Annotated in this window: 57 protein-coding genes and 2 tRNA genes (2 of these 59 only partly in view); 24 read left to right on the plus strand and 35 right to left on the minus strand. The window is 66.6% G+C overall.

The genetic code is table 11. From position 1 onward, the window contains the following. The 7 genes from DPV74_RS13130 to DPV74_RS13160 all read left to right on the plus strand — a co-directional run. A tRNA-Asn gene (locus DPV74_RS13130) sits at nucleotides 1-28 on the plus strand; it begins 48 nt to the left of the window's first position. 71 nt (nucleotides 29-99) lie between these two features. Continuing rightward, a tRNA-Asn gene (locus DPV74_RS13135) sits at nucleotides 100-175 on the plus strand. A gap of 119 nt (nucleotides 176-294) precedes the next feature. Then, a complete protein-coding gene (locus DPV74_RS13140; protein WP_027788025.1) occupies nucleotides 295-780 on the plus strand; it encodes a CreA family protein in 486 nt (161 codons plus the stop codon). A gap of 61 nt (nucleotides 781-841) precedes the next feature. Next, entirely contained in the window at nucleotides 842-1741 is a 900-nt protein-coding gene (locus tag DPV74_RS13145; protein ID WP_119337352.1) for an AraC family transcriptional regulator, read from the plus strand. Nucleotides 1742-1863: 122 nt separating this feature from the next. Continuing rightward, nucleotides 1864-2631 (plus strand): AzlC family ABC transporter permease, encoded by a 768-nt coding sequence (locus DPV74_RS13150; protein WP_059486557.1) that lies wholly within the window; start codon nucleotides 1864-1866, stop codon nucleotides 2629-2631. Further along, on the plus strand, nucleotides 2628-2966 hold the full coding sequence (locus DPV74_RS13155; RefSeq protein ID WP_119337353.1) for an AzlD domain-containing protein: 339 nt from the start codon (nucleotides 2628-2630) through the stop codon (nucleotides 2964-2966). Before DPV74_RS13150 ends, DPV74_RS13155 begins: the two co-directional genes overlap by 4 nt. A 161-nt stretch (nucleotides 2967-3127) precedes the next feature. After that, nucleotides 3128-3910: a DUF4088 family protein gene (locus DPV74_RS13160; protein ID WP_027788029.1), complete on the plus strand. Its 783-nt coding sequence runs from the start codon at nucleotides 3128-3130 to the stop codon at nucleotides 3908-3910. A gap of 123 nt (nucleotides 3911-4033) precedes the next feature. Here the strand turns inward: DPV74_RS13160 and DPV74_RS13165 are convergent, their stop codons facing one another. Continuing rightward, nucleotides 4034-4435: a hypothetical protein gene (locus DPV74_RS13165; RefSeq protein ID WP_027788030.1), complete on the minus strand. Its 402-nt coding sequence runs from the start codon at nucleotides 4433-4435 to the stop codon at nucleotides 4034-4036. A gap of 269 nt (nucleotides 4436-4704) precedes the next feature. Between DPV74_RS13165 and DPV74_RS13170 the strand changes: the two genes are divergently transcribed. The 3 genes from DPV74_RS13170 (at nucleotide 4705) to fumC (ending at nucleotide 7996) form a co-directional block, all read left to right on the plus strand. Continuing rightward, the gene (locus DPV74_RS13170; protein ID WP_021159725.1) at nucleotides 4705-4923 is read left to right on the plus strand and encodes an RNA-binding S4 domain-containing protein; all 219 of its coding nucleotides are present in this window, start codon (nucleotides 4705-4707) and stop codon (nucleotides 4921-4923) included. A 134-nt stretch (nucleotides 4924-5057) separates the two neighbouring features. Next, nucleotides 5058-6446, plus strand: a complete 1389-nt coding sequence (norM, locus tag DPV74_RS13175; RefSeq protein ID WP_059681811.1) for a multidrug efflux MATE transporter NorM — start codon at nucleotides 5058-5060, stop codon at nucleotides 6444-6446. Between the two features lie 155 nt (nucleotides 6447-6601). Beyond that, on the plus strand, nucleotides 6602-7996 hold the full coding sequence (fumC, locus tag DPV74_RS13180) for a class II fumarate hydratase (protein WP_059681809.1): 1395 nt from the start codon (nucleotides 6602-6604) through the stop codon (nucleotides 7994-7996). Nucleotides 7997-8052: 56 nt separating this feature from the next. Here the strand turns inward: fumC and DPV74_RS13185 are convergent, their stop codons facing one another. Further along, nucleotides 8053-8565, minus strand: coding sequence for an acyl-CoA thioesterase (locus DPV74_RS13185; RefSeq protein ID WP_012328135.1), 513 nt, complete (start codon nucleotides 8563-8565; stop codon nucleotides 8053-8055). A 130-nt stretch (nucleotides 8566-8695) separates the two neighbouring features. Further along, entirely contained in the window at nucleotides 8696-8836 is a 141-nt protein-coding gene (locus tag DPV74_RS13190) for a hypothetical protein (protein WP_006753078.1), read from the minus strand. A 195-nt stretch (nucleotides 8837-9031) separates the two neighbouring features. On the opposite strand from DPV74_RS13190, the gene DPV74_RS13195 reads away from it, so the two are divergent. Both DPV74_RS13195 and DPV74_RS13200 read left to right on the plus strand, forming a co-directional pair. Then, complete coding sequence (locus tag DPV74_RS13195; protein ID WP_119337354.1) at nucleotides 9032-9739, plus strand: helix-turn-helix transcriptional regulator; 708 nt, start codon at nucleotides 9032-9034, stop codon at nucleotides 9737-9739. Nucleotides 9740-9901: 162 nt separating this feature from the next. Continuing rightward, nucleotides 9902-12445 carry a DUF6600 domain-containing protein gene (locus DPV74_RS13200; RefSeq protein ID WP_119337366.1) on the plus strand — a complete coding sequence of 848 codons (2544 nt, stop codon included), beginning with the start codon at nucleotides 9902-9904 and terminating at the stop codon, nucleotides 12443-12445. A gap of 102 nt (nucleotides 12446-12547) precedes the next feature. On the opposite strand, the gene DPV74_RS13205 is transcribed toward DPV74_RS13200, so the two are convergent. Both DPV74_RS13205 and DPV74_RS13210 read right to left on the minus strand, forming a co-directional pair. Continuing rightward, nucleotides 12548-13519, minus strand: a complete 972-nt coding sequence (locus tag DPV74_RS13205; protein WP_027788035.1) for a thymidylate synthase — start codon at nucleotides 13517-13519, stop codon at nucleotides 12548-12550. A 41-nt stretch (nucleotides 13520-13560) separates the two neighbouring features. Further along, on the minus strand, nucleotides 13561-14958 hold the full coding sequence (locus DPV74_RS13210) for a sigma-54 dependent transcriptional regulator (RefSeq protein WP_027788036.1): 1398 nt from the start codon (nucleotides 14956-14958) through the stop codon (nucleotides 13561-13563). Between the two features lie 609 nt (nucleotides 14959-15567). Here DPV74_RS13210 and DPV74_RS13215 point away from each other — a divergent pair. Both DPV74_RS13215 and DPV74_RS13220 read left to right on the plus strand, forming a co-directional pair. Next, the gene (locus tag DPV74_RS13215; RefSeq protein ID WP_226128618.1) at nucleotides 15568-15786 is read left to right on the plus strand and encodes a hypothetical protein; all 219 of its coding nucleotides are present in this window, start codon (nucleotides 15568-15570) and stop codon (nucleotides 15784-15786) included. Nucleotides 15787-16057: 271 nt separating this feature from the next. After that, nucleotides 16058-16558 carry a dihydrofolate reductase gene (locus tag DPV74_RS13220; RefSeq protein ID WP_059527668.1) on the plus strand — a complete coding sequence of 167 codons (501 nt, stop codon included), beginning with the start codon at nucleotides 16058-16060 and terminating at the stop codon, nucleotides 16556-16558. An 86-nt stretch (nucleotides 16559-16644) separates the two neighbouring features. Here DPV74_RS13220 and pmbA read toward each other — a convergent pair whose 3' ends face one another. Continuing rightward, nucleotides 16645-18015 (minus strand): metalloprotease PmbA, encoded by a 1371-nt coding sequence (pmbA, locus tag DPV74_RS13225; RefSeq protein ID WP_119337355.1) that lies wholly within the window; start codon nucleotides 18013-18015, stop codon nucleotides 16645-16647. A 127-nt stretch (nucleotides 18016-18142) separates the two neighbouring features. Here pmbA and yjgA point away from each other — a divergent pair, with 127 nt between their 5' ends. Together yjgA and mog are read left to right on the plus strand one after the other, a co-directional pair. After that, on the plus strand, nucleotides 18143-18745 hold the full coding sequence (gene yjgA, locus DPV74_RS13230; RefSeq protein WP_272481468.1) for a ribosome biogenesis factor YjgA: 603 nt from the start codon (nucleotides 18143-18145) through the stop codon (nucleotides 18743-18745). Further along, nucleotides 18729-19343: a molybdopterin adenylyltransferase gene (gene mog / locus DPV74_RS13235; RefSeq protein ID WP_119337367.1), complete on the plus strand. Its 615-nt coding sequence runs from the start codon at nucleotides 18729-18731 to the stop codon at nucleotides 19341-19343. Before yjgA ends, mog begins: the two co-directional genes overlap by 17 nt. 34 nt (nucleotides 19344-19377) lie before the next feature. Here mog and orn read toward each other — a convergent pair whose 3' ends face one another. Then, nucleotides 19378-19998 (minus strand): oligoribonuclease, encoded by a 621-nt coding sequence (gene orn / locus DPV74_RS13240; RefSeq protein ID WP_021159736.1) that lies wholly within the window; start codon nucleotides 19996-19998, stop codon nucleotides 19378-19380. Nucleotides 19999-20115: 117 nt separating this feature from the next. Here orn and DPV74_RS13245 point away from each other — a divergent pair, with 117 nt between their 5' ends. The 3 genes from DPV74_RS13245 (at nucleotide 20116) to DPV74_RS13255 (ending at nucleotide 22698) form a co-directional block, all read left to right on the plus strand. After that, complete coding sequence (locus DPV74_RS13245) at nucleotides 20116-21375, plus strand: M48 family metallopeptidase (protein WP_119337356.1); 1260 nt, start codon at nucleotides 20116-20118, stop codon at nucleotides 21373-21375. Next, a complete protein-coding gene (gene rsgA / locus DPV74_RS13250; protein ID WP_021159738.1) occupies nucleotides 21372-22313 on the plus strand; it encodes a ribosome small subunit-dependent GTPase A in 942 nt (313 codons plus the stop codon). Before DPV74_RS13245 ends, rsgA begins: the two co-directional genes overlap by 4 nt. Nucleotides 22314-22380: 67 nt before the next feature. After that, entirely contained in the window at nucleotides 22381-22698 is a 318-nt protein-coding gene (locus tag DPV74_RS13255; protein ID WP_021159739.1) for a putative signal transducing protein, read from the plus strand. A gap of 66 nt (nucleotides 22699-22764) precedes the next feature. Here the strand turns inward: DPV74_RS13255 and DPV74_RS13260 are convergent, their stop codons facing one another. From DPV74_RS13260 to rpsP, 6 genes are all read right to left on the minus strand, one after another. After that, the gene (locus DPV74_RS13260; protein WP_021159740.1) at nucleotides 22765-23703 is read right to left on the minus strand and encodes a CobD/CbiB family protein; all 939 of its coding nucleotides are present in this window, start codon (nucleotides 23701-23703) and stop codon (nucleotides 22765-22767) included. Nucleotides 23704-23823: 120 nt separating this feature from the next. After that, complete coding sequence (locus DPV74_RS13265; RefSeq protein ID WP_021159741.1) at nucleotides 23824-24510, minus strand: CoA pyrophosphatase; 687 nt, start codon at nucleotides 24508-24510, stop codon at nucleotides 23824-23826. Between the two features lie 87 nt (nucleotides 24511-24597). Further along, complete coding sequence (rplS, locus tag DPV74_RS13270; protein WP_006753174.1) at nucleotides 24598-24990, minus strand: 50S ribosomal protein L19; 393 nt, start codon at nucleotides 24988-24990, stop codon at nucleotides 24598-24600. Nucleotides 24991-25123: 133 nt separating this feature from the next. After that, on the minus strand, nucleotides 25124-25918 hold the full coding sequence (gene trmD, locus DPV74_RS13275) for a tRNA (guanosine(37)-N1)-methyltransferase TrmD (RefSeq protein ID WP_027788044.1): 795 nt from the start codon (nucleotides 25916-25918) through the stop codon (nucleotides 25124-25126). A 1-nt stretch (nucleotide 25919) separates the two neighbouring features. Beyond that, nucleotides 25920-26597 (minus strand): ribosome maturation factor RimM, encoded by a 678-nt coding sequence (gene rimM / locus DPV74_RS13280; RefSeq protein ID WP_060206225.1) that lies wholly within the window; start codon nucleotides 26595-26597, stop codon nucleotides 25920-25922. A 42-nt stretch (nucleotides 26598-26639) separates the two neighbouring features. Further along, nucleotides 26640-26894 carry a 30S ribosomal protein S16 gene (gene rpsP / locus DPV74_RS13285; protein ID WP_006476550.1) on the minus strand — a complete coding sequence of 85 codons (255 nt, stop codon included), beginning with the start codon at nucleotides 26892-26894 and terminating at the stop codon, nucleotides 26640-26642. A gap of 153 nt (nucleotides 26895-27047) precedes the next feature. Here rpsP and DPV74_RS13290 point away from each other — a divergent pair, with 153 nt between their 5' ends. Beyond that, the gene (locus DPV74_RS13290) at nucleotides 27048-28187 is read left to right on the plus strand and encodes a sorbosone dehydrogenase family protein (RefSeq protein ID WP_119337357.1); all 1140 of its coding nucleotides are present in this window, start codon (nucleotides 27048-27050) and stop codon (nucleotides 28185-28187) included. Between the two features lie 109 nt (nucleotides 28188-28296). Continuing rightward, nucleotides 28297-28764 (plus strand): NINE protein, encoded by a 468-nt coding sequence (locus tag DPV74_RS13295; protein WP_027788047.1) that lies wholly within the window; start codon nucleotides 28297-28299, stop codon nucleotides 28762-28764. Nucleotides 28765-28800: 36 nt separating this feature from the next. Here the strand turns inward: DPV74_RS13295 and DPV74_RS13300 are convergent, their stop codons facing one another. Further along, nucleotides 28801-29988 carry a PA0069 family radical SAM protein gene (locus DPV74_RS13300; protein WP_060206221.1) on the minus strand — a complete coding sequence of 396 codons (1188 nt, stop codon included), beginning with the start codon at nucleotides 29986-29988 and terminating at the stop codon, nucleotides 28801-28803. Nucleotides 29989-30078: 90 nt separating this feature from the next. Further along, the gene (locus tag DPV74_RS13305; RefSeq protein ID WP_011351353.1) at nucleotides 30079-30567 is read right to left on the minus strand and encodes an Lrp/AsnC ligand binding domain-containing protein; all 489 of its coding nucleotides are present in this window, start codon (nucleotides 30565-30567) and stop codon (nucleotides 30079-30081) included. Between the two features lie 145 nt (nucleotides 30568-30712). On the opposite strand from DPV74_RS13305, the gene DPV74_RS13310 reads away from it, so the two are divergent. Further along, nucleotides 30713-31999 carry a D-amino acid dehydrogenase gene (locus tag DPV74_RS13310; RefSeq protein WP_027788049.1) on the plus strand — a complete coding sequence of 429 codons (1287 nt, stop codon included), beginning with the start codon at nucleotides 30713-30715 and terminating at the stop codon, nucleotides 31997-31999. Between the two features lie 100 nt (nucleotides 32000-32099). Here the strand turns inward: DPV74_RS13310 and DPV74_RS13315 are convergent, their stop codons facing one another. The 6 genes from DPV74_RS13315 to DPV74_RS13340 all read right to left on the minus strand — a co-directional run bounded on the left by DPV74_RS13315 (nucleotide 32100) and on the right by DPV74_RS13340 (nucleotide 38423). Beyond that, a complete protein-coding gene (locus tag DPV74_RS13315) occupies nucleotides 32100-33890 on the minus strand; it encodes an acyl-CoA dehydrogenase (protein WP_119337358.1) in 1791 nt (596 codons plus the stop codon). 99 nt (nucleotides 33891-33989) lie between these two features. Then, entirely contained in the window at nucleotides 33990-34925 is a 936-nt protein-coding gene (locus tag DPV74_RS13320; RefSeq protein ID WP_119337359.1) for an electron transfer flavoprotein subunit alpha/FixB family protein, read from the minus strand. A gap of 16 nt (nucleotides 34926-34941) precedes the next feature. Then, complete coding sequence (locus tag DPV74_RS13325) at nucleotides 34942-35691, minus strand: electron transfer flavoprotein subunit beta/FixA family protein (protein ID WP_021157446.1); 750 nt, start codon at nucleotides 35689-35691, stop codon at nucleotides 34942-34944. A 228-nt stretch (nucleotides 35692-35919) separates the two neighbouring features. Next, a complete protein-coding gene (locus DPV74_RS13330; RefSeq protein WP_027788052.1) occupies nucleotides 35920-36714 on the minus strand; it encodes a MetQ/NlpA family ABC transporter substrate-binding protein in 795 nt (264 codons plus the stop codon). 31 nt (nucleotides 36715-36745) lie between these two features. Then, a complete protein-coding gene (locus tag DPV74_RS13335; protein WP_006486982.1) occupies nucleotides 36746-37399 on the minus strand; it encodes a methionine ABC transporter permease in 654 nt (217 codons plus the stop codon). Beyond that, nucleotides 37389-38423: a methionine ABC transporter ATP-binding protein gene (locus DPV74_RS13340; protein ID WP_027788053.1), complete on the minus strand. Its 1035-nt coding sequence runs from the start codon at nucleotides 38421-38423 to the stop codon at nucleotides 37389-37391. Before DPV74_RS13340 ends, DPV74_RS13335 begins: the two co-directional genes overlap by 11 nt. 216 nt (nucleotides 38424-38639) lie before the next feature. Here DPV74_RS13340 and DPV74_RS13345 point away from each other — a divergent pair, with 216 nt between their 5' ends. Next, a complete protein-coding gene (locus tag DPV74_RS13345; RefSeq protein ID WP_119337360.1) occupies nucleotides 38640-39560 on the plus strand; it encodes an alpha/beta hydrolase in 921 nt (306 codons plus the stop codon). A gap of 30 nt (nucleotides 39561-39590) precedes the next feature. Here DPV74_RS13345 and DPV74_RS13350 read toward each other — a convergent pair whose 3' ends face one another. Then, nucleotides 39591-40514, minus strand: a complete 924-nt coding sequence (locus tag DPV74_RS13350) for a histone deacetylase family protein (protein WP_021157450.1) — start codon at nucleotides 40512-40514, stop codon at nucleotides 39591-39593. A gap of 43 nt (nucleotides 40515-40557) precedes the next feature. Between DPV74_RS13350 and mltB the strand changes: the two genes are divergently transcribed. Beyond that, nucleotides 40558-41901, plus strand: coding sequence for a lytic murein transglycosylase B (gene mltB, locus DPV74_RS13355; RefSeq protein ID WP_162923029.1), 1344 nt, complete (start codon nucleotides 40558-40560; stop codon nucleotides 41899-41901). 78 nt (nucleotides 41902-41979) lie between these two features. On the opposite strand, the gene cysM is transcribed toward mltB, so the two are convergent. From cysM to pheA, 13 genes are all read right to left on the minus strand, one after another. Further along, nucleotides 41980-42882 carry a cysteine synthase CysM gene (gene cysM / locus DPV74_RS13360; RefSeq protein WP_027788056.1) on the minus strand — a complete coding sequence of 301 codons (903 nt, stop codon included), beginning with the start codon at nucleotides 42880-42882 and terminating at the stop codon, nucleotides 41980-41982. A 214-nt stretch (nucleotides 42883-43096) separates the two neighbouring features. Next, nucleotides 43097-43444, minus strand: a complete 348-nt coding sequence (locus tag DPV74_RS13365) for a helix-hairpin-helix domain-containing protein (protein WP_060083941.1) — start codon at nucleotides 43442-43444, stop codon at nucleotides 43097-43099. A gap of 73 nt (nucleotides 43445-43517) precedes the next feature. Next, nucleotides 43518-44510 (minus strand): ADP-glyceromanno-heptose 6-epimerase, encoded by a 993-nt coding sequence (gene rfaD / locus DPV74_RS13370; protein WP_027788057.1) that lies wholly within the window; start codon nucleotides 44508-44510, stop codon nucleotides 43518-43520. 63 nt (nucleotides 44511-44573) lie between these two features. Beyond that, nucleotides 44574-45524, minus strand: a complete 951-nt coding sequence (gene rfaE1 / locus DPV74_RS13375) for a D-glycero-beta-D-manno-heptose-7-phosphate kinase (RefSeq protein ID WP_119337361.1) — start codon at nucleotides 45522-45524, stop codon at nucleotides 44574-44576. 7 nt (nucleotides 45525-45531) lie between these two features. Continuing rightward, nucleotides 45532-46932, minus strand: coding sequence for a UDP-glucose/GDP-mannose dehydrogenase family protein (locus DPV74_RS13380; protein WP_027788058.1), 1401 nt, complete (start codon nucleotides 46930-46932; stop codon nucleotides 45532-45534). Nucleotides 46933-47022: 90 nt separating this feature from the next. Continuing rightward, entirely contained in the window at nucleotides 47023-48195 is a 1173-nt protein-coding gene (gene lapB, locus DPV74_RS13385) for a lipopolysaccharide assembly protein LapB (RefSeq protein ID WP_059485227.1), read from the minus strand. 53 nt (nucleotides 48196-48248) lie between these two features. Further along, on the minus strand, nucleotides 48249-48542 hold the full coding sequence (locus DPV74_RS13390) for a lipopolysaccharide assembly protein LapA domain-containing protein (RefSeq protein WP_021157458.1): 294 nt from the start codon (nucleotides 48540-48542) through the stop codon (nucleotides 48249-48251). A 210-nt stretch (nucleotides 48543-48752) separates the two neighbouring features. Beyond that, on the minus strand, nucleotides 48753-49076 hold the full coding sequence (locus DPV74_RS13395) for an integration host factor subunit beta (protein WP_006486894.1): 324 nt from the start codon (nucleotides 49074-49076) through the stop codon (nucleotides 48753-48755). Nucleotides 49077-49098: 22 nt separating this feature from the next. Then, complete coding sequence (gene rpsA, locus DPV74_RS13400; RefSeq protein ID WP_027788061.1) at nucleotides 49099-50811, minus strand: 30S ribosomal protein S1; 1713 nt, start codon at nucleotides 50809-50811, stop codon at nucleotides 49099-49101. Nucleotides 50812-50953: 142 nt separating this feature from the next. Further along, a complete protein-coding gene (cmk, locus tag DPV74_RS13405; RefSeq protein ID WP_119337362.1) occupies nucleotides 50954-51640 on the minus strand; it encodes a (d)CMP kinase in 687 nt (228 codons plus the stop codon). Between the two features lie 13 nt (nucleotides 51641-51653). Further along, complete coding sequence (aroA, locus tag DPV74_RS13410) at nucleotides 51654-52958, minus strand: 3-phosphoshikimate 1-carboxyvinyltransferase (protein ID WP_059695838.1); 1305 nt, start codon at nucleotides 52956-52958, stop codon at nucleotides 51654-51656. A 13-nt stretch (nucleotides 52959-52971) separates the two neighbouring features. After that, complete coding sequence (locus tag DPV74_RS13415; protein ID WP_027788063.1) at nucleotides 52972-53898, minus strand: prephenate dehydrogenase/arogenate dehydrogenase family protein; 927 nt, start codon at nucleotides 53896-53898, stop codon at nucleotides 52972-52974. A gap of 186 nt (nucleotides 53899-54084) precedes the next feature. Then, nucleotides 54085-55083, minus strand: partial view of a prephenate dehydratase gene (gene pheA / locus DPV74_RS13420; RefSeq protein WP_048024358.1) — the 3' portion only. 84 nt of this gene lie beyond the right edge of the window; the window shows 999 of its 1083 coding nt (coding positions 85-1083); the start codon falls outside the window, past its right edge — the gene reads right to left on this strand; the stop codon is at nucleotides 54085-54087.

The following is a 55083-nucleotide window of genomic DNA, read 5'->3' on the forward strand; positions in this document are numbered from 1 at the left end:
CCTGGTTCGAGCCCAGGTCGGGGAGCCAAAAACGCAAAGGCCCGTTGAAAGTGGACGGGCTTTTTGCTGGTAGACAAACAAGCAGATGTACCGATTTATTCCCCGATAGCTCAGTCGGTAGAGCGCCGGACTGTTAATCCGTAGGTCCCTGGTTCGAGCCCAGGTCGGGGAGCCAAATAGCGAAAGGCCCGTCATTCGACGGGCCTTTTGTTTTTCCGGCCCGCCTTTCGGCTTTCGTCGCCCGGTCGCGCGCATGCTAGAGTCTCTGTCCCGCATTCGCATCCGGTTCCGTCGATGAAGCACCGCCTCCTCCGCTCAGCACCACTCGCCCTCCTGCTTTCCGCATTCGCCGCGGCACCGCTCGCGCACGCGGAGGAAGTCGGCAGCGTCAACACCCATTTCCGCGTCACGGGCTCCGATCGCGTGGTCGTCGAGGCGTATGACGATCCGGTCGTGAACGGCGTGACCTGCTACGTGTCGCGCGCGCGCACCGGCGGGATCAAGGGCACGCTCGGCGTCGCCGAGGATCCGAGCGAAGCGTCGATCGCGTGCCGGCAGGTCGGCCCGATCAGCTTCAAGGAGCCGCTCAAGCAGCAGACCGACGTGTTCAGCGAGCGCATGTCGTTCATCTTCAAGACCCTGCACGTCGTGCGCGTGGTCGACACCAAGCGCAATACGATCGTCTACCTGACCTACAGCGACCGCATCGTCAGCGGCAGCCCGAAGAACGCCGTCACCGCGGTGCCGATGCCGGCCGGCACGACGATTCCGGTCAAGTAAAGCCCGCGCCTGCCGGGCGCGCGAGCGATACACTGTCGGTTCGACCGCTCCGCGCCCGATCATGTCCGCCACCCGCCTTCCCGACTCCGCACGCTACTGGCGCACGCCGCTGCTGCCGGATGCGGATCTCGTCACGGCCACCTATCGCAACCATACGTTCGCGCCCCACTGGCACGACGCGTACACGATCCCCGTGATTCTCGAAGGCGCGGAACGCTTCACCTATCGCGGCAGCGGCCATGTCGCAGAAACCGGCACCGTGCCGGTGATCAATCCCGGCGAAGTGCATACGGGCTCGCGTGCGGCCGACGAGGGCTGGTGCTATCGCGTCAGCTACATGCCGGTCGATTTCATCCGCGAACTCACCAGCGCGATCGCCGGCCGCCCGCAGGACGCGCCGTGGTTTGCGCCCGACGTGATTCGCGACGCCGACCTGGCGGCGCGGCTCACGCTGGCACACCGGATGATGGAGGCTGGCAGCGAGCACGCACTGCCCTCGCAGGCGCACGGGCAAGCAGTTGACGTTCCGGCGACGGGCGCACCCCGCATCTACGATCCGCTCGCCGCCGAAACGGCGATGCTCGATGCGTTGTCGACGCTGATCGTGCGCCATGCCGACGCCCAGCCGCGACCGGCGCCGCTCGCGTCGGACGAACCCCGCGTCGACGCGATGCGCGAACGGCTCGCCGCCGATCTGACGTGCACGGTGACGCTCGACGAAGTCGCGCAGGCAGCCGGCCTGTCGCCGTTCCATGCCGCGCGCCTGTTCACCCGCACGAACGGCATGCCGCCGCATGCGTGGCGCAACCAGCTGCGCCTGCAGCGCGCGCTGGCGCCGCTGCGCGCGGGCGTGCCCGTCGCCGATGTCGCGGCGGCCAGCGGCTTCGTCGACCAAAGCCACTTCACACGACATTTCAAACGCATGTTCGGCGTACCGCCCGGGCGCTGGCAGGCGAGCTGACGCGCGGCGTCCGGCCCGCCAACGCGATGCCGCCGGCGCCTGCAAGCAGGCAAGCACCGGCTCGCCGCCCAAGCGCAAGAACATACAAGCCGGCTCGCCCCCCGCCCGCTATCCTCCCGTTCATGGAGGAGCACCCTTTGAACCCGACACCCGCATCGCCCGCTCGCCGCCCGTTCAACGAATGGCTCGACGGCGCGCGCGACACGATCCCGATGATGATTGGCGCCGCCCCGTTCGGCGTGATTTTCGGCACGCTCGTCGGCGGCGGCCCGCTCGCCGCGTGGCATGGCACGCTGATGTCGCTCGCCGTGTTCGCGGGCTCCGCGCAGTTCATCGCGCTCGGCCTGATCGCGGGTAGCGCAAGCTTCGTCGTCGTGCTCGCGACCACGCTGATCGTGAACCTGCGTCACCTGCTGTACAGCGCGACGCTCGCGCCCTATGTCGCGCACCTGCCGCTGCGCTGGCGCGCAACGCTCGGCGCGCTGATGACCGACGAGGTGTTCGCGGTCGCCTATGCGCACTACCGGCATTTCCCGCCCGGCGCGATTGGCCCCCACTACTTCTTCGGCTCGGGGCTCGCGATGTACCTGAACTGGCAGGTCTGGACGCTCGCGGGCATCGGTTTCGGCGCGGCGTTCCCGGGCCTGCAGTCGCTCGGCCTCGATTTCGCGATGGCGGCCACCTTCATTGCGATCGTCGTCCCGCAGCTCGGCACCCTGCGCTATTTCGCGGCGGCCGTGACGGCCGGCACGCTGGCGTACTTCTGGCAGGGCTGGCCGTACAAGCTCGGACTGCTCGGCGCCGTCGCCGCCGGCGTCGCGATCGGCGTCGCGCTCACGCTGCTGCACGAACGATCGCGTGCCGGCTCGCGCACGGAGGCCGCATCGTGAGCTACGCGCTGCTGATTCTCGGGATGGCCGTCATCACGTACGCGATCCGCTCGACGTTGTTCCTGTTCGGCGAACGGCTGGCCTTCCCGCCGCTCGTGCGGACCGCGCTCGGCTTCGTGCCCGTCACCGTGCTGACCGCGATCATCGTGCCGATGGCCGTCTCGCCGCACGGCGGCACGGCCGAGCTGACCTGGCGCAATCCGCAGCTCGTCGGCGCGCTGGCGGCCGTGCTCGTATCGGCAATGACCCGCCGCCCGCTCGTGACGATCGCGGCAGGGCTCGCGGTGTTCTTCTTCTGGCAAGGGGTCGTGCTGCCCCACTGGCTGCCCGCCTGAGCACACGCTCGGTCACCCGCGCTCAAGTTTCCGCCCGGCAGGCCGATATAGGAGATGAAGACCCGCCACCGGCCTCGGCGCGCACCGGTCAGTCGACGCTGCGCCCGCCCCGGTGCGCCGTGCCGGCCGCCGGCTTGCGCGGGCCGCCATCGAGACGATTCATGGGCCAGATCACCCTTTCCCTCAAGGACGACACGCTCGAGTCCCTGCGCAAGGACTACGACGCGTTCGTCCGCGTGTCGCTGAAACTCGACCCGCAGTTCGCGACGCCGTCGTTCGAGGATTTCCTGCGCGCCAAACTGCTCGACAACATGGTGCCGCTGACCGAGCACGCGGTGCAGCGGATGCTGCAGGGCGGCCAGTACGCGTGGGCCAAACGCACGCTCGACAAGGAATTCCCGGACGTCGTCGCGATCCTGATGCGACAGGCCGGCGAATTCGGCTTCGGCTTCGCGTCCCGCTCCGAATGGACCCCCGACGAACTCGCGAAGGCTTGCCGCGACTGGGCGAAGGCGATCGTCGCCGAAGCGCAGGGCGACCCGTCGCTGATCGACCCGCTCGCGTCGCAGATCAAGGGAGCGGCGCAAGACATCCAGGCACTCGAGGAGCTGATGCAGACGCCGGCGTGGCGGCTCGCGGAATCGCTGCGGCAACGGGTCTACGAGGCCAAGCTCGCGTGCGAGATGAGCGTCGGCAGCACCGCGCGCGACAAGCTCGGCGAACTGCGCGGGCTGCTGCGCCTCGGGCTCGCGCACGGCTCGTTCCAGAAGCAGGAAGCGCAGCAGATCATGGAATACCTGCGGCTGCTGAAGCCGGAGATCTTCGTCGAGGAGCCGTACGACGTCTTCGCACGGCTCGCCGCGTGGCTGCGCAGCGTATTCACCCCGGCTGCCGCGCGGCCGGCACAGGGTCCGGGACAAGGGCAAGGACAGCGCCGCCCGTAACGGCACCCCCATGCGCATCGACACACGAAAACGGCCCGGTTCGCGCAATGCGGACCGGGCCGTTGGATGACCGCCGTCGCGACGCACCGTCAGGGACGAGCGTCGCGCGGCGCCAGGCACCGCTTACTGCGTGGCGCCCTGGGCCGATGCACCGCCCTCCGCACCGACCGATGCGCCGCCTTCGGTCGCTTCGCCGGCCTTCGCCTTGGCCGAACCGACATGGCTCTTGGCCGACTTCGCGGCATGCTTCGTGTGCTTCTTGGCCGAATGGACGGCCGACGACGCCGTATCCTTCGCGCCGTCGGCTGCCGCGCCGACCGCATCGGTTGCACCGCCGGCAGCATTGCCCGACGCGTTCGCGCCCGCACTGCCCTGCATGCCGGCACCGACACCCGCCGCCGGCGTCTGCGCCTGCACGCCGGCACCGGCCGTGCCCTGCACCGCCGTGCCCGTCTGGGCAAATGCGGCCGAAGTAGCGAACGCCGTCAGCGCGGCACCGATCAGCATCGTACGAATCTTGGACATGGCAATTCTCCTCAGGAAGTTGTGAGCCCGAACCGCAGCGATGCGGCCCGTCGCTTCCCCTGCCGCAACACGCAGCAGGTACGAAAAAGACCCGCGGCGCGCCCGGCCGGTTCTCGAATCTCTCAGACTGTTACCCACCGTTTCATTTGCTGACGAATCGCTCACAGTCCTTAACAACTGCATGCCGCGGCGGCCCGCGCTCGCGTGCCGGCCCGTGGTGCCGTATGATGCGGAGCGTTTCCTCCCGCGCCTTGCGCACCTTCTTCGTCATGCCCAACCTGGATTTCACGCTGACCGGCGAATACGTCGAGCTGCACAACCTTCTCAAGATCACCGGCCTCGCGGACAGCGGCGGCAGCGCGAAGCTGATCGTTGCGTCCGGCGCGGTGAAAGTCGACGGCGCGGTCGAACTGCGCAAGACCTGCAAGATCCGCGCGGGCCAGGTCGTCCTGCTCGGCGACACGCGCATTGCGGTGCGCGAAGCCTAGGGCCGACGGTTCCCCTGCCTGCGACATGGCCATCGGCGCGCGCGTTCGACACGGTTCGAATAAAGCCGTAAGCTAGCCGTCTCTCAAAATAAATACATATAGCGCGGGCCCGCACCCGCGCGAGCGCCCATTCCATGTCGCATTCCGGTCTTACGCGGACGGCCGCCGCGCCGCCGTCCCTGTCCAGTCATGCCGCCGATACCGCCCGCCTCGCCGCGCCGCTCGCGATCGCGCAGCTCTCGCAGATGGCGATGAGCGTCACCGACACGGTGCTGCTCGGCTCGCTCGGCCCCGACTCGCTCGCCGCGGGCGGGCTCGGCGCGAACTTCTTCTTCGTCATCGTGACCGTGCTGCAAGGCGTGCTGTCGTCGGTCAGCGTCAGCGTCGCGCACGCGCGCGGCGCCAAGGCCGACGAGCGCGTACCGCACATCTACTGGACCGGCTTCGCACTGTCCGTGCTGCTCGCGATTCCCGCCATCATCGCGCTGTCGCTGTCCGAACCGATCCTGCTGATGTTCCACGAGCCGCCGTTGCTCGCGCATCACGTCGGCGAATACACGGGCATCCTGCGCTTCGCCGCGCTCGGCAGCCTGATCGGTGTCGGGCTGATGCGTGCATTCCTTCCGGCGATCGGTGCGGCGCGGCGGCTGCTGTGGGTGTCGATCGGCGGCGTCGGCGTCAACGCCGTGCTGAACTACGGCCTGATCCATGGCGCGTTCGGGCTGCCGCGCCTCGGCTTCCTCGGTTCGGCGGTCGCGACGACGATCACGATCTGGCTCACCGCCCTCGCCCTGATCTGGCTGCTGCACGGCCGGCAGCGCTTCCGTCATTTCGTCACCGCCGCGCGCCCGAAGCTGCCCATGATGGGCGAGCTGATCGGCATCGGCTGGCCGGTGGCGATCACGTACGGGGTCGAGTCGACGCTGTTCCTCGCAACCGGCCTGACCATCGGCGTGCTCGGCGCGACGTCGCTGGCCGCGCACCAGATCGCGCTGAACGTCGCGTCGGTGGCGTTCATGGTGCCGCTCGCGATCGGCCAGGCCGCCAACGTGCGCGTCGGCTACTGGGTCGGCGCGGGGGCGCCCGTCGCCGCGCGGCACGCGGGTTTCGTCGCACTCGGCCTCGGTGTCGCGTTCATGACGCTGTCGGGCATCGTGCTGATCGTCGCGCCGCACGCGATCGTCGGCCTGTACCTGAACCTCGACGATCCGTCGAACGCGGCCACGGTGTCGCTCGCCGCGTCGCTGCTCGGCATCGCCGCGGTGTTCCAGATCGTCGACGGCGCGCAGACCGTCGCGTCGGGCGCGCTGCGCGGCCTGAAGGACACGCGCATCCCGATGCTCGCAGCGACCCTCGGCTACTGGGGCATCGGTTTTCCGACCGGCTACTGGTTCGCGTTCCACGTGGGCCTCGGCGCCCGCGGCCTCTGGTGGGGTCTCGCGGCCGGCCTTGCCAGCGTCGCCGTGCTGATGGGGTGGCGCTTTCATCTGAAGAGCGCGTCGCTCATGACGTCGCCGCACTGAGCGCGACACGACGCGAAATCCCGGCCGGCGCTATGCTAGTCGGCTGAAGACCTCGAGACGCCGCGCCAGCGGCGCGACTGCCTCACGATACGTCTGGTTATGCCTGATGCCGCGCGACGACGCGCGGCCTTTCCCCTTTCCTGGAGGAGTGGATCATGAACGAAGCAGTTCGGATGGAACGCGATACTTTCGGCGAGATCGCCGTACCGGCCGACCGGCTCTGGGGCGCGCAGACCGAGCGCTCGCTGCAGAATTTCCGGATCTCGACCGAGAAGCAGTCGCCCGAGCTGATCCACGCGCTCGCGATCGTCAAGCGCGCCGCGGCGGCCGTGAACCAGTCGCTCGGCGTGCTGGCCGACGACAAGGCGCGCGCCATCATCGACGCGGCCGACGAGATCATCGCCGGCAAGCATCCGCGCGAATTCCCGCTCGCCGTGTGGCAGACGGGCTCCGGCACGCAGACCAACATGAACCTCAACGAGGTGATCGCGAATCGCGCGAGCGAACTGATGGGCGGCGAGCGCGGCGAAGCGCGCAAGGTTCATCCGAACGACGACGTGAACCGCGGCCAGTCGTCGAACGACGTGTTCCCGACCGCCATGCACGTCGCGGCCGCGTACGCGATCGTCAACCACCTGCTGCCGGCGCTGCGCACGCTGCGCACGACGCTCGACGCGAAGTCGAAGGCCTTCGCCGACATCGTGAAGATCGGCCGCACGCACCTGCAGGACGCCACGCCGCTCACGCTCGGCCAGGAGTTTTCCGGCTATGTCGCGCAGCTGGACCAGGGCATCCGTCACGTCGAATCGGCATTGCCGCACCTGTATGAGCTCGCGCTCGGCGGCACCGCGGTCGGCACGGGGCTGAACGCGCATCCGGAGTTCGCGGTGCGTGTCGCCGATGAAATCGGCCGGCTCGCGAAGCTGCCGTTCGTGACGGCGCCGAGCAAGTTCGAGGTGATGGCGGCCGCCGATGCACTGGTGTTCGCGCACGGCGCGCTGAAGACGGTGGCTGCCGGCCTGATGAAGATCGCGAACGACGTCCGCTGGCTCGCGAGCGGGCCGCGCTGCGGGCTTGGCGAACTGTCGATTCCGGAAAACGAGCCGGGCAGTTCGATCATGCCGGGCAAGGTGAACCCGACGCAGTCCGAAGCCGTGACGATGCTGTGCTGCCAGGTGTTCGGCAACGACGTCGCGGTCAACGTCGGCGGCGCGAGCGGCAATTTCGAGCTGAACGTGTTCCGGCCGATGATCGCGCACAACGTGCTGCAGTCGGTGCGGCTGCTCGCCGACGGCGCGCAGAGCTTCAACGACCACTGCGCGGTGGGCATCGAGCCGAACCGCTCGCGCATCGACCTGCTGCTGAACGAATCGCTGATGCTCGTGACGGCGCTCAATCCGCACATCGGCTACGACAAGTCGGCGCAGATCGCAAAGAAGGCGCACAAGGAAGGCACGACGCTGAAGGCAGCCGCGCTCGCGCTCGGCTACCTGACCGAGGCGGAATTCGATGCGTGGGTGCGCCCCGAGCAGATGATCGGGGCGCGCTGACGGAACGACGACCGGCGGAATCGCGGGCGCGGCGCGATGCGCGGCGCCCGCCGCGGTCAGACCGCGCCTTTCGCGACTTCTTCCGGCTTCATCTCGACGATCTTGTCGAGCGCGGCCCGCACGTCGGCCGCATATTTCGCGAGCACCTTCTGTTCGTCGGTCTCGGGCACGAACGGCGGCACCGGCACCGGGTTGCCGTTCTCGTCGACCGCGACGAACACGACGAGGCAATCGGTCGTCTGGCGCAGCACGCCGCCCTTCGGATCCCCCGCATGGACGGACACATGGATGTGCATGCTGGTGCGGCCCGTCGCAACGACGCGCGCCTTCAGCTCGACGAGATTGCCGACCAGGATCGGACGCTGGAAACGGATATTGCCGACACTGACCGTCACGCAATAGCGGCTCGACCAGACGGCCGCGCACGCATACGCGACTTCGTCGATCCACTTCATCAGCGCGCCGCCATGCACCTTGCCGCCGAAGTTCACGGACGACGGTTCGGCGAGGAAGCGGAATACGGTTTCGGTGCGGTCGAGGGCGGCCGGTACGGGGGACGGTTGGGACATCGTGTTGGCTCCAGGCGGCAGGGGCGCTGTAATCGGCCGATTATACGTTGCACTGCGGCAACGCGTCGCGGGGCGCCCCGTGTGGCGCGGCTGTGGGGGCCGTGCCCGGCGTGCATGTGGCCGGCGCCGGTCAGCGGCGCACCGTGATGCCCTGATCGATCGTCCCGTACATCTCGAGGCTGCCGCCGCGCTCGCCGGCCGCGCCCGCACCGCCCTGCGCACAGGCCGCGCAGACGAGCGCCGCCGCCAGCAAACAGAAAATCGTCTTCATCGTTGCGTCGTGTCACGTGCGGCAGCCCGCTGCGGCCGCTTTCGGCCATTCTACGCGCGGGCCGCACGCGGCCGCGGCCCGGTTCGCCGCACCGACGCCGCCGGCGCGTCTGCATCCGACATTTCAGCCGGAACCGAAACATCGAATGCGCGCGCCCACTACACTGGAGACCATCCCGCCTGACGAGACACGACGATGACCGACCAAGACGACCACCACTTTCCGGGCCTGAGCCGCATCGGTTCGCTGATCGCCGACCCGGGACGCGCCGAGATGCTGTGGGTGCTGATGGACGGCAGCGCACGACCGGCTGGCGAGCTGACGATGATCGCGGGGTTGTCGCCCTCCGCCGCAAGCGCCCACCTCTCGCGCTTGACCGAAGGCGGCCTGCTCGCGCTCGACGTGCGCGGCCGACACCGCTACTACCGGATCGCATCGGCCGACATCGCGGCATCGCTCGAGGCACTCGCGAACGTCGCCCGCGCGGCCGCGCCGCATCGCGCGGCGCCGCCGCCGTCCCGCACGGTCCCGGCCGAATTGCGCTATGCGCGCACCTGCTACGACCACATGGCCGGCGAACTCGCGGTGCGCATCTTCGACGGGCTCACTGCGCGCGGCTGGCTCCAGGCGGACGGCGATGCGATCGAGACCACCGAACTCGGCACCCAGGCGCTTGCGCAATGGGGCATCGACGTCGCACAGCAGCGCACGCGCCGGCGCCGCTTCGCGTGCGGATGCCTCGACTGGAGCGAGCGGCGTTCACACCTCGGCGGCGCGCTCGGCGCGGCACTGCTCGAGAGCTTCTGCGCGCACGGCTGGATCGAGCGTGCGGCACGGCCGCGCGTGCTGCGCGTCACCGTGCCCGGACAGCAGGTTTTCGACGAGTGGCTTACGTCCGCTTGACGCCCGCATTGCGTCTGCACGACAACGGCGCGCGATCGACAGGTTTTGTTACATCGCGTGCCATTCGACTTACAAAACACCGAGCATTGAAACAGGCCGAGCGGATATTGTGAACTCAACGGCACGAATCGACGCGCCGCGACAATGACGAAGACGCTCACCATGGCCACCCTGTTCACGCTCAAGCGAACCGCCCGCTGCACGCTGCTCGCGTTCGTCGCGCTTGCGGCCCTGCCCCCCGCATTCGCGCAATCGGCCGGCGCCCCTCCGTATGCGGCCGCGGCACGGCAACCGGGCGGCGACCCGCCCAGCCGTGTCGCACGGCTCAATTACCTGTCGGGCGCCGTGACGACCGAGCCGGCCGGCACCGATACGTGGTCGTATGCCGCCGTGAACCGGCCGCTGACGACCGGCGACCAGCTCTGGAACGATGCCGGTGCGCGCTCGGAACTGCACATCGGCTCGACCGCGGTGCGGCTCGGCGAGTCGACGAGCCTGTCGGTACTGAACCTCGACGACACGACGACCCAGCTGAAAGTGGGGCTCGGCACCGTATCGACTCACGTGCGCGATCTGCCGGCCGGCGGATCGTACGAAATCGACACGCCGAACCTCGCGCTCGGCATCACGGGCCCCGGCGACTATCGCGTCGACGTCGCGCCGAACGGCGCGAGCACGACGGTCACGGTGCGCAGCGGCAGCGCGACCGTCTACGGCAGCAACGGCCAGTATCCGCTGTCACCGGGACAGCAGGTCGTGTTCACGGGCACCGACCTGCAGGTCGCGCAGCAAGCCGCCGCCCCGGGCCCCGACGCGCTCGACCGGTGGGCCGCCAGCCGCGACGCGGCCGAGGAACGCTCGGTGTCGGCCCGCTATGTGTCCCGTGACATTCCCGGCTATCAGGATCTCGACGCAAACGGCACGTGGCGCGACACCCCGAATTACGGCCAGGTATGGGTGCCGAACGATACGCCGGCGGACTGGGCGCCGTATCACGACGGCCACTGGATCTGGCAGGCCCCGTGGGGCTGGACGTGGGTCGACGACGCGCCATGGGGTTTCGCGCCGTATCACTACGGCCGCTGGGCGTACGTGGACGATAGCTGGGCCTGGGTACCGGGCCCGCTGGCCGTCAGCCAGCCGCCGGCCTATGCACCGGCACTCGTCGCGTTCGTCGGCGGTGGCGGCGGCCCCGACTGGAGCGTCGCGCTCACGGTGGGCGGCGTCGCCGCGGCCGGCTGCGCGTGGTTCGCGCTCGGCCCGGGCGAACCGTGGCATCCGGGCTGGGGCGGCTGGAGCCCGCACTACTACGACCGTGTGAACCGCAACATCGTGGTGAACAACGTCAACGTGAACAAGACCGTGAACGTGACGAACATCACCAATATCACCAACATCAACAAGACCTACGTCAACTTCCGTGCGCCGCACGCGATCACGGCCGTACCGGCTTCCGCGTTCGTGCACGGCCAGCCTGTCGCACACTTCTCGCAGCACGTCGACCCGCAGCAATGGCGCAATGCGCATGTCACGCCGGGTACGCCGGGCATTGCGCCGGTGCGCCAGAGCTTCACCGGCGGGCTGCGCAATGCGAGCTACCGCCCGCCGGCGGCAATTGCCCAGCATCCGTACGTCGCCACGCGCAATCCCGCCGTGCCGGCCGCGTATCGCGACCAGGCCGCCGCCCACCTCGCGCAGCAAGGCGGGCGCGTGCCGGGTGCCGGCGCGCCCGTCGTGAAGACGAACGTGCCGGCCGACTATACGGCGCGTCCGGTCCGCGTACCGGGCAAGCCGGGTGGCGGCGCATGGGCGATGCACAACGTGCAGCTCGTGAATCCGCACGGCCCCGTCGTGCAGCCGGCTCGCGCGCCTCGCGGGGGCCAGCCGGCCGCCTTGCAGGCCGGGCGGCCGGGAACACCGATGCCCGGCGTGCCGAATGTCGCGCGGCCCACGAACGGCGAAAACCCCGGCGCACCGCACTTCGCCAACGGCGGCATGCCGCAGGCACCCGGCAACCCGGCGCCGCATCAGGCGTTCGGGCCCGGCAACGGTGTCCCCCATCCGCCGGTAGCGAACAACCGTCCGTCCGGCATCGGCAATGCGCACGCGGCCGAGGCGCCGTCGCCCGCGTGGATGCAGCCGCACACACCGATGGAGCGTCAGCGCCCTGCTCCGCCGACTGCACTGCATGCGGCGGGACAGAATGCGCTGCCGCCCGTGCGCAGCGCGGCGATCCCGCATCCGGAGGGCGCGCCGACGCTGCAGGGCGCGCAGCCCGGCGGCCGGAACGAAACGCCGCGCGCACTGCCGCAACCACGGCTCGACAATACGGCGCAGATTCCGCAGCCGCGCCCGCGCCCCGAATTCCCGACACCGGCGCAGCATGGGCAACCGCAACCGGAGCGGGCGGCGCCCGCGCCGCAACCGCACCCCGAATTCGCGCAACCGGCGCCGCACCGCGAGGTCGCCCCGCCACGTGTGAACGAGTACCGGCCGCCGGCCCCCGCCGTGCATGACATGCCGCGCCCGCAACCGCAGGCGCCGCGCATGGAGCCGAGACCGCAACCGGCGCCACGCATGGAGCCGCGCCCGTCGATGCCCGCACCGCACATGGAACCGCGGCCGCAACCGGCGCCGCACGTCGAGGCACCACACCCGAGTAACCCGCCGCCGCAAGGCGGACACGAAGAGCGGCACCGCCAGTAAGCGCCGCAAACGTGAAACAAAATGGCCCGACCGGTATCAGCCGGTCGGGCCATTTTCCTGCGGGAAGCGGATCGATGCCTCCGCGCGGCCCGGGCCGCGCGATCAGACGGCCATCGGTGCGGTCAGCGGTTCGTGGTGGCGATAGCCGACGAGCGAGAAATCCGACGGCTCGATCCGGTCCAGCCACTCGGGCTCATAGACGCCCGTCTTCGCGTAATCCGGCACACGCTCGGAAATCTCGAGCCGCGGGCTGTCGTAAGGCTCGCGCGTGAGCTGGCGCTGCAGCATGTCGAGCTGGTTCTCGTAGATGTGCGCGTCGCCGATGAAGTACGTGAACCAGCGCGGCGTGTAGCCGGTCAGCCGGCCGACGAGCGCCAGCAGCGCGGCCCCTTCCGTCAGGTTGAACGGCGTGCCGAGGCCGACGTCATTGCTGCGGATGTACAGGCACAGCGAGATTTCGCGCTTCGTAGCGTTCGGCAGGAACTGATAAAGCAGATGGCACGCGGGCAACGCGATCTGGTCGAGCACGGCCGGGTTCCACGCGTGAAACAGGATGCGACGATCGGACGGGTTCTCCATGATCGTGTCCAGGCACTGGCGCAACTGGTCGATCGCCTTGTACAGCAGCACCTTCGGTGCGCCGTCTTCGTCGAAACGCGTAACGATCCGGAAGCCGCGGCGCGTCGCATCGGCGATCTGCGCGTCGGCGCCCGCGTCGAGCACCTTGTAGCCCGGCCACTGGCGCCATTGCACGCCGTACACGTCACCGAGATCGTCGACGCCCTGGCGATACGGGTTCGCAAGCCACTGGGCATTCTCGTTCGCGTTCGCGTCCCACACCTTGCAGCCGAGCGCGCGGAAATCGGCCGCGCTGCGGGAAGCGCGCAGGAAACCGACCAGTTCGCCGATCGCCGACTTGAACGCGAGCTTCTTGGTCGTCACGGCCGGGAAGCCTTGCTGCAGGTCGAAGCGCAGCATCGCGCCCGGCATGCTGATGGTGCGGATCCCCGTGCGGTTCTCCTGCCAGGTGCCGGTATCGAGAATGGTACGAACGAGATCGAGATACTGTTTCATGCGGGTTCCTTCGGCCGCGAGGGCGGCCGTACCCGCCAATTTTAGCAAGCGTGATGCGGAAGCTCCTGCAACGGCGCCGAAAACCCTGTCAGCGTATCGCCGCGATCGCGCATGCCGTGCGCACACATCAGCCGGTAGAGCGTGACGCGCGACACGCCGAGTTCGCGCGCGGCATCCGCGAAACGGCCGCGATGGCGCAACAGCGCCTGCTCGATCGCCTGCCGTTCGGCCGCCTCACGCGCCTCCAGCAGCGACACGGGTGCGAGTGTCGCAAATTCGTTCAGCTCGAGATCGGCGGCGGTGATCATCCGCCCCTCCGACATGACGATCGCGCGGCGCACGCGATTGATCAGTTCACGCACGTTGCCCGGCCACGAATAGCCGTACAGCGACGCGACCGCATCAGGCGAAAAGCCGCGCAGGCGGCGATGTGCGTCGCCCTTGAAACGCTCGAGCATGTGGCGCGCAAGTATCTCGATATCCTTGCCGCGCGCGCGCAGCGGCGGCTCCTCGATCTTCAGCACGCACAGGCGATGGAACAGGTCCTCGCGGAACCGCCCTTCGCGCAGCGCTGCGTCCATGTCCACGTGCGTCGCACAGATCACGCGCACGTCGACGGGCACCGATACGTGGGCACCGAGCCGCTCGATCTTGCCTTCCTGCAGGAAGCGCAGCAGGCTTGCCTGGCTTTCGAGCGGCAAGTCGCCGATCTCGTCGAGAAACAGCGTGCCGCCGTTGGCGGCCTCGACGCGGCCGATCTTGCGCTGGTTCGCGCCGGTGAACGCGCCGCGCTCATAGCCGAACAACTCGGCCTGCAGCAGCGTCGACGGGATCGCGCCGCAATTGATCGCGATGAACGGCGCGTGCGCGCGCGACGAGCGCTCATGAATCGCGACCGCCGTCAGCTCCTTGCCCGTACCCGATTCGCCGGAGATGAACACCGGTGCGTCGGTCGCCGCGACGCGGCGAATCGTCCTGAAGAGCCCGAGCATCGCATCGCAGGTCCCAACCATTTCGCCTTCGCTGCGTCCGGTGCCGACGGGCGGTGCAGCGGTTTCGGTCAGCGCGACCATGCCGTGCGCATGACCGACGGTCTCGACGATCCGCGACGTCTCGTACGGCATCGTCACGTAGTCGAAACAGTAGTCACGAATGAGATGGCGCAGCGTGGCGTCCTGCAACTGGCCGCGGCGCGTCGCCGCGATCCAGCCGATGTGCTGAATGCTCAGACAGGATTCGAGTTCGCGCAGGTCCGAGGGCTTGAAGCCCGGCGAAAAATCGAGCAGCCCGGCCGTCGCGACACCGTGCTGCACGACGCGCCGTACGTCCCGCACGGTCTCCGCGAGATCGACACGCCAGCCGCATTCGTCGAAATGGCCGCGCAACGCGTCGTTCGGCTCGCGCGAATAGTAGATCACATGCCGCTGATCGACTCCCATATGCTCACCCCGTTCCTCAACCGTCTAACGATTGCCGTGCACGTCAGTATGCGTGCGAAAGGATCGAATCGGGGCAGCCGAAGGCGGCTCGATTCGCCATGCCGATGCTCGGCAACGACAAAGCCTCGCATGATGGCGCTTATCTCGCGTCCAGTTATTTTGATCAAGATAGCTTAGTTATAGGCACTGAATACGACAATCCGATTTCAGTGCCGTGGGCGATACGGCCGAATCGCTCAGGAGGTCGATGCATGTCAATCGTCTGCACATAGCACCTGTGCAGCGATGCATGCAGTCATCGACACATGCACCGATTTTCATCCTTGAAGCGTATCGATTGAATCCGCAGTATTCCCGAGCCCCCTCGTTTCAGGCCTGAAACATTTTCAGCCGTTTTCCGACGCAACTCGCAACGCTTGCGCACGAATCGCAGTCTCGACAACGGTCGCGGCGCGATGGCATGCATTTCGCTGAATAGAGAAACCGTCGGAGACAGCGACCATGCGAAAACATCTTTTACTTTCTTTCGTGCCGATGACCATTGCGGTCGCGGCCGCCGGCCCGCCCTCGCCCGTACACGCAGACGAAAGCTCGAAGCCGGATCACGCCATGCTGCTTGCATCGAACGCGCCGGGCATGCAGCACGGCGTCGGGTTCGGCATCGTGACCGTGTCGGCGCCGCAACCGCTGCCGGCCGGCAGGACGTCGGTGACACTGTGGGACGAGATCCCCCCGCCGCCCCAGTTGCCGATGCCGCTCCCGATACCGCAGCCGGGCGACGTGCAGCACGCGATGGAAGGCACCGCACAAGGCAGTACGCACCAATGACCGTCGATCGAGCCATTTGATCAGGATGACGTATTGATCCGGGCAGGCCGGAGAGCATCGATCAGAGGCTGCATTCGCGATCTCTCGACACGAAACGGTTTTGTGCTCCGTCCCCCGGCGGGCACGCTTTTTATTCATTCCGTCGCCGCGACGCGTGGCTTCGACCGTCGCGGCGCACAGCGCCGGAAGGCGGATGCGCGCACCCGGAACCGGTGCGCGCCGCCGTTCCGGTAGAATCGGCGCCATTCCGGTTTTCCTCTCCCCGACCTTCATGACGACGTTGACCCTGATCGTCGCGCGTGCCCGCAACGGCATCATCGGCCGCGACAACCAGTTGCCCTGGAAACTTCCCGAGGATCTCGCCTTCTTCAAGCGCACGACGATGGGCGCACCGATCGTGATGGGCCGCAAGACCCACGAGTCGATCGGCCGGCCGCTGCCGGGCCGCCGCAACATCGTCGTCACGCGCGATGCGGCGCGACGCTTCGACGGCTGCGACACGGTCACGTCGCTCGCCGACGCGCTGGCGCTCGCCGCGCGCGACGGGGTGCCCGAGGCGTTCCTGATCGGCGGCGCGCAACTCTACACGGAAGGTCTCGCACTCGCCGACAAGCTGGTCGTCACCGAGATCGATGCCGACTTCGACGGTGACGCGTCGTTCCCGGCACCCGACGCCGAGCACTGGCAGGAAGTGTCGCGCGATGCGCACCAGGCGGCCGCGCCGAACACGTTCGGCTATGCGTTCGTCGTCTACGAGCGCAAGCGCGGCTGACGCATCGCGCGCAATAAAAAAGCCCGACCGGCTCACTCACGCCGTCGGGCTTTTTTTGTTTGATGGCGGCCGATGCCGCGCGCCGCTTACTGCCCGGCGATCGTCATCTGCTCGATCAGCACCGAGCCCGTTTCCTTCGTGCCGCGCACGATCGAATCGGCGCCGATCGCGACGATATGCCGGAACATTTCCTGCAACGTGCTCGCGACGGTGATTTCCTCGACCGGATACTGGATCACGCCGTTCTCGACCCAGAAGCCCGCCGCGCCGCGCGAATAGTCGCCCGTCACGTAGTTCACGCCCTGCCCCATCAGCTCGGTCAGCAACAGGCCCGTGCCGAGCTTCTTCAGCATCGCGTCGAAATCGTCGCCCGGCTGCGTGTTCGAGCTGCGCAGCGCGAGGTTGTGCGAGCCGCCTGCGTTGCCGGTGGTTTGCGTGCCGAGCTTGCGCGCCGAATAGGTCGACAGGAAGTAGCCTTCGACCACGCCATCCTTGACGACGCTGCGCGCACGCGTACGCACGCCTTCCTCGTCGAACGGCGCGCTGCCCATCGCGCGCGGCACGTGCGGATCCTCGACGACCTGGATGTGCGGCGCGAACACCGGCTTGCCGAGACTGTCGACCAGGAACGACGTCTTGCGGTACAGCGCACCGCCGCTCACCGCCTGGACGAATGCGCCGAGCAGACCGGCCGCGAGCGGCGCCTCGAACAGCACGGGCACCTTGCGGGTGTCGAGACGGCGCGCGCCCATCCGCGCAAGCGCACGCTCGGCCGCATAACGGCCCACCGCTTCGGGCGCCGCAAGATCGGTCGCGCTGCGCTTCGACGAATACCAGTCGTCGCGCTGCATGTGGCGGCCGCTGCCCGCGATCGGCGCGCATGCGATGTAGTGGCGCGAGTACGGGTAGCCGGACAGGAAGCCACGCGACGTCGCGAGCACGAACTGCGAATGCTGGACCGACACGCTCGCGCCTTCCGAATTGCGGATCTGCGGGCTGACCGCGAACGCGGCATCTTCCGCGCGGCGGGCGAGTTCGACGGCCTCGTCGGCCGTCAGTGCCCACGGGTGGTACAGATCGAGGTCGCGCGGGTCGGTTTCGAGCAGCTCGGCTTCAGCGAGGCCGGCGGCCTCGTCCTCGGCCGTGAAGCGCGCGATGTTGTAGGCGGCGGCGACGGTATCCTTGATCGCGCCCGGCGAGAAATCCGACGTGCTCGCGTTGCCGCGCTTCTTGCCGATGAACACGGTCACGCCGACCATCTTGTCGCGGTTGTGCTCGATCGTTTCGACTTCGCCGCGGCGCACCGACACCGACAGGCCGTCGCCCTCGGAGATTTCGGTCGCGGCATCCGTCGCGCCGAGGGCCTTCGCATGGCGAAGGATGTCCGAGGCGATTTCCTTGAGCTGGTCCTGCGTGTGCGGGAAATAGCGCGCTTGTACGTCGAGATTGGCTGCCATCGTCTTGATATCCGGTGGCGGGCGGGCGCCCGCATGTTCAAAATGTTGCGTATCCCGCGATCATAGCAAGGTCCGGGGCCGGACACCGACAAGCTTGGCGTGTCCGCGGCGCGATACAATGCCGTCCATGACACGCAAAACCCGAATCCAGCCGATCGAGCATGCCGTCGAAGACGACGACAATGGCTACGATCGCCCCAGCAAATCCCAGTTGAAACGCGAAATGCACGCGCTGCAGGAGCTCGGCCAGGCGCTCGTCGACCTGCCGAAGGACGCCCTCAAGCGCATGCCGATGCCCGAAGATCTCGCGGACGCCGTGCGCGAAGCCCGCCGGATCACCGATCACGAAGGCAAGCGCCGCCAGCTCCAGTACGTCGGCCGCGTGATGCGCTCGCTGACCGACGACGAGACGGCCGCGCTGCGCACCGCGCTCGACGCGCAGCGCGGCGTGAACAAAGCCGCGACGGCCCGCCTTCACTGGATCGAACGCACGCGCGAACAACTGCTCGCGAACGACGATGCGCTGACCGAATTCCTGCGCCAGCACCCTGAAGCCGATATCCAGGAAGGCCGCACGCTGATCCGCAACGCACGCAAGGAAGCGCAGCAGGGCAAGCCGCCGCGCTATTTCCGCGAGCTGTTCCAGTGGATCAAGGCCGCCGGCGGCACGTCCGATGCGGACGACGAAGCGGCGGACGACGCCGGAGACGACCATGACGACGAAGCGTAACCACCCGGACGAGCTCGTCGTCGGCCTCGTGTCGATCAGCGACCGCGCAAGCACGGGCGTCTACGAAGACAAGGGCATTCCTGCGTTGCAGGAGTGGCTCGCCGGCGCGCTCACGTCGCCGTGGCGCGCCGAAACGCGCCTGATCCAGGACGATGCGCCCACGATCTCCGCCACGCTCGCCGAGCTCGTCGACGTCGCGGGGTGCGACCTCGTGCTGACGACCGGCGGCACGGGCCCCGCGCGCCGCGACGTGACGCCCGAGGCCACGCTGGCCGTGGCGACGAAGGAAGTGCCCGGGTTCGGCGAACAGATGCGGCAGATCAGCCTGAATTTCGTGCCGACCGCGATCCTGTCGCGGCAGGTCGCGGTGATCCGCGAAACGGCCCAGGCCGACCATGCGGCGCTGATCATCAACCTGCCGGGCCAGCCGAAATCGATCCGGGAAACGCTCGAAGGGCTGCGCGATGCCGACGGCAAGTCGACCGTGCCCGGCATCTTCGCCGCGGTGCCCTACTGCATCGACCTGATCGGCGGCCCGTATATCGAGACCGACGCCGCGGTGGTCGCGGCGTTCCGGCCGAAAAGCGCGCGGCGCTGAGCCTGTACCCGGCGCCGGGCGCGTGCCGGCCCGCTCAGGCGGCCGGCGCGGACTCGCCTGCCGGAGCCGACGCAGCCGGAATCAGGAAATGTTCGCGGTAGTACTTCAGCTCGTCGATCGACTCGTGGATGTCCGCGAGCGCCGTGTGCATCGCCCGCTTCTGGAACCCCTTGTAGATCGCCGGCTGCCAGCGGCGGCACAGCTCCTTGAGCGTGCTGACGTCGAGGTTGCGGTAGTGGAAGAACCGCTCGAATTCGGGCATCCAGCGCGCCATGAAGCGGCGGTCCTGGCAGATCGAGTTGCCGCACATCGGCGACTTGCCGGGCGACACGTACTGCGCGAGGAAGGCCTGCAGCTGCGCGGCGGCGTCCGCCTCGGTCACGGTCGACGCGCGCACGCGGTCGATCAGGCCCGAGCGGCCATGCGTCGACTTGTTCCAGTCGTCCATCTTCGCGAGCGTTTCGTCGCTCTGGTGGATCGCGAACACGGGGCCTTCGACGGCGACGTCGAGCGTGGAATTGGTCACGACGACCGCGATCTCGATGATGCGGTCGTTATCCGGGTCGAGGCCCGTCATCTCCATGTCGAGCCAGACGAGGTTCAACTCGTTGCGCACGAGCGCGGGCTGGCTGGTGGAAGCGGCGGTATCGGTCATGAGTCATCCTGGAAAATGGCGGGCAGCGCGCGGCGCCGCCCGGGCGGCCGGCATCGCATCAGCGGGCCCGGTCCGCAAGAACATATAATTCTCGCATAGAACCCTTTGGCGCCTTCGATGTCACCCTTTTCGTTCACCCTGCTGTTCGCGCTCGCCGTGCTCGCGATGGTCGTCACCAAGCTGTGGCTCGCGTCGCGGCAGATCCGCTTCGTCGCCGCGCACCGCAACGGCGTCCCCGCGCAGTTCAGCGCGACCATCCCGCTGACCGCCCACCAGCGCGCGGCCGACTATACGGTCGAGCGCACCCGGCTCACGATGCTCGAGATCGTCGTCAGCGCGGCCGTGCTGGTCGGCCTCACGCTGCTCGGCGGCGTCGGCGCGCTCGACACGCTGCTCACCGGCTGGCTCGGCCGCGGCTACGGGCAGCAGGTCGCGCTCGTCGCCGCGGTGCTCGTGATCACGAGCGCGATCGACGTCCCGTTCGAGTATTACCGCCAGTTCGGAATCGAACAGCGCTTCGGCTTCAACCGGATGACCAAGCGGCTGTTCTTCACCGACATGCTGAAAAACTCGCTGCTTGGCGCCGCGCTCGGCCTGCCGCTGCTGTTCGTCGTGCTGTGGCTGATGAACCAGGCCGGCAGCCTGTGGTGGCTGTGGACCTGGATCGTCTGGGTCGCGTTCCAGATGCTCGTGCTGCTGATCTACCCGACCTTCATCGCACCGATCTTCAACAAGTTCGAACCGCTCAAGGACGACGCGCTGCGCGCGCGCATCGAGTCGCTGATGAAGCGCTGCGGCTTCGCGGCGAAGGGCCTGTTCGTGATGGACAGCAGCCGCCGCTCCGCGCACGGCAACGCGTACTTCACGGGCTTCGGCGCCTCGAAGCGGATCGTGTTCTTCGACACGCTGCTCGCGCGGCTGTCCGGCCAGGAAATCGAGGCCGTGCTCGCGCACGAACTCGGCCACTTCAAGCGCCGCCACGTGATGAAGCGAATGCTCGTGTCGTTCGTGCTGAGCCTCGTGCTGCTTGCGCTGCTCGGCTGGCTTGCACAGCGCACGTGGTTCTACACGGGGCTCGGCGTCACGCCGTCGCTCGACACGAGCAACGCGGGCGCCGCGCTCGTGCTGTTCTTCCTCGCGATTCCCGTGTTCCTGTTCTTCGCGACGCCGTTCGGCAGCCTCACGTCGCGCAAGCACGAATTCGAGGCCGACGCATTCGCGGCCAGCCAGACCGACGCGCAGGATCTCGTCAGCGCGCTCGTGAAGCTCTATGAGGACAATGCGTCGACGCTGACGCCCGACCCTGTCTACACGGCCTTCTACTACTCGCATCCGCCCGCCTCGCAGCGGATCGACCGCCTGCTGCAGCACGCATGAGCCGGCCGACCTCCCGCAAGCCGGCCCCGCGCGCGTCGGGCGCGCAGCGTGCCGAAGGCCGCGTGATCGCGGCGCACGGGCGTCACTACATCGTCGCGCCCGACGATGGCGGCCCGATGCTGCAGTGCTTCCCGCGCGGCAAGAAGAGCGATATCGCGGTCGGCGACCGTGTCGCGTACGAACTCGCCTCGGCCGACCAGGGCGTCATCGTCGAGATCGGCGAACGGCGCAACCTGCTGTACCGTTCCGACCAGTTCAAGTCGAAGCTGTTCGCGGCCAATCTCGACCAGTTGCTGATCGTGCTCGCGACCGAGCCCTATTTCAGCGAGGACTTGCTCGGCCGCGCGCTGATTGCCGCCGAGGCGAACGAGCTGAAGCCGCTCGTCGTGCTGAACAAGATCGACGTCGAAGCCGCGCTGCCGGTCGCGCGCGAGCGCCTCGCGCCCTACCGCGCACTCGGCTACGACGTGCTCGAGCTGTCGGTGAAAGGCTCGCCCGACGACGCGCGCGCGCAACTGATGCCGCACCTCGCCGGGCATTCGACGATCCTGCTCGGCCAGTCCGGGATGGGCAAGTCGACGCTCGTGAACCTGCTCGTTCCCGACGCCGAAGCCGCCACGCGCGAGATTTCGGCCGCGCTCAACAGCGGCCGTCACACGACGACGTTCACGCGCCTCTACCCGCTGGAAGGCGGCGGCGCCCTGATCGATTCGCCGGGCTTCCAGGAATTCGGCCTCTACCACCTGACGGAAGGCCGTCTCGAGCGCGCGTTTCCGGAGTTCCGGCCGCTGCTCGCGGACTGCCGTTTCTATAATTGCCATCATCTGCACGAACCCGGCTGCGCGATTCTCGAAGCCGTCGCCGACGGCCGCATCGCGCCGACACGGCATGCGCTGTATGCGCAGCTCGTGCACGAGGCAAGCCAGATCGTCCGCTGATCGCGCGGCACGCGCGCGGCGGCCAGCCGGTGCCATGCGGGGCCGGCCCTCACCGACAGGAGCCGCGATGCGTTTCAAGGCACCCGATCTCGCGACGGCGCAGCATTGGGCCAACGTGCTCCAGGTGGCCGGCATCGGTTGCGAGCTGCATAACTGCTACGCGACAGGCGCACTCGGCGGCCTGCCTGCCGACGCGTGCACGCCCGAGCTGTGGCTCGACGACGAACGCGACGACGCGCTCGCGCGCCGGCTCCTCGATGCCGCTTCGCACGGCCCGTCGGCCGGCGCCGCGCCGTGGCGCTGCCGGCAGTGCGGGGAGGCGCTCGAGGCCCAGTTCACGGCCTGCTGGCAATGCGGCGCCGTGCGCGACCCGCGCGACGATTGACCCGCACAGCAAAAAGGCCGGCATCAAGCCGGCCTTTTGTCTGTCATCGGGCAACGCACTGCCCCGTCACGACACCCAGACGGCGAGCGTCAGCATCAGCAGGAGAATCATCCACAGGATCACCGCGCGCCAGACAAGGCCAACCGCGGATTGCAGCGTACGCGGCGTGCAATCGTCGCCGACCGTCAACGGACCGCTGTCACCGACCGCCAGCGCATCGAGGCTCGACGGTTCCGCGAGCGGCCCCGCGAGGCGTGCGCCGAGCGCGCCGCTACCGGCTGCCAGCAGGACGCCGTCGTTCGGATCGGGCCACTGGCGCGTATGGTTGCGCCACGCGTAGATCGCGTCCTCGAAGTTACCGACGATTGCAAAGCCGAGTGCGGTCAGTCGCGAGGGAATCCAGTCGATCACGAAGAACGCGCGCTGCGCGAACGTCGAGAAGGCTGCCGTGCGGTCGTCACCCGGCGTCGACCAGCTGCGCGCGAGGTATTCGGAAATCCGGTACAGCACGGCGCCGGCCGGGCCGATCGGCAGCACGTACCAGAAGAACACGCCGAACACGTGACGATGCGATGCGACAACGGCGTGAATCAGCGTATGGCGGACGATTTCGCCGACCGGCATGTCGACCGTGTCGATACCCGTCCACTCGTGCAGGATTTCGCGCGCACGCGGCACGTCATCGTTGTTGAGCGCGAGGTGGATGTCGGTGAAGTAGTGGCTGAACTGGCGGAAGCCGAGCGTGAAATACACGACGACGACGTTCCAGATGAACGCGAGCACGAAGCTCACCTTGTACAGCAGGAAATAGATCAGCGCGACGATCAGCACCCACGGCAGCACGACCGCGAGCCATGCGAGGATGCCGTGCTTCTGCTTGCCTGCGTCGAGACCATGCGCGACGGTTTCCGCATGAAACTGGAACAGCGCGAACACCGGATTGTTCGGCGACAACGCGCGGACCTGTTCGATGATGAGGGCGAGGAGAACCGAAAAGAAAGTCATGCGTGGCGCCGTCTTCGGAGTTATGTCATTTTTTGCATAACGATAGCACAGCGTAAGCACCGGATGGCTGCCGGCGCGGTCGTGCGGCAGCCGGCCTCGCGCGCCAGCCGCCGTGCGCGCCTAGCCGGCGGCCAAGAAGCGGTACAGATTGCGCAACATGCCGGCAGTTGCGCCCCAGATGAAGTAATGCCCGCCGGGTTCGCCATTCGGATAAGGCATCGCAAAAAAACGACGCTCGCCGCCTTCCCAGCGAAACACCCTGACCTGATGGTTCGCGGGATTCATCAGGAACGCGAGCGGCACTTCGAAAATCTCGGCCACTTCGAACGTGTCGGCCTGCACGGTAAACGGCGGATGCACGAGGCCGACCACCGGCGTCACGCAGAAGCCCGTGCCGGTCAGGTAGTCGGGCAACGCGCCGAGGATCTCGACACGCTCGTCCGCCAGCCCGATCTCTTCCTTCGCCTCGCGCAACGCGGTTGCGGTCGCGTCGCGGTCGAACGGTTCGCGGCGACCGCCGGGGAAGCTGATCTGTCCGGCGTGATCGTTCAGGTGGTCGGCGCGCTGGGTCAGCAACATGGTGAGGCCGGACTCGCGAACGACGAGCGGGACAAGGACGGCCGCGCTACGCGGATCGACGCCCTCCTGCAGTCTCGCCTCGTCGGGCTCGACGCTCCACTCGAGCGTGCGCGCGAAACGGTCGCGCAGGCCGGACGGTGTCATCAGGCGGGAATCGATGGCCGGCAAGCCGGCGCCGGTGCCTTCGACCGGCAGGACTTCGGGATCGATGATGGGGCGGCGATTCAATGGGGCTCTCGTGTTTGTGTCGTATCGAGCATATTGTCGCGCCAGAATGAAAAAAGCACCCGGGTGGGTGCTTTTTCCTTACAGCTCTTACTCTTGGGAAGCTGCTGCGGCGCGATCCTTCGACACCAGCTTTTCCTTGATACGAGCCGACTTGCCCGAACGCTCGCGCAGGTAGTACAGCTTCGCACGACGCACATCACCGCGGCGCTTCACGACGATGCTTGCCAGCAGCGGCGAGTACGTCTGGAACGTACGCTCGACGCCTTCGCCCGACGAGATCTTGCGGACGATGAAATTCGAGTTCAGGCCACGGTTGCGAATAGCGATCACGACGCCTTCGTAGGCCTGAACGCGCTTGCGGTTACCTTCAACCACGTTCACGTTCACGATCACCGTGTCGCCCGGGGCGAATTCGGGGATCGTCTTGCCGGCGAGCGCGCGCTCGATTTCTTCCTGCTCAAGTTTTGCGATCAGATTCATTACTGACTCCTTATGCCATCGTGTCGGCGTTGGTACCCGCCTGCTTCCAGGCCTGGCCCCGATAGAGGATGGATTCACATCAGGCACCGCACACGCATGCACGGCACCGCCAATTCCCGCCCGCGACACCGCCTCAAGAGGCGTCTTTCGCTTCGCGTGCGAGGTTCGCAAGCCACGCCTCGTCGGCCCGGCTCAGCAACTTCTCGCGGCGCGCCCGGACGATCAGGTCCGGCCGCTTCCGCAACGTATTCCTCAATGCTTCCTGGCGTCGCCACCGCTCGATCTCGGCATGATGCCCGCCGAGCAGTACGTCCGGCACGCGCATGCCATCGTATTCCTCGGGGCGCGTGTAGTGCGGACAATCGAGCAGGCCGTCGGCGAAACTGTCCTGCACGGCCGACAGCGAATCGTTCAGCACGCCGGGCAGCAACCGCACCACGGCATCCATCATCGCCATCGCCGGCAGTTCGCCGCCCGACAATACGAAATCGCCGAGGCTGATTTCCTCGTCGACGCAACGATCGAGCAGGCGCTGGTCGATCGCTTCATAGCGGCCGCACAGCACGACGACACCGGGTTCCTGCGCCATCCGCACCGCGCGATCATGCGTGAGCGGTGCACCTTGCGGCGACATCATCACGACGCGCGTGCTCGCAATACCCTGTTCCGCCTGCGCCGCTTTCGCGGCATCGATCGCGGCTTCGAGCGGCCTGGCCAGCATCACCATGCCTGGACCGCCGCCGTACGGTCGATCGTCGACCGTGCGGTAGTTGTCCGTCGTGAAATCACGCGGATTCCAGGTGCGCAACCCGAAGCGCCCTTGCTTGACGGCCCGGCTGGTGATCCCCCAGTCGGTCAGTGCACGGAACATCTCGGGAAAGAGCGTGACGACGTCGAACTGCACCGCGCTCTCGGTAACCTGGTTCATTTCAGTAATCGGCTTCCCAGTCGACGACGATGCGACGCGCCGCCTGATCCACCGTTTTGACGTATACGCCGACGAACGGAATCAACCGCTCGTCGGTGGTCGGCTGACCGTCTTTGCCGGTCGCCGGATACTCGACACGCATGATCGCATGCACGCCGTTGTCGATCATCCCGCTCACCTTTCCGAGCGCCACCGATTGCTCGTTGACGACATCGAGACCGATCAGGTCGACCCAATAGAATTCGTCCGCGGCCAATGCCGGGAAATCTTCCCGGCGCACGAACACGCGAAAACCGCGCATGGCCAGCGCGGCATCGCGGTCGCTCACGCCCGCGGGTTGCGCAACGACAGTGTCGCTGTGCGTCTTCGACTGCAGGATGCGGACGGAAAGCCGTTCCGCACCACGCTCCAGCCACCAGCGGCGCGCCTTGAGCAGCGCATCGCCACCGCGACCGGCGTCGGCATGCGTCGCCACCTTGACCCAACCCTTCAGGCCATAGGCGTCGACGACTGCCCCGACCTCGACGGCATCGTCAGGCCAGGCTTGCGCCACTTCGAGACTGCCCTGCTCGGCAGCCTGACCGGCGTTCGCGACAACGTCGCGCTCGACCGGCTTGCGGACGAATGCGCCAAACGACGCACGCCCGCGCCTTGCATTACCGGAATCGTGACCCGCCATCAATGCACCTCACAGCCGGCACGACCGGCACACCGTGCCATGTTAGGCAGCCGGTTGCGCCTTTTGCGCTTCCTTCACGAGACGCTGGACGGTCGGCGACAGTTGCGCGCCAACGCCTTGCCAGTACGTCAGGCGATCCTGAGCGATACGCAGCGATTCGCCCTTCGTGGCGACCGGGTTGTAGAAGCCGACGCGCTCGATGAAGCGGCCGTCACGACGGTTGCGCGAATCGGTAGCAACGATGTTGTAGAACGGGCGCTTCTTCGAGCCGCCACGAGCCAGACGGATGATAACCATATGATGTCCTTCGGGAAAACCGGGTTCGAAACTACTGAAACACGCGATTATAGCCGGAAACCAGAGGTACAACAAACACTTACGCGCAAAAAATCCGCGGGCGGCCGGTTCGCCGGGCATAGAATCGTCGTGTCCGGGACGTTCCACACCGTCATGCCGCCCCTTCGCGCCGCCTCGATACGCCGCAAGCAGCACCGTTTTGCGGCGCTGCTTGCCGGCCTTGCCTGCCTCGTATCCGCAATGGCGTCAGCCGCGCCGCTGCCGGTGGGCGAACTCGTCGTGCCGCCCGGTTTCCACGTCGAAGTGCTGGCCGACGCGGTACCGACCGCGCGCGAAATGGCGTGGTCGCCACGCGGCATCCTGTATGTCGGCACGCGGGAAGGCCGCGTGCACGCGTTCGTGATGCACGAGGGCCGGATCAGCGCGCGCTACGTGATCGCTTCCGGGCTCGACATGCCCGTCGGTGTCGCCTACCGTGACGGCGCACTCTATATATCAGCCGTATCGCGCATCCTGCGGCTCGATCGCATCGACGACCGGCTCGCCACGCCGCCCGCACCCGCCGTCGTCACCGACGCGCTGCCGACCGAACACCATCACGGCTGGAAATTCATCGCGTTCGGCCCCGACGGCAAGCTGTACGTGCCGACCGGCGCACCGTGCAACGTCTGTCTCGCGGATCGCAGCCGCTACGCGATCATCGCGCGCATGAAGGCGGACGGCAGCGGGAGCGAGGTTGTCGCCCGCGGCATACGCAATACGGTCGGCTTCGCATGGCACCCCGATTCGGGCGAGCTGTGGTTTACCGACAACGGGCGCGACATGATGGGCGACGACGTGCCCGACGACAAGCTGAACCGCGCACCGCGCGCGGGCCTCGACTTCGGCTTCCCGTACTGCCATGGCGGCGACACGCCCGACCCCGAATTCGGCAGCCCCGACGTTTGCCGCCGCTACGTGCCGCCCGTATTGAAACTCGGTGCACACGTCGCGGCCCTTGGCATGCGCTTCTATACAGGGCCGATGTTTCCGGCGTCGTACCGCAACAACGTGTTCATCGCCGAACACGGCTCGTGGAACCGCAGCACGAAGGTCGGCTACCGCGTGATGCGTGTTGTGGTCTCGGCAGACGGCAGCCACGCGCGCCAGACTCCGTTCGTCACGGGCTGGCTACGGCCCGACGGCACGGTATGGGGACGCCCTGCCGACGTGCTGCCGCTGCCGGACGGCTCGCTGCTCGTCAGCGACGACTACGCGGGCGCAATCTATCGCGTGACCTATGCGGCACCTTGACGCAGTACAGGGGTGACCGGCCCCGACCGGGCATCGTAGAATGCGTGCCGGGCCGCGCGCCCGCGCCGGCCCGCCGGCCGCCCATGCCAACGACAATACGCCGCCATCCATGTCCAGCAGCACCGCACCGTCCCGCCGCTTCCGCTCCAAGACGCTCACCGCCGCCCTCGCGTTCCTGTTCGGTTCGCTCGGCGCGCACCGCTTCTATCTGTATGGCTTTCGCGACGTGTACGGCTGGGCGCACCTGCTCGCGACGATCGTCGGCATCCCGGGCTTCCTCTTGCTCGCCGCGACCCAGCGCAGCGCCGGCCTCGGCTGGTGGCTTGCGGTACCCGGCGCAATCTCGCTGCTGGCGGCCTTCCTCGCTGCGCTCGTCTACGGGCTGCGTCCCGACGAAAAATGGGACGCGCAATTCAACGCGGAGACGGGCAGGCAAAGCAAGTCGGGCTGGACCGTGATCTTCGTGGTGATCTTCTCGCTGCTGATCGGTGCGTTCCTGCTGATGACCGCGCTCGCACTGTCGTTCCAGACGTATTTCGAGTCGCAGGTCGAAGCGGCCAAGCAGATTTCGCAGTAAGCGCAACGAACGCGACGCACCGGCTTGGCGCACCGATCAGAACAGGTTCAATTGCATGTCGTCGCGCGCCTGCGTCGATCGCGTGCGGGCTGAACGAACAGCAACACGCGGCACCGGCGCTGCGGCGGCCGGCGTGCCGCGAAACTGCGACAGATCGAGAATGCCGTTCGTGCGCTCGTTCAGCCCGAGCCGCTTGACGGCCTGGCGGAAGCGCTGCCGCAGCAGGTCGGCCCAGATTCCTTCGCCCTTCATCCGCTTCGAGAAATCCGAATCGTAGTCTTTCCCGCCGCGCATGTCGCGCACGCGGTTCATCACGCGCTCCGCGCGGTCGGGAAAATGCGCGGCCAGCCAGTTCTTGAACAGCGGCGCGACTTCCCACGGCAGCCTCAGGATGATGTAGCTCGCATGCGTCGCGCCGGCTTCCGCGCACGCCTCGAGCACACGCTCCATGTCGGGCTCGGTGACGAACGGAATCACCGGCGCAATGCTCACGCCGACCGGCACGCCCGCCTCGCTCAGCGCACGAATCGTACGCAACCGTCGCGCCGGCGTCGCCGCGCGCGGCTCGAGCGTGCGCGCGAGATCGGCGTCGAGCGTCGTGATCGTGACCGCCGCCATCACCTGCTTGCGCTCGGCCATCGGCGCGAGCAAGTCGAGATCGCGCTCGATCAGCGACGACTTCGTGATCGCCGCGAACGGCAACCCGCGATCGTGCATCACCTGAATCACGCTGCGCGTGATGCGCAAGTCGCGCTCGACCGGCTGGTAGGCGTCGGTGTTGACGCCGAGCGCGATCGGCTCCGGCACGTAGCGCTTGCGCGAAATCTCGCGCTCGAGCAACTCGGCCGCATTGACCTTCGCATAGATGCGGCTTTCGAAATCGAGCCCCGGCGACAAGCCGAGATAACTGTGCGTCGGACGCGCAAAGCAGTAGATGCACCCGTGCTCGCAACCGCGATACGGATTGAGCGATACGCTGAATGGAATATCGGGCGACTGGTTGTGCGTCAGGATGCTCTTCGCCCGCTCCTCGAATACCTGCGTGCGCAGCGGCGCGGGGAAATCGGCATCGTCCGACTCGTGTGTCCAGCCGTCGTCGACCGCTTCACGCTGGGCGATCTCGTATCGCCCCTGCAGGTTGTCGACCGCACCGCGCCCCTTGCGGGGCACGGGCGGCGCTATCGGAAATTCGTTGTCAGATCGATCGTCCATATGCCCACCCATTCGCCTGCGCCCAATACTGTACATTTATACAGTATTGGGCGCAGCGTGCCAAGGGCGGGATAAAGGGTCCGGCGGCCTGCCGCCGGTACGTCAGTCGCCCACCGCGATCGTCAGCGTCTCCTTGATTTCTTCCATCACGACATAGCTCTTCGACTGCACGGCGCCGGGCAACTGCAGCAGGATGTCGCCGAGCAGCTTGCGGTAGTCGGCCATTTCGCCGATCCGCGCCTTGATCAGGTAGTCGAAATCGCCGGACACGAGATGACACTCGAGCACCTCGTCGATCTTCATCACTTCCCGGCGGAATTGCTCGAACATGTTGCCGCCCTTGTGGCCGAGCGTGATCTCGACGAACACCAGCAGCGCGGCATCCAGCTGGTGGGGATCGACACGCGCGTGATAACCGGTGATCACGCCGTCCCGCTCCATGCGCCGCACACGCTCGATACACGGCGTGACGGTCAGTCCGACCTGTTCCGCGAGGTCCTTCATCGCCATCCGGCCGTCGTCCTGGAGCAGTTTCAGGATGCGCCGGTCGAGCTTGTCGAGCGAGCGTACGGGCTGACGTTGCGTTCTCATTTGTTTATGCTGAAAACCTGAAAAATACGATAACAAAACCTACACATTCGACAATACCATAGCGCAAAAAACTAGATCAGCTAGAGGTTACACGGAGCCGCAGGTGCGCCCGGCCTCGATCTGGTCCCTTCCATCTGGAGCAGCTATGCGAGTCGTCATTCTGGGCAGCGGTGTGGTGGGCGTGGCAAGCGCGTATTACCTCGCGCGCGCCGGTCATGAAGTCACGGTGATCGACCGGGAGGCCGGCCCGGCGCTCGAGACGAGCTTCGCGAACGCTGGCCAGATCTCCCCCGGCTATGCCGCGCCGTGGGCCGCTCCCGGCGTGCCGCTGAAGGCCGTCAAATGGATGTTCGAGAAACACGCGCCGCTCGCGATCCGCCTCGACGGCACGCGCTTCCAGCTCCAGTGGATGTACCAGATGCTGCGCAACTGCACGGCCGAGCGCTATGCAGTCAACAAGGGCCGCATGGTTCGCCTCGCCGAATACAGCCGCGACTGCCTGCAGGCGCTGCGCGCCGATACCGGCATCCAGTACGAAGGCCGCACGGGCGGCACGCTGCAACTGTTCCGCACGCAGCAGCAACTCGATGGTGCAGCGAAGGACATCGCCGTCCTTCAGGAAGCGAACGTGCCGTTCGAACTGCTGTCGCCGGCCGACCTGAAGAATGCCGAACCGGCCCTCGCCGCCGTTTCGCACAAGCTGACGGGCGGCCTGCGCCTGCCGGGCGACGAAACGGGCGACTGCCAGCTGTTCACGACGCGTCTCGCGGCACTCGCGGAATCGCTCGGCGTGAAGTTCCGCTACAACACGCCGATCGATGCGCTCGCGATCGCGGGCGGCAAGATCGCCGGCGTGCAGTGCGGCAGCGAGACGGTGCGTGCGGACGCGTACGTCGTCGCGCTCGGCTCGTACTCGACCAGCTTCATCTCGAACCTGATGAAGATCCCCGTCTATCCGCTGAAGGGCTATTCGATCACCGCGCCGATCGTCAACGAAGCGGCCGCGCCCGTGTCGACCGTGCTCGACGAAACCTACAAGATCGCGATCACGCGTTTCGACCAGCGCATCCGCGTCGGCGGCATGGCGGAAATCGTCGGCTTCGACAAGAAGCTGCGCGCCGCGCGCCGCGAAACGCTCGAAATGTGCGTGAACGACCTGTTCCCGGGCGGCGGCGATACGTCGAAGGCAACGTTCTGGACGGGCCTGCGCCCGATGACGCCGGACGGCACGCCGATCGTCGGCCGCACGCCGGTGTCGAACCTGTTCCTGAACACCGGCCACGGCACGCTCGGCTGGACGATGTCGTGCGGTTCGGGCCAACTGCTCGCGGACCTGATCTCGGGCAAGATGCCTGCGATCCAGGCTGACGACCTGTCGGTACACCGTTACCTGAAGGACGTGGCAGGCCAGACGCGCCCGGCCTACGCATAAGCCGCTGCCGCCCGCGGCAATGCGGGCCTGCTGGCCGGCATCAAAGAGAAAGGCGCCCCGAGGGGCGCCTTTTTCATGACGTCGAGTGTCCCGCGAAGAATCAGAACTGGTCTTCCGTCAACGCGAGCACGCCCTCGTTGCCCTTCGCGCCGACGATCGACGCCTCGAGCGCGCCTGCCTGCACCAGCACCTGCTCCGCATAGAGCTGCGCGATCGCGATCTTCGCGCCGAAGAACGCCGGGTCGCTCGCGCGGTTCGCCTGCGCGGCCACCAGCGCACGCGCCATCTGCCATCCGCACAGCACCACGCCCGCCAGCTTCAGGTACGGCACGCTGCCCGCGAACACCGCATTCGGGTCCTGCTTCGCGTTCGCCAGCACGTAATCCACCACCGACGACAGCGCCTTCGCGCCCTTCTCCAGCTGCACCTTCATCGACGCGGCCGCCGCACCGTCCAGCTTGCCCAGCGCCGCGACAGTCTCGCCGATTTCGGCGATCAGCGCCTTCGCCACCGCGCCGCCGTCGCGCAGCGTCTTGCGGCCCACCAGGTCGTTCGCCTGGATCGCCGTCGTGCCTTCGTAGATCGCCAGGATCCGCGCATCGCGGTAATACTGCGCCGCGCCGGTTTCCTCGATGAAACCCATCCCGCCGTGCACCTGCACGCCCAGGCTCGCCACGTCGTTCACCATCTCCGTGCTCCAGCCCTTCACGACCGGCACCAGATATTCGTAGATTGCCTGATGACGCGCCCGCGTCGCCTCGTCCGAATGGCGGTGGGCAATGTCGCTGTGCGCCGCGGCCACGTATGCCAGCGAGCGCGCGCCTTCGGTCAGCGCGCGCATCGTGCCGAGCATCCGGCGCACGTCCGGGTGATGGATGATCGTCACCGACTGCTTGGCCGACCCGTCCACCGGGCGGCTCTGCACGCGCTCCTTCGCGAATTCCGCGGCCTTCTGGTACGCGCGGTCGGCCACGCCGATCCCCTGCATCCCGACGCCGAAGCGCGCCGCGTTCATCATGATGAACATGTATTCGAGGCCACGGTTTTCTTCGCCGATCAGATAGCCGATCGCGCCACCGTTATCGCCATATTGCAGCACCGCCGTCGGGCTCGCCTTGATCCCGAGCTTGTGCTCGATCGACACGCAGTGCACGTCGTTGCGTGCGCCCAGCGAGCCGTCCTCGTTCACCAGGAACTTCGGCACGATGAACAGCGAAATGCCCTTCACGCCTTCCGGCGCGTTCGGCGTGCGTGCCAGCACCAGGTGGACGATGTTGTCCGCCATGTCGTGCTCGCCCCACGTGATGAAGATCTTCGTGCCGAACACCTTGTACGTGCCGTCGCCCTGCGGCTCGGCGCGCGAACGCACCAGCGCAAGATCCGAGCCCGCCTGCGGCTCGGTCAGGTTCATCGTGCCGGTCCATTCGCCCGAGATCAGCTTCGGCACGTAGCGCTGCTTCTGCTCGTCGGTGCCGGCCGTCAGCAGCGCCTCGATCGCGCCGTCGGTCAGCAGCGGGCACAGCGCGAACGACAGGTTCGCCGCGTTCAGCATCTCGATGCACGGCGTCGCGATCAGCTTCGGCAGCCCCTGGCCGTCGTATTCGGACGGGTGCTGCAGCCCCTGCCAGCCGCCTTCGACGAACTGGCGGAACGCTTCGCCGAAGCCCGGCGTAGCGGTCACGACACCGTCCTTCCAGCTGCTCGGATTGCGGTCGCCTTCGACGTTCAGCGGCGCCAGCACCTCGCCGCAGAATTTCGCGGACTCGTCGAGCACGGCCTGCGCCGTGTCGTAACCGGCGTCCTCGAAACCCGGCAGTTGCGCAACGGCGTCGATGCCCGCGAGTTCCTTCAGCACGAACAGCATGTCCTTGACGGGGGCGTTATAGCTCATGGTGTGTCTCCCTCTTCTCTCTTCTGTCAATGGCGAAAAAAAAGGGGCGCTCGTCGCGCCCCTCTTCTCGTGTGCTTACCGCCTGAGCGTCACACTGCGTCAGCCGAGCTCGTTCACGAGCTCCGGCACGAGCGCGAACAGGTCGCCGACGAGGCCGTAGTCGGCCACGCTGAAGATCGGCGCTTCCGGATCCTTGTTGATCGCGACGATCACCTTCGAGTCCTTCATGCCGGCCAGATGCTGGATCGCACCCGAGATGCCCACCGCGATGTACAGCTGCGGTGCGACGATCTTGCCGGTCTGGCCGACCTGGTAGTCGTTCGGCACGTAGCCGGCGTCGACTGCCGCGCGCGATGCGCCGAGCGCTGCCGACAGCTTGTCCGCCAGCGGCTCCAGCACCTTCGTGTAGTTCTCGCCGCTGCCCAGACCGCGGCCGCCCGACACGATGATCTTCGCGCTGGTGAGTTCCGGACGGTCCAGCTTCGTCACTTCACGGCTCACGAACTGCGACTTGCCGGCGTCTGCCGCTGCTTCGATCTTCTCGACCGACGCGCTGCCGCCTTCCGCTGCCACCGGATCGAAACCGGTCGCGCGCACCGTGATGACCTTGATCGGGTCGCTCGACTGCACCGTCGCGATCGCGTTGCCCGCATAGATCGGACGCTCGAACGTGTCGGCACTGTCGACCGCCGTGATGTCGGAGATCTGCGCGACGTCCAGCTTCGCGGCGATACGCGGCGCGATGTTCTTGCCGTAAGCCGTTGCCGGCGCGAGGATGTGCGAGTAGTCCTTCGCGATGTTCAGCGCGGTCGCTTCGACGTTTTCCGCGAGGCCCGCTTCGAGTTGCGGCGCATCGGCCAGCAACACCTTCGACACACCTGCGATCTTCGCTGCCGCGTCGGCCGCGCCTTGCGCATTGTGGCCCGCGACCAGCACGTGAATATCACCACCGATCTTCACCGCCGCCGCCACCGTGTTCAGCGTCGCGGCCTTGATCGACGCGTTGTCGTGTTCTGCAATCACCAGAATCGTCATTTCTTTCCGCTCCCTCTTACAGCACCTTGGCTTCGGTCTTCAGCTTCTCGACCAGCGTCTTCACGTCCGGCACCTTCACGCCGGCTGCGCGCTTCGGCGGCTCGGCCACCTTCAGCGTCTTCAGACGCGGCGCGACGTCCACGCCGAGGTCTTCCGGCTTCACCGTTTCCAGCGGCTTCTTCTTCGCCTTCATGATGTTCGGCAGCGTCACGTAGCGCGGCTCGTTCAAGCGCAGGTCGGTCGTCACGACCGCCGGCAGCGTCAGCGACAGCGTTTCCGCGCCGCCGTCGACTTCGCGTGCAACCGTTGCCTTGCCGTCCGCGATCGTGACCTTCGATGCGAACGTCGCTTGCGGCAGACCGGCCAGCGCGGCCAGCATCTGGCCCGTCTGGTTCGAGTCGTCGTCGATCGCCTGCTTGCCGAGGATCACCAGCTGCGGCTGTTCCTTGTCGACCAGCGCCTTCAGGATCTTCGCGACGGCCAGCGGCTCGACGCTGTCGTTCGATTCGACGAGGATCGCGCGATCCGCACCGATCGCCAGCGCCGTGCGCAGCGTTTCCTGCGCTTGCGTCACGCCCACCGACACCGCGATCACTTCGGTCGCGACGCCCGCTTCCTTCAGGCGCACCGCTTCTTCCACCGCGATTTCGTCGAACGGGTTCATCGACATCTTCACGTTCGCGATGTCGACACCCGTGTTGTCCGACTTCACGCGGACCTTCACGTTGTAATCGACCACTCTTTTCACTGGCACCAGGATTTTCATGCACACGCTCCAAAGTTACGAATACGACCAGAGGCCATTCTATAGCGAGGCCTCATGACTGCGCGGCCAAGCGGACCCAACCATCATGGTTGTCGAGGATACCGCTTCTTGACGACGCGCCAATGATAGCGAACGATCGTTCTATTTTAAAAGAGAAAAAACCCGGACGCAAAGCCCGGGTTTTCGATCATCAACTCTAATCTCTCCGGGCGTCCCGTTGTTCGCCCGTTACCAGGCGGCAATGACCGCTCCGCCGAACTTGCCTTCGATGAACTGCTTCACATCGGCCGAATGATAGGCCGCGATCAGTTTCGCCACCCACGGCTTGTTCCGGTCCGCCTCGCGGATCGCCAGGACGTTCGCGTACGGGCCGCTCGGCCCTTCGATCGCGATCGCGTCCTGTTTCGGTTTCAACCCCGCTTCCATCGCGTAGTTGGTATTGATCGCGGCCGCGTCGACGTCGCCGAGCGAGCGCGGAATCTGTGCCGCATCGAGCTCGACGATCTTCAGCTTGCGCGGATTGTCGACGATATCGAGCGGCGTCGCCTTCAGCCCCGCGTCCGCGCGCAGCTTCAACAGGCCCTGCTTCTGCAGCAACAGCAACGCACGGCCGCCGTTGGTCGGATCGTTCGGAACCGCGATGCGCGCGCCCGGCTTCAGTTCGGCCAGCGACTTCACGCGCTTCGAATAGATGCCCATCGGGAACGTGACGGTATCCGCGACCTTGATCAGCTTGTAGCCGCGATCCTTCACCTGCGCCTGCAGATACGGGTCGTGCTGGTAGCTGTTCGCATCGAGGTCGCCCGACGCGAGCGCGGCGTTCGGCTGCACGTAATCGGAGAATTCGACGATGCGGATGTCGAGGCCGCTCTTCGCCGCGACCTTCTTCACCGCTTCCATGATCTGCGCGTGCGGCCCACCCGTCACGCCCACCTTGATGGTTTCGGCCTGTGCGTGCGCACCCGCGAACAGTGCGGCTGCGCCGAGTGCCACCGCGAACTTCAGCATGAAGCGTCGTTGCATCGTCTCTCTCCCCTAACGGATCAATTTCGTCTTATTTGTGGCTCAGCCGGCGGACGAGCCAGTCGCCGAACGACTGCACGATCTGCACGAACACGATCAGGATCGCGACGACCGTCCACATCACTTCCGGCAGATAGCGCTGATAACCGTAGCGGATCCCGAGATCGCCGAGCCCGCCGCCGCCGATCGCGCCCGCCATCGCCGAATAGCCGACCAGCGACACGAACGTGATCGTCAGGCCCGCGACGACACCCGGCAGCGATTCGGGCAGCAGCACCTTGAAGACGATCTGCGACGTGGTCGCGCCCATCGATTGCGCGGCCTCGATCAGCCCGCGGTCGACTTCGCGCAGCGCCGTCTCGACGAGACGCGCGATGAACGGCGCGGCCGCGAGCGTCAGCGGCACGACCGCCGCGGCCGTGCCGATCGACGAACCCGTGACGAGCCGCGTAAACGGAATCACCGCGACCAGCAGGATGATGAACGGCGTCGAGCGGACGGCATTCACGATGCCGCCGAGCACACGATTCACCGCGAGGTTCTGCAGCACGCCCTGGCGGTCGGTCAGGTAGAGCAGCACGCCGAGCGGCAGGCCGACGAGCGCGCCGACCGCTCCGGAGATGCCGACCATGATCAGCGTCTCCCAGAACGACTGCACGAACATATCGAACATCTCACTCAACATACGAAAGCTCCTCTACCACCACACCTTGTTCGCGCAGGAACGCGAGCGCCTGCCCGACCTTGCCCGGCTCGCCGCCCGCGAGCACCGCGAGCGAACCGAATGCCTGACCCTGGATCTCGTCGATCTGACCATGCAGGATGTTGAAATCGAGTTCGTACCGACGAATCGTTTCCGACAGGATCGGCTGGTCGACACCCGAGCCCGTAAACGCCAGCCGCAGCAGATGCCCGCTGCCGGTCTTCAGCCGCTCGGCCACGCGCGCCTTCAGCGCGGGCGGCAACTCCTGCGCGATCACGTCGCCGATCAGCGCGCGCGTCACCTCGTGATGCGGCTGCAGGAACACGTCGATCACGCGGCCTTCCTCGACCACGCGCCCCGCATCGAGCACCGCGACGCGATCGCACACCTGCTTGATCACTTCCATCTGGTGCGTGATCAGCACGATCGTCAGGCCGAGTTCGCGGTTGATGCGCTTCAGCAGGTCGAGGATCGAGCGCGTGGTCTCGGGATCGAGCGCGGACGTCGCTTCGTCCGACAGCAGCACCTTCGGCTGGCTCGCGAGCGCGCGTGCGATGCCGACGCGCTGCTTCTGCCCGCCGCTGATCTGCGACGGATAGCGATCCTTCTGCGCGGACAGCCCGACGAGGTCGAGCAGCGGCAGCACCGCGGCCTCGATGTCGGCACGGCTTGCGCCGGCCAGCTCGAGCGGCAGCGCGACGTTGTCGAACACCGTGCGCGACGACAGCAGGTTGAAGTGCTGGAAGATCATGCCGATCTCGCGTCGCGCCTCGCGCAGCGCACCAGCCGACAGCAGCGTGAGATCGAGCCCGCCGACGACGACATTGCCTTCGGTCGGCCGCGTGAGCAGGTTGATGGTGCGCACGAGCGTGCTCTTGCCGGCGCCGCTTCGGCCGATGATGCCGAACACCTCGCCCTGCGGAATCGTCAGGTTGATGTTGCGCAGCGCCTCGACCCAGCCGCCCGGCCCGGGAAATCGCTGCGAAAGATTGCGTAATTCGATCATGTAAACAAAACGGCGGCCGGCTGGCGAGTTGGCCCGCCAGTCGGCCGCCGATGCATCTGGAATAACCGTCGATTTTACCGCAAACCCCTCATTCCCCTTAATAATCGATTTCGATCTTTTCATAACCACACGAAATTAGAGGGACGCCGCTGGCGCGCCACGACGATGCCGCGACTATGATCCGGAACACCGACCAACCGACAGGGGACACGCCAGATGACCGCCACCACCACGCCGGCCGCCGCACCTGCCACCGCCGGACCGGCGCCATCGTCCCCATCCGCGCCGACGATGGGCCGCCTGCGTACCGCCGACGGGCTCGAACTGGCGTCGTACCGCTGGCCGGCTGGCGACGGCACCGAGCCGCCGCGCGCGACGATCGCGCTCGTACATGGCCTTGCCGAACACGCGGGTCGTTATGCCGCGCTCGCCGGCCGGCTGAATGCGGCCGGCATCGAGGTGCTCGCGATCGACCTGCGCGGGCACGGCCAGTCACCCGGCAAGCGCGCCTGGGTCGAGCGCTTCGACGGCTACCTGAACGATGCGGATGCGCTGGTCGCCGAAGCCGCACGCGGCAATTCGCCGCTGTTCCTGATGGGGCACAGCATGGGCGGGGCGGTCGCGGCGCTGTACGCGATCGAACGCGCGCCGGCACGCGGCCACGCGCTGGCCGGCCTCGTGTTGTCGAGCCCGGCGCTCGCGCCGGGACGTGACGTGCCGCGCTGGATGCTTGCTGTGAGCCGCGTCATCAGCCGCATATGGCCGACCTTCCCCGCAATCAGGATCGATGCCGCGCTGCTGTCGCGCGATCCGGCCATCGTCGCAGCCAATCGCGCCGATCCGCTCGTCCATCACGGCGCGGTGCCCGCGCGCACCGGCGCGGAGATTCTCGACGCGATGGCACGCATCGAAAGCGGTCGCGGCGGGCTGCGCGTTCCGGTGCTCGTCTATCACGGCACCGAGGACAAGCTGACCGAACCCGACGGCAGCCGTGCGTTCGGTGCGTGCGTCGGCTCGCCCGATCGCACGTTGACGCTGTACGAAGGCGGCTTTCACGAAACGATGAACGATCTCGAACGCGATCGCGTGATCGACGCGCTGATCGCGTGGATTTATGCGCACGTGCCGGCGCGCTGAGCGCGCCCGGCCCGGCCGGTCACGCGTTCGTCAGATGCCGGCCAGTACGCGCAGGTGCGCGACGACGCTGCGCCCGAGCGCGGACAGGTTGTAGCCGCCTTCGAGGCAGCTCACGATGCGCCCCTGCGCATGCCGGCGCGCCACCTCGACGATCTGCGCGGTCAACCATTCGAAGTCGGCTTCGACGAGGCCGAGGTTGCCGATGTCGTCCTCGCGATGCGCATCGAAACCCGCGGACACGAACAGCATCTGCGGCTTGAACGCATCGAGGCGCGGCAGCCAGAACATGTCGACGGCTTCGCGGATCGCCATCCCGTTGCTGCGCGCGGGCATCGGCAGGTTGACCATGTTCGGCGCCTGGTGATCGACGCCCGAGAACGGGTACAGCGGATGCTGGAAGAAACTGCACATCAGCACCCGCTCGTCGTTCGCGAATGCCGCCTCGGTGCCGTTGCCGTGATGCACGTCGAAATCGATGATCGCGACACGCTCCAGACCGTGTACGTCGAGCGCATGTCGCGCGGCGATCGCGACGTTGTTGAAGAAGCAGAAACCCATCGCACGCGCAGGCTCCGCATGGTGGCCGGGCGGACGCACGCCACAGAACGCATTCGCATAGCGGCCTTCGATCACCGCGTCGGTCGCCGCGATCGCGGCGCCGGCCGCACGCAGCGCCGCGCGCCACGTATCGCGGTTCATCAGCGTATCTGGATCGATCTCGACGTAGCCGTCGACCGGCGTCATGCTCCGGATGTAGTCGATGTGCGCCTGCGTATGCACCCGGCCCAGCGCCACCTCGCTCGCGAATGGCGCGGTTTCGTGCACGATCAGATCGTCGATGCGGCTCGCGATCAGTTGATCCTGGATCGCCGACAGGCGGGCCGGACATTCCGGATGCCATTCCCCCATCTCGTGCAGCATGCAGTCGGGGTGCGTATAGAAAGCGGTTGCCATAAGCTGTCATCCGCGGCGCACGGTGCGCCGCAGGTCTCCATCAATGATGTCCATCGTCTGCCGCGAATTCGCCGCTAACTTACCACAACGGGGGCCTGCCACGCCCCGGCGCGCCGGATCCGTCGGGTATACTGCGCCGAACCCAATCGCCCTGTCCGCCCGCTTCGACATGAATTCCAGCAAGCCTGCCGCCCTTCTCTCCGCGCTGTTCCGTGTTCGCGCTCCGCTCGTCGCGGCCGCTGTCGTCGCGGCCCTCGGCACCGCGCCCGCCGGCGCGCAGACGCAACCCGCGAAGCCCGCGGGCACGCTCGTCGCACAGGCCCAGCCGCAACAGCCGACGCCGCAAGGCCAGACCTTCGAAGAGGAAATCGTTCCGCAGCGTTACGCGAACAACGCGAAGGTCGACGCGTTCATCGACGAGATGGTCAGCCGCAACGGCTTCGACTCCGCGAGCCTGCATGCGCTGTTCTCGCGTATCAGCTATTCGGCGACAGCGGTCAAGCTCGTGAAACCGGCCCCGTCGCCGACGGTCAAGAACTGGCGCGTCTATCGCTCGCGCTTCATCGAGCCGATCCGCATCAACGCGGGCGTGAAATTCTGGAAGGCGAACCAGGCAACGCTGCAGCGTGCATCCGAGAAATTCGGCGTGCCGCCCGAGGTGATCGTCGGCATCATCGGTGTCGAGACGATCTACGGCCGCTACATGGGCAATTTCCGCGTGCTCGACGCGCTGACGACGCTCACGTTCGACTATCCGGACACGCCGAATCGTGACAGCCGCCAGGCGACGTTCCGCAAGAACCTCGAGGATTTCCTGGTCTGGACCCGCGACAACCAGCTCGACCCGACCACCGTGCTCGGTTCGTATACGGGCGCGATCGGGATTCCGCAGTTCCTGCCGAGCAGCATCCGCGAATATGCGGTCGACTTCGACGGCACGGGCCATGTCGACCTGCGCAGCAGTCCTGTCGATGCGATCGGCAGCGTCGCGAACTACCTGAAGCAGCACGGCTGGGAAACCGACCGCCCGGTGGTCTGGCAGATCACGCCCGACACGGGCAGCCTGGGGATCGCACAGGCCGCCGCCGACGGCCAGCCCGAACCGCACTGGGCACTGTCGCAACTGCTGCGCGCGGGCATGACGCTGAACGAGCCGACGGTCAACATCACGACCGAAGCCGGCACGCCCGTGACGGTGGTCGACCTGCCGTCGCCGGGCCGCGCGACCGAATACATGCTCGGGCTCAAGAATTTCTACGTGCTGACGCGCTACAACCGCAGCTTTTTCTATGCGCTTACCGTGTACCAGCTTGGCGAGGCCGTCAAGGCGCAGATGGAAGCGAGCGGCGCACTTCAGCCGAGTACCACCGATACACAGTCGCAGTAAGCACCGCCCGCCCAATGAAAAAGCGCCGCACAAGCGGCGCTTTCTTTTCGTACGCGCGCAACGCGCATCTGCTCGCGTTCAGGCAGGAAACACGCCCGTGGACAGGTAGCGGTCGCCGCGATCGCAGACAATGAACACGATCGTCGCATTCTCGACCTGACGCGCGATGCGCATCGCGACTTCGCATGCGCCGCCCGACGAAATGCCCGCGAAGATGCCTTCGACGGCCGCGAGGCGGCGCGCCATCGTTTCCGACGCAGCCTGGCTCACGCTCTCGACGCGGTCGACACGGCTGCGATCGAAGATCGTCGGCATATAGGCTTCCGGCCACTTGCGGATGCCCGGAATGCGCGAACCGTCTTCCGGCTGCGCACCGACGATCTCGATCGCCGGATTCTGCTCCTTCAGATAGCGCGACGTGCCCATGATCGTGCCCGTCGTGCCCATTGCCGACACGAAGTGCGTGACGCGCCCTTCGGTATCGCGCCAGATTTCCGGGCCTGTCGCTTCATAGTGCGCAATCGGATTGTCGGGGTTCGCGAACTGGTCGAGGATCACGCCCTTGCCTTCGCGCTGCATCTCGTCCGCGAGATCACGCGCCAGTTCCATCCCGCCCTTCACCGGCGTCAGGATGATTTCGGCACCGTAGGCGGCCATGCTCTGGCGGCGCTCGACCGACAGGTCCTCCGGCATGATCAGCACCATCTTGTAGCCGCGGATCGCCGCTGCCATCGCGAGTGCGATACCGGTGTTGCCGCTGGTCGCCTCGATCAGCGTGTCGCCCGGCTTGATGCGCCCGCGCGCCTCGGCCTTGCTGATCATCGACAGCGCCGGGCGATCCTTCACGGAACCGGCCGGATTGTTGCCTTCGAGCTTCGCGAGCACCACGTTGTTGCGCGCGCGAATCTCGTCGTCCGGCAAGCGGACCAGTTGGACGAGCGGCGTATTGCCGATCGTGTCTTCGATAGTTTTGTAAGCCATGGATATACCGTGAGTACGAGGCCGATCAATCGATCGATTGTAAACCAGCACCGCTGCTCGCGCCGGCAACCCCATTGCGGCGATGGAATACGCATGCCGTGCAACGCGTGGACGCCGCATGCGCCGTGCCCACGCAAAAAACCCGCGGCATGCCGCGGGAAGCCGTCGCAACGACGGCGACTGAAGGAGCTTGTTGTCGGCTGCGCGCGACGCGTTACTTCTGCGTGGTGGTGCGGGCAGGTGCGGCCGCAGGCTTGCCGGCGGCCGGCTTGCCCGTGGCCGGCTGCGCGGCACCCGTGCCGGCCGCACCGATCGTCAGGCCTTCCTGCTGAAGCCGCTCGACGGTATGGCCGCCCATGCCTTTCACGCGTGCGGCGAGATCCTCCGCATTCCTGAACGGACCGCGTGCGCCGCGTTCGTCGAGAATCGCCTTTGCCCGTGCCGGGCCGATACCCTTGATGCCGACGAGCGCATCCTCGTTGGCGGTGTTGACGTCGACGGCCGCCCAGGCCGAGGCGATCGTGCCGAGCATTGCCGCTGCGGCCAACCATTTTCTGATCATGTGCTGGATCTCCGATGAATACGGCCGGCGGCTGCCGACCGTGAGACCCAGTCTATCGATGCAACGCTTCCGTTTAAACCTGGCCGGATAGCCAACGCACGTATCGGTCGACGCCTTCCTGCACGGTCAGGAACGGTGCGTCGTAACCGGCCGCGCGCAGTTTCGTCTGGTCGGCCTGCGTGAAGCACTGGTACTTGCCGCGCAGCGCATCGGGGAACGGCACGTATTCGATCAGCCCTTGCTCGACCTGCTGCGCGAGCGTCAGCGGCGGCAGGTTGTCGAGCGCGCGCAACGTATTCACGACCGTCGACGCGATATCGTTGAACGGCTGCGCACGGCCGGTCCCGAGGTTGAAGATGCCCGACTTCTCCGGATGATCGAAGAAGAACAGGTTCACCTTGGTCACGTCCTCGATCGACACGAAGTCACGCGTCTGCTCGCCCGGTGCGTAGCCGTTGTACTCGCCGAACAGCTTCACCTTGCCTTCCGCACGGAACTGGTTGAAGTTGTGGAACGCGACCGACGCCATGCGGCCCTTGTGCGTCTCGCGCGGGCCGTACACGTTGAAATAGCGGAAGCCGGCGATCTGGCTCTGCGCGGTCGGCAGCACACGACGGACCACCTGGTCGAACAGGAACTTCGAATAGCCGTAGACATTCAGCGGCGCCTCGACGTCGCGCTCCTCGACGAATCGCGTCGAGCCGCCGTAGGTCGCCGCCGACGACGCGTACAGGAACTGCGTGCCCTGTGCGAGGCAGGTGTCGAGCAACGCGCGGCTGTAGCGGAAGTTGTTGTCCATCATGTAGCGGCCGTCGGTTTCCATCGTGTCCGAGCACGCACCTTCGTGGAACACCGCGCGCACCTTGCCGAAATCGCCGCGCGCGAAACGTTCGACGAATTCCGACTTGTCCAGATAGTCGTCGATCTCGCAATCGACGAGATTCCGGAACTTGTCCGCGCGCGTCAGGTTGTCGACCGCGATGATGCGCGTCTCGCCGCGCTCGTTGAGCGCCTTGACGATGTTTGCGCCGATAAAACCGGCTGCGCCGGTGACGATGAGGGTCATGATCGTCCTGCCTGAAAAGTGCGAGCCATGCGTGCGGCGCGCTCATCGCGCCGCCGCATGCGCTCAATGAAACAGTTCGTCGTAGTCCACCGTGGCCGTGCCGAGCTTGCCGACCACGATGCCTGCCGCGCGATTCGCGAGCACGACGGCGTCGACGAGCGGCACGCCTGCGCCGAGCATCGTCGCGACCGTCGCGATCACGGTATCGCCCGCGCCCGACACGTCGAACACCTCGCGGGCGAGCGCCGGTGCGTGCAGTTCGCCGGTGGCGGAAAACAACGTCATGCCTTCTTCCGAACGCGTGAGCAGCAGCGCGTCGATGTCGAGTTCCGCGCGCAGCTTCTCGACACGTGCGCGCAGATCGTCTTCCGATTTCCACTGCCCGACCACTTCGCGCAATTCCGCGCGATTCGGCGTGATCAGCGACGCACCGCGATAGCGCGCCCAGTCGTCGCCCTTCGGGTCGACGAGGACGGACTTGCCGGCCGCGCGCGCCTTCTCGATCATCGTCGTGACGTGCGTCAGGCCGCCTTTCGCGTAATCCGACATCAGCACGACGTCGTGCTGCGGCAGCAGCGCATCGAAGCGCGCGAGCCCCGCGAGCAGCACCTCGTGCGTCGGCATGGCCTCGAAGTCGACGCGCAGCAGTTGCTGCTGGCGCGCGAGCACGCGCAGCTTGATCGTGGTCGGCAGCGCCGGGTCGCGCTCGAGATGCGGCGTCACGCCGCTGCTGCCGAGCAGTTCGACGATGCGCTCGCCGGGTTCGTCGCACCCGACGACGCACAGCAACCCGGCCTGGCCGCCGAGCGTCACGGCGTTGCGCGCGACGTTGGCCGCACCGCCGAGCCGCTCTTCCTGGCGCTGCACGTGCACGACCGGCACGGGCGCCTCGGGCGAAATGCGGTCGACGTTGCCGAACCAGTAACGGTCGAGCATCACGTCGCCGACGACAAGCACGCGCGAGCGCGCGAGTTGCGCACGCGGCACCGGAACGACCTCGCGGAGAGTATTCATCGTGTGATCAGCCACGGGAGGACGACTGGGGATCGACATACGGCCGGCCGATCGCGTAGTAGTCGATGCCGAGTTCGGCCATCGCATCCGGCTCGTACAGGTTGCGCCCGTCGAAGATCACCGGCGCCTTCAGTTCCGCCTTCAGGCGCGTGAAATCAGGGCTCCGGAATTCCTTCCACTCGGTCACGATCACGAGCGCGTCCGCGCCCGTCACGGCGATGTCCTGCGTGTCGACGAGATGCAGCCGCGCCAGCGCGTCCGGATCGGTACCGAAATCGAGCGCAAACACGCGCCGCGCCTCGTCGACCGCGACCGGATCGTACGCACGCACGGTCGCGCCGCGTTCGAGGAGCGCGGCGATCAGGCGGCGGCTCGGCGCCTCGCGCATGTCATCGGTGTTCGGCTTGAACGCCAGGCCCCAGACCGCGAACTCGCGGCCGGTCAGGTCGGCACCGAAGCGCTGCTCGATCTTGCCGATCAGCACGTCCTTCTGCGCATGGTTGGCTGCCTCGACGGCTTCCAGGATGCGCAACGGCTGGCCGTTCTCGCCGGCCGTGCGAATCAGCGCCTGGACGTCCTTCGGGAAGCACGAGCCGCCGTAGCCGACGCCGGCGTACAGGAAGTGATAGCCGATGCGCGGATCGGAGCCGATCCCGCGGCGCACGGCCTCGATGTCGGCGCCGACCTTGTCGGCGAGATTCGACATCTCGTTCATGAACGAGATACGCGTTGCAAGCATCGCATTCGCCGCATATTTCGCGAATTCCGCCGAACGCACGTCCATGTAGATCGTGCGCTCATGGTTGCGGTTGAACGGCGCGTAGAGCTTCTTCATCTTCTCGCGCGCGATCGTGCCCGTCTCGTCGTCGTCGACGCCGATGATGATCCGGTCCGGACGCATGAAGTCCTCGACCGCGGCGCCTTCCTTCAGGAACTCCGGGTTCGACACGACCGAGAAGCGATGCGCGACGCTGCCTGCCAGCCCGCGGGCGGCAAGCGCTTCGTCGACCACGCCGCGCACGCGCTGTGCGGTACCGACCGGCACCGTCGACTTGTCGACGATCACCTTGAAGCCCGTCATGTGGCGGCCGATGTTGCGCGCGGCTTCGAGCACGTACTGCAGGTCGGCCGAGCCGTCCTCGTCGGGCGGCGTGCCGACGGCGATGAACTGGATCTCGCCGTGCGCGACGCTTGCCTCGATGTCGGTCGAGAAGCGCAGGCGCCCCGCTGCGCGGTTGCGCGCGATGATGTCCAGCAACCCAGGTTCGTGAATCGGCATCCCGCCGTTGTTCAGGATGTCGATCTTGCGCGGATCGACGTCGAGGCAGAATACGTCGTGGCCGATCTCCGCCAGGCAGGCGCCCGTGACGAGACCGACATAGCCGGTGCCGATGATGGTGATTTTCATAGATGTTCCGGTACTTCCCGGTAATTGACTAACTTGGCCGCCGGGACGAACCCGGCGGCAACCGCAGCGCGTTGGCTCCGCGTGCCGGGATCAGCCCGGCATCGCAGGATCGACGCGACGCGGCGCATAGGTTTCCCAGCCGCTGCAGCCCGGACACTGCCAGTAGAAATTGCGCGCCCGGAAACCGCAATTCTGGCACGTATACCGTGGCAAATTCTTGGTGCGCTGCTTGATCAGCGCACGCATCATTTCAAGTTCCTTACGGCGCGGCTCGTCGGCCGCCGCGATCTGCGCATCGAGCAGGTGCAGCATCCCCGACAGGTTCGGCGACTTCTCCATCTGCGTGCGCGCGAGCGTGTGCGCCGCGTCCTGGCCGCGCAAGCCCGCGATGTGCTGGTATGCGATGTCGAGCAGGTCGTTCGACGGATAGCGGTCGACATAGCCCATCAGCAGCTCGGCGCCTTCGGCGTTCTTGCCGAGCGCGACGTACGCCTTCATCAGCTTGTCGGCGACGAGCGGCAGATACGCCGGATTCTGCGCCTCGACGCGCTTCCAGTGCTCGATCGCGGCCGCATGGTTGCCCTCGGCCGCCGCGGCGTCGCCGGAGAGGATCGTCGCGCGAACGTTCTGCGGGTTCACGGTCAACGCGAGGCGCAACTGTTCGGCAGCCGCTGCCGCGTTCTTGCGCTGCAGCGCGTCCTGCGCAAGTTCGCAGTGAAACTGCGCAATTTCGACGCCGAGCGGTTTGTCGCTCATCGACTCGATGCGCTTCGCCGTATCGATCGACTTGTTCCAGTCCTTCTCGATCTCGTAGATCGTCAGCAGCGCCCGCTGCGCGCCGAGTGCGTAATCGCCGTCGGCGAGTTTGTGGAACGCCTCCTCGGCGCGATCGAGCAGGCCGGCCTTCAGGAAATCCTGGCCGAGTTCGTACAGTGCGTGGTCGCGCTCGTTGACCGGCAGGTCCGTGCGGCTCAGCAGGTTCTGGTGCACGCGGATCGCGCGGTCGGTTTCGCCGCGGCGGCGAAACAGGTTGCCGAGCGCGAAGTGCAGCTCGACCGTCTCGGGATCCAGCTTGGCGACCTCGATGAACGCGTCGATCGCCTTGTCGGGTTGTTCGTTCAACAGAAAATTCAGGCCGCGGAAATACGAGCGCGGCAGGTTGGCACTCTCCGACAGGAGATTCTTAAGGTCATAGCGTGACGCCGCCCAACCGAGCGCGAACGCGACCGGAATCGCGAGCAACCACCAGAAATCCAGATCCATGCGAAATATCGAAGCAGAGACGAAAACCGCGCGATGATCGCGCGGCGTCCGTGTTAAATGACGGGCGGCATCGGCGGCTGGTCGATGACGGCCGGCGTTTCGCGCGCCGCGCGCAGATCGCGCTTCAGGCGCCCGTTCTCGAGACGCAGGCGGAAGATCGAAGGCAGCGCGGACAGCAAGCCAGCCAGCAGCCCCACGGCGAAGAACGCGAGGCCGATCAGGATCAGCGGCGCCTGCCATGAATAGCCGGCCACGAAATTCAGCGTCGCGGTTTGCGTATTGGCCAGCGCAAGCACCAGCAGCAGTACGAACACCAATACCCGGATCAGCCAGACGATAAACTTCATGAAGCCCTCTCTTTGTTGAGGTTTGCCGCGGCGCGCGACTCCCCTTCGTCGCGCCGAATCGACCCGTATTGTAAAGGAAGCGTTTCCGCGGCTGCGCACATCCTGCACGCACCCGTTTCGTCGCAATCGCCGGAAATGAAAAAAGCGCCCGCAAGGGGCGCTTTTCTTTTCAGCCTTCGCCGGATGGATTCCGGGCAATCCGGGTGACGCTCAACGCTCGTCGTCCGGATCGTCAGCCTTCAGCGGCTCACCGGCGCGGCCGTCGACGCGTTCCCGCAATTCCTTGCCAGGCTTGAAGTGCGGCACGAACTTCTCGGGCACCTGCACTTTCTCCCCTGACTTCGGGTTGCGTCCGACGCGCGCCGGGCGACGGTTGAGGCCAAAGCTGCCGAAACCCCGAATTTCGATACGATGCCCTTTCGCCAGAGCGTCAGACATCGCATCGAGCATCGTTTTCACCGCGAAATCCGCATCCTTGAGGACAAGTTGCGGAAATCGCGATGCCAGCTGCGCGACCAACTCGGATTTGGTCATACTTCAGCAGACCTCGTGAGGCTTACTGGTTCTGGCCGTCGAGCTTCGCCTTCAGCAGCGCGCCGAGGTTGGTCGTACCGGTCGCAGCAGCGCTGGTGTCCGACTGCAGGCCGCGGATCGCTTCCTGTTGTTCAGCCGAATCCTTCGCCTTGATCGACAGGTTGATGCCGCGCGACTTGCGATCGATGTTGATCACCATCGCGTTGACCTTGTCGCCTTCCTTCAGCACATTGCGTGCGTCTTCGACGCGATCCTGCGAGATTTCCGACGCACGCAGGTAGCCTTCGATGTCGCCCGTCAGCGTGACGACCGCACCCTTCGCATCGACCGTCTTCACGACGCCGTCGACGATCGAGCCCTTGTCGTTCATTGCAACGTAGTTGCTGAACGGGTCGCCTTCGAGCTGCTTGATGCCGAGCGAAATACGCTCCTTCTCGACGTCGATACCGAGCACGATCGCTTCGACTTCGTCGCCCTTCTTGTACTTGCGAACGGCTTCTTCGCCAGCTTCGCTCCACGACAGGTCCGACAGGTGGACCAGGCCGTCGATGCCGCCCGGCAGACCGATGAACACGCCGAAGTCGGTGATCGACTTGATTGCGCCCGTGATCTTGTCGCCCTTCTTGAAGTTGCGGCTGAAGTCATCCCACGGATTCGGCTTGCACTGCTTCATGCCGAGGCTGATACGACGACGGTCTTCGTCGATCTCGAGGACCATGACTTCGACTTCGTCGCCCAGCTGGACAACCTTCGACGGAGCAACGTTCTTGTTGGTCCAGTCCATTTCCGACACGTGGACGAGGCCTTCGATGCCCGATTCCACTTCGACGAATGCGCCGTAGTCGGTGATGTTCGTGACCTTGCCGAACAGGCGCGTGCCCGACGGGTAACGGCGCGAGATGCCTTCCCACGGATCGTCGCCCAGTTGCTTGATGCCCAGCGAGACGCGGTTCTTCTCTTGGTCGAACTTGAGGATCTTCGCGGTGACTTCCTGGCCAACCGACAGGACTTCGCTCGGGTGACGCACACGACGCCATGCGATGTCGGTGATGTGCAGCAGGCCGTCGATGCCGCCGAGGTCGACGAACGCGCCGTAGTCGGTGATGTTCTTGACCACGCCGTTGACGATCGCGCCTTCCTTCAGCGTCTCGAGCAGCTTCGCGCGCTCTTCGCCTTGGGTTGCTTCGATCACTGCACGACGCGACAGCACGACGTTGTTACGCTTGCGATCGAGCTTGATCACGCGGAACTCGAGCGTCTTGCCTTCGTACGGGGTCGTGTCCTTGACCGGACGCGTGTCGACCAGCGAACCCGGCAGGAACGCACGGATGCCGTTGACCATCACGGTCATGCCGCCCTTCACCTTGCCGGTGATCGTGCCGGTGACGAGTTCGTTGTTGTCGAGAGCCTTTTCCAGCGACAGCCACGATGCAAGGCGCTTCGCCTTGTCGCGCGACAGGATCGTGTCGCCGTAGCCGTTTTCGAGTGCGTCGATCGCGACGGACACGAAATCGCCCGACTGCACCTCAACCTCGCCCTGATCGTTCAGGAATTCCTCGATCGGAATGTAAGCCTCGGACTTCAGGCCTGCATTGACGACCACGAAGTTGTGGTCGACGCGCACGACTTCGGCGGAAATCACTTCGCCGGCGCGCATGTCTTGGCGGGTCAGCGACTCTTCGAACAGAGCCGCGAAAGATTCAGTATTCGGGGTGGAGGTTTGCAGGTCGGACATAAAAATCTGATTGTGCATGGATCGCTGTGCCACGCCGGCCGGAATGGCAGGCTGAAAGGGCCAGATCGACGACCACACGGGGTTAAGGGTTCGAAACACGCTCCGCGCTTGCGACGCGGAACACCTACTGCTACCCGCCTTCTCAGGCGGGCTGGCCGAGCGCCCGGTACCACTGCAGCACCTGGTCGACCGCTTCATCGACCGAAAGCGCCGACGTATCGAGCAGCTTGGCATCTGCCGCAGGCTTCAGCGGCGCGGCCGCGCGATTGCTGTCGCGCGCGTCACGTTCACGAAGATCCCGGAGCAAGTCATCTATATTAGCAGAAAAACCTTTTTGCATCAATTGCTTATGCCGTCTGGTCGCGCGCGCCTCGGCGCTGGCCGTCAGGAACACCTTCAACACGGCGTCCGGGAAGATCACGGTGCCCATGTCGCGCCCGTCTGCAACGAGGCCCGGCGTCTTGCGGAACGCGCGCTGACGCGCGACGAGCGCGATGCGCACCGGCCCATGCACGGCAATCGCCGATGCGCGGTTGCCGACCGCTTCGGCACGGATGTCGTTCGACACATCGACGCCGTCGAGCTGCGCGCAGCCCTCCCGGAACGTGATGTGGAGATCGTCGATCAGCTTCACCAGCGCGTCGATGTCCTCTGCCGCGATGCCGTAGCGCACGCTCGCGAGCGCGGCGAGGCGGTACAGCGCGCCGCTGTCGAGCAGGTGGAAGCCAAGATGCGCGGCGACGAGCGCGGCGACGGTGCCCTTGCCGGAAGCAGTGGGACCGTCGATCGTGATGACGGGAGTCGGGTGAAAGGGTCGGGTCGATTTCATCGGAACAGTCGGGTCAGGCTTTGGCGAGCGCGGCGAAGCGGTCGAAATAGTCGGGGAACGTCTTGCCGACGCACTTCGGATCGTTGATCCGCACGGGCACACCGCCCAGGCTGACGAGCGAGAAACACATCGCCATCCGGTGATCGTCGTACGTGTCGATCGCCGCGTTCGGCGTGAGCTTTTCCGGCGGCGTGACGACGAGATAGTCAGGGCCTTCCTCGACGATCGCGCCGACCTTGCGCAGTTCGGCCGCCATCGCCGCGATGCGGTCGGTTTCCTTCACGCGCCAGCTTGCGATGTTGCGCAGCGTGCTCGGGCCGGCGGCGAACAGCGCCGCGACCGCGATCGTCATCGCCGCATCGGGAATCAGGTTGAAGTCCATGTCGATCGGCTCGAGCTTGCCGTGGTCGTGGCCGATGCCGCGCACTTCGATCCAGTCGTCGCCCATCGTCACGTTCGCGCCCATCTGCATCAGCGCGTTCGCGAAGCCGACGTCGCCCTGGATGCTCGCGCGCCCCACGCCCTCGACACGCAGCGGCCCGCCGCCGAGCGCGCCAGCCGCGAGGAAATACGACGCCGACGATGCGTCGCCCTCGACCATGATCTGCCCCGGCGATTTGTAGCGAACCCCGGCCGGCACGACGAAGCGCTGCCAGCCGTCGCGCTCGACGGTCACGCCGAAGCGCTCCATCAGCCGGATCGTGATGTCGATGTACGGCTTCGAGATCAGCTCGCCGTCGATCTCGACGACGATCCGGCCGTCCTTCGCCTTCACGAGCGGCAGCGTCATCAGGAGCGCCGTGAGGAACTGGCTCGACACGTCGCCGCGCACGCGGATCGGCGCATCGACCGAGATCGTCGCGGGTTTGATCCGCAGCGGCGGGAAGCCTTCGTTCAGCTCGTAGTCGATCTGCGCGCCGATCTGGCGCAGGCCGTCGACGAGATCGCCGATCGGCCGCTCGTGCATGCGCGGCACGCCGTGCACGCGATAGTCGCCGCCGTTCACCGCGAGCGCGGCGGTCAGCGGCCGCACGGCCGTGCCCGCGTTGCCGAGGAACAGGTCGGCCGTCTTCGCGGTGAATGCGCCGCGCGTGCCCGTGACGACACAGGTATCGCCGTCGCGCGCGAGCTTCACGCCGAGCTTGCCGAGTGCGTCGAGCATCACGCGCGTGTCGTCGGAGTCGAGCAGGTTGGTGATCGTCGTTTCGCCTTCGGCCAGCGCCGCGAGCAGCAGCACGCGGTTCGAAATGCTCTTCGAGCCGGGCAGGCGCACGGTGCCCGATGCGCTGGAGTACGGGCCGAGATCGAGATAGTCCATGGGAATCGTCCTGTTATTTCTTGACCGGTTCGGCAGCGGGCGCGCCGCCGCGCTCCTGCCATGCCTTGCGCGCGGCGCGCGAACGCGTGAACACGGCTTCGAGCGCCGCGCCGTCGCCGGCGTCGATCGCCGCGCGCAGCCGCGTGAGCACGCGCGTATAGCCGTCGAGCTCGTCGAGCAGCGCCGCGCGATTCGCGACGCACACGTCGCGCCACATCTCCGGGCTCGACGCCGCGATGCGCGTGAAATCGCGGAAACCGCCCGCCGCGTACGAGAATTTGAGTTCCGCGTCGGCCTCGCCGAGGATCTGCTCGACGAGCGCGAACGACAGCACGTGCGGCAAATGGCTGATCGACGCAAACACGCGATCGTGCTGCTCCGTGCTCATCGTGCGCACGTCGGCGCCGGTCGCACGCCACATCGCGTCGATCCGCGCGACGGATTCGGGCGCATTCTCCGGCAGCGGGCACAGCACCACGTTGCGACCGACGTACAGATCCGGCAACGCGGCCTCGACGCCGCTCGACTCGCGACCGGCAATCGGATGCCCCGGCACGAACTGCGCGATGCGTGCGCCGAGCGCGTCTCGCGCGGCCGCGACGACATCGGACTTGGTGCTGCCGGCATCGGTGACGATCGTCGCCGCTTCAAGCCACGGCGCGATGCGCTTGAGCAACGGGCCCGTTTGCGCAACAGGTGCCGCCAGCAGCACGAGATCGGCGCCGGCCAGCGCGTCGCGCAATTGCGCGTCATCGTCGAGTGCCGCCGCGCGATCGATCACGCCGAGCGCGAGCGCGCGCTCGACCGACGCACGCGAACGGCCCACGCCGACGACCTCGCCCGCACCGCCCGGCGCGCGTTCGCGCAGCGCGCGGGCCAGCGATCCGCCGATCAGGCCGACGCCGAAAATGACCAGTTTGTTGAATGCAAAGCCTGACACGACAAGAGCCAAGTTACGCGCGCGGAACGACGCCCCGCATGCGAAATTCCAGATTCCGGGCAACGGGCCCGCACCCGGCGCAACCTGCGCCGGACGCGGGCCGAACCCGCCTTCGGCAGCGCCAACCGGCCTGCCCTGCCCGCCTCGCCGCAACGCCTGCCCGAGCAGGCGACGGGCCGCCGCGCATCAGCGTGCGCGCGGATACGAACCGAGTATCTTCAGGAACGCGGCCTTCTGGCCGAGTTCCGCGAGCGCGGCCGCCACCGCCGCATCGTCCCGGTGCCCTTCGATATCGATGTAGAAGTAGTACTCCCACGTGCCGACGCGCGCCGGGCGCGACTCGAAGCGCGTCATCGACACACCGTGCCGCGCGAGCGGCTCGAGCAGCTTGAACACGGCGCCCGGCTCGTTCTTCACCGACACGATCAGCGACGTCTGGTCGTGACCGCTTTGCCCGGCCGGCTGCTTACCGACGATGACGAAGCGCGTGCGGTTGTGCGGATCGTCCTGGATCAGCGAGAACGCGATCTGCAATCCGTAGTGCGCGGCCGCACGGTCGCCCGCGATCGCCGCGACGGTCGGATCGGCCGCCGCGAGACGCGCGGCCTCCGCGTTGCTCGCCACGGCCTGCCGCTCGAGCTGCGGCGCATTCGCCGCGAGCCACTGCTGGCATTGCGCAAGCGCCTGCGCATGCGCGCAGACGCGCTTCACGCCGTCGAGCGTGCCGCCCTGCGTCAGCAGGTTGTGATGGATCGGCAGCGCGAGTTCACCGCTGATCAGCAGTTGCGTTTGCAGCAGCAGGTCGAGCGTGCGCGACACGGCGCCTTCGGTCGAATTCTCGACCGGTGCGATGCCGTATGCGGCAGCCCCGGCCTCGACCGAGCGGAATACTTCGTCGATCGACGGGCACGGCAGCCCTTCGATCGACTGGCCGAAATACTCGAGCATCGCCTGCTCGCTGTACGTGCCGACCGGCCCGAGGAACGCGACGTGAATCGTCTGCTCGAGCGCGCGGCTCGCGGCCATGATCTCGCGCCAGATGGCGCTGATGTGCTCGCTCGCGAGCGGCCCCGCGCTCATGTCCTGCAACCGCGCGATCACCTGCAGCTCGCGCTCCGGCCGGAACACCGGCGCGTTGAAATGCTTCTTGACCTCGCCCACCTCCAGCGCCACCGCGGCGCGCTG

The organism is Burkholderia sp. HAN2018 (assembly GCF_024704855.1).
Lineage (GTDB): Bacteria > Pseudomonadota > Gammaproteobacteria > Burkholderiales > Burkholderiaceae > Burkholderia > Burkholderia cepacia.

Excerpts from the sequence above, each read along its gene's own strand:
- DPV74_RS13140 (WP_027788025.1), top strand. The coding sequence starts at position 295 with ATGAAGCACCGCCTCCTCCGCTCAGCACCACTCGCCCTCCTGCTTTCC.
- DPV74_RS13145 (WP_119337352.1), top strand. The coding sequence starts at position 842 with ATGTCCGCCACCCGCCTTCCCGACTCCGCACGCTACTGGCGCACGCCG.
- DPV74_RS13150 (WP_059486557.1), top strand. The coding sequence starts at position 1,864 with ATGGAGGAGCACCCTTTGAACCCGACACCCGCATCGCCCGCTCGCCGC.
- DPV74_RS13160 (WP_027788029.1), top strand. The coding sequence starts at position 3,128 with ATGGGCCAGATCACCCTTTCCCTCAAGGACGACACGCTCGAGTCCCTG.
- DPV74_RS13165 (WP_027788030.1), bottom strand. The coding sequence starts at position 4,435 with ATGTCCAAGATTCGTACGATGCTGATCGGTGCCGCGCTGACGGCGTTC.
- DPV74_RS13170 (WP_021159725.1), top strand. The coding sequence starts at position 4,705 with ATGCCCAACCTGGATTTCACGCTGACCGGCGAATACGTCGAGCTGCAC.
- norM (WP_059681811.1), top strand. The coding sequence starts at position 5,058 with ATGTCGCATTCCGGTCTTACGCGGACGGCCGCCGCGCCGCCGTCCCTG.
- fumC (WP_059681809.1), top strand. The coding sequence starts at position 6,602 with ATGAACGAAGCAGTTCGGATGGAACGCGATACTTTCGGCGAGATCGCC.
- DPV74_RS13185 (WP_012328135.1), bottom strand. The coding sequence starts at position 8,565 with ATGTCCCAACCGTCCCCCGTACCGGCCGCCCTCGACCGCACCGAAACC.
- DPV74_RS13190 (WP_006753078.1), bottom strand. The coding sequence starts at position 8,836 with ATGAAGACGATTTTCTGTTTGCTGGCGGCGGCGCTCGTCTGCGCGGCC.
- DPV74_RS13195 (WP_119337354.1), top strand. The coding sequence starts at position 9,032 with ATGACCGACCAAGACGACCACCACTTTCCGGGCCTGAGCCGCATCGGT.
- DPV74_RS13200 (WP_119337366.1), top strand. The coding sequence starts at position 9,902 with ATGGCCACCCTGTTCACGCTCAAGCGAACCGCCCGCTGCACGCTGCTC.
- DPV74_RS13205 (WP_027788035.1), bottom strand. The coding sequence starts at position 13,519 with ATGAAACAGTATCTCGATCTCGTTCGTACCATTCTCGATACCGGCACC.
- DPV74_RS13210 (WP_027788036.1), bottom strand. The coding sequence starts at position 14,958 with ATGGGAGTCGATCAGCGGCATGTGATCTACTATTCGCGCGAGCCGAAC.
- DPV74_RS13215 (WP_226128618.1), top strand. The coding sequence starts at position 15,568 with ATGCTGCTTGCATCGAACGCGCCGGGCATGCAGCACGGCGTCGGGTTC.
- DPV74_RS13220 (WP_059527668.1), top strand. The coding sequence starts at position 16,058 with ATGACGACGTTGACCCTGATCGTCGCGCGTGCCCGCAACGGCATCATC.
- pmbA (WP_119337355.1), bottom strand. The coding sequence starts at position 18,015 with ATGGCAGCCAATCTCGACGTACAAGCGCGCTATTTCCCGCACACGCAG.
- yjgA (WP_272481468.1), top strand. The coding sequence starts at position 18,143 with ATGACACGCAAAACCCGAATCCAGCCGATCGAGCATGCCGTCGAAGAC.
- mog (WP_119337367.1), top strand. The coding sequence starts at position 18,729 with ATGACGACGAAGCGTAACCACCCGGACGAGCTCGTCGTCGGCCTCGTG.
- orn (WP_021159736.1), bottom strand. The coding sequence starts at position 19,998 with ATGACCGATACCGCCGCTTCCACCAGCCAGCCCGCGCTCGTGCGCAAC.
- DPV74_RS13245 (WP_119337356.1), top strand. The coding sequence starts at position 20,116 with ATGTCACCCTTTTCGTTCACCCTGCTGTTCGCGCTCGCCGTGCTCGCG.
- rsgA (WP_021159738.1), top strand. The coding sequence starts at position 21,372 with ATGAGCCGGCCGACCTCCCGCAAGCCGGCCCCGCGCGCGTCGGGCGCG.
- DPV74_RS13255 (WP_021159739.1), top strand. The coding sequence starts at position 22,381 with ATGCGTTTCAAGGCACCCGATCTCGCGACGGCGCAGCATTGGGCCAAC.
- DPV74_RS13260 (WP_021159740.1), bottom strand. The coding sequence starts at position 23,703 with ATGACTTTCTTTTCGGTTCTCCTCGCCCTCATCATCGAACAGGTCCGC.
- rplS (WP_006753174.1), bottom strand. The coding sequence starts at position 24,990 with ATGAATCTGATCGCAAAACTTGAGCAGGAAGAAATCGAGCGCGCGCTC.
- trmD (WP_027788044.1), bottom strand. The coding sequence starts at position 25,918 with ATGAACCAGGTTACCGAGAGCGCGGTGCAGTTCGACGTCGTCACGCTC.
- rimM (WP_060206225.1), bottom strand. The coding sequence starts at position 26,597 with ATGGCGGGTCACGATTCCGGTAATGCAAGGCGCGGGCGTGCGTCGTTT.
- rpsP (WP_006476550.1), bottom strand. The coding sequence starts at position 26,894 with ATGGTTATCATCCGTCTGGCTCGTGGCGGCTCGAAGAAGCGCCCGTTC.
- DPV74_RS13290 (WP_119337357.1), top strand. The coding sequence starts at position 27,048 with ATGCCGCCCCTTCGCGCCGCCTCGATACGCCGCAAGCAGCACCGTTTT.
- DPV74_RS13295 (WP_027788047.1), top strand. The coding sequence starts at position 28,297 with ATGTCCAGCAGCACCGCACCGTCCCGCCGCTTCCGCTCCAAGACGCTC.
- DPV74_RS13300 (WP_060206221.1), bottom strand. The coding sequence starts at position 29,988 with ATGGGTGGGCATATGGACGATCGATCTGACAACGAATTTCCGATAGCG.
- DPV74_RS13305 (WP_011351353.1), bottom strand. The coding sequence starts at position 30,567 with ATGAGAACGCAACGTCAGCCCGTACGCTCGCTCGACAAGCTCGACCGG.
- DPV74_RS13310 (WP_027788049.1), top strand. The coding sequence starts at position 30,713 with ATGCGAGTCGTCATTCTGGGCAGCGGTGTGGTGGGCGTGGCAAGCGCG.
- DPV74_RS13315 (WP_119337358.1), bottom strand. The coding sequence starts at position 33,890 with ATGAGCTATAACGCCCCCGTCAAGGACATGCTGTTCGTGCTGAAGGAA.
- DPV74_RS13320 (WP_119337359.1), bottom strand. The coding sequence starts at position 34,925 with ATGACGATTCTGGTGATTGCAGAACACGACAACGCGTCGATCAAGGCC.
- DPV74_RS13325 (WP_021157446.1), bottom strand. The coding sequence starts at position 35,691 with ATGAAAATCCTGGTGCCAGTGAAAAGAGTGGTCGATTACAACGTGAAG.
- DPV74_RS13330 (WP_027788052.1), bottom strand. The coding sequence starts at position 36,714 with ATGCAACGACGCTTCATGCTGAAGTTCGCGGTGGCACTCGGCGCAGCC.
- DPV74_RS13335 (WP_006486982.1), bottom strand. The coding sequence starts at position 37,399 with ATGTTGAGTGAGATGTTCGATATGTTCGTGCAGTCGTTCTGGGAGACG.
- DPV74_RS13340 (WP_027788053.1), bottom strand. The coding sequence starts at position 38,423 with ATGATCGAATTACGCAATCTTTCGCAGCGATTTCCCGGGCCGGGCGGC.
- DPV74_RS13345 (WP_119337360.1), top strand. The coding sequence starts at position 38,640 with ATGACCGCCACCACCACGCCGGCCGCCGCACCTGCCACCGCCGGACCG.
- DPV74_RS13350 (WP_021157450.1), bottom strand. The coding sequence starts at position 40,514 with ATGGCAACCGCTTTCTATACGCACCCCGACTGCATGCTGCACGAGATG.
- mltB (WP_162923029.1), top strand. The coding sequence starts at position 40,558 with ATGATGTCCATCGTCTGCCGCGAATTCGCCGCTAACTTACCACAACGG.
- cysM (WP_027788056.1), bottom strand. The coding sequence starts at position 42,882 with ATGGCTTACAAAACTATCGAAGACACGATCGGCAATACGCCGCTCGTC.
- DPV74_RS13365 (WP_060083941.1), bottom strand. The coding sequence starts at position 43,444 with ATGATCAGAAAATGGTTGGCCGCAGCGGCAATGCTCGGCACGATCGCC.
- rfaD (WP_027788057.1), bottom strand. The coding sequence starts at position 44,510 with ATGACCCTCATCGTCACCGGCGCAGCCGGTTTTATCGGCGCAAACATC.
- rfaE1 (WP_119337361.1), bottom strand. The coding sequence starts at position 45,524 with ATGAATACTCTCCGCGAGGTCGTTCCGGTGCCGCGTGCGCAACTCGCG.
- DPV74_RS13380 (WP_027788058.1), bottom strand. The coding sequence starts at position 46,932 with ATGAAAATCACCATCATCGGCACCGGCTATGTCGGTCTCGTCACGGGC.
- lapB (WP_059485227.1), bottom strand. The coding sequence starts at position 48,195 with ATGGATCTGGATTTCTGGTGGTTGCTCGCGATTCCGGTCGCGTTCGCG.
- DPV74_RS13390 (WP_021157458.1), bottom strand. The coding sequence starts at position 48,542 with ATGAAGTTTATCGTCTGGCTGATCCGGGTATTGGTGTTCGTACTGCTG.
- DPV74_RS13395 (WP_006486894.1), bottom strand. The coding sequence starts at position 49,076 with ATGACCAAATCCGAGTTGGTCGCGCAGCTGGCATCGCGATTTCCGCAA.
- rpsA (WP_027788061.1), bottom strand. The coding sequence starts at position 50,811 with ATGTCCGACCTGCAAACCTCCACCCCGAATACTGAATCTTTCGCGGCT.
- cmk (WP_119337362.1), bottom strand. The coding sequence starts at position 51,640 with ATGAAATCGACCCGACCCTTTCACCCGACTCCCGTCATCACGATCGAC.
- aroA (WP_059695838.1), bottom strand. The coding sequence starts at position 52,958 with ATGGACTATCTCGATCTCGGCCCGTACTCCAGCGCATCGGGCACCGTG.